Here is a 54,549-nt window from a genome sequence, read left to right as displayed (position 1 = left end):
TCGCGATCAGCATGATCGACAGGATGAAGAGACCGGCGACGATCGACGGGATTCCGGTCATCACGTCGACGAAGAAGGTGACGGACCTGGCGAGCGCGCCCTTGCCGTACTCGACGAGGTAGACCGCGGTCAGCAGTCCGAGCGGGGCGGAGATCAGCGTGGCGATGCCGACCTGCTCCAGGGTGCCGATCAGCGCGTGGTAGACGCCGCCGCTGTCCTCCGAGCCGAGGACCCCGGCCATGGAGTGGGTGAGGAAGTATCCGTCGAGACGCTCGGAGCCGCGGCTGATGGTGGTCCAGAGCAGCGAGGCGAGCGGGACGACGGCGACGACGAAGCACACCCAGACGATGCTGGTGGCGAGGCGGTCCTTGGCCTGACGCTGGTTCTCGACCACGGTCGTCACGACGTAGGAGATGGCCAGGAAGAGCAGGGCGGAGATCAGGCCCCACTGCACGCGGCTGTGCCAGCCGGCGGCGACGCTGATGCCGACGCCGAGCGCGATGGCGACGGCGGCGAATCCGAGGGGCGCCCACCGGGGGAGGCTGCGGCTGCTGAGGCTGCCCTTGCGGTGATCCGGCGAGGTCCGCGGACGCTTGTCCTGGACGTCGGTGGTGGTGGCGTGGCTCATGCGTTGGCCCCCGAGTACTCCTTGCGGCGGGCGATGATGAGCCGGGCCGCGCCGTTGACCAGCAGGGTGAGGACGAAGAGGACGAGGCCCGAGGCGATCAGGGCGTCGCGCCCGAATTCGTCGGCCTCGCCGAACTTGGCCGCGATGTTCTGCGCGAAGGTCCCGCCGCCCGGATTGAGCACGTGCAGCGAGATGAGGAAGCTCGGCGACAGGACCGTGGCGACGGCCATCGTCTCGCCGAGCGCCCGGCCCAGGCCCAGCATCGAGGCGGAGATGATCCCGGAGCGGCCGAAGGGCAGTACCGAGAGGCGGATGACCTCCCAGCGGGTGGCTCCGAGGGCGAGCGCCGCTTCCTCGTTCATCTTCGGGACCTGGAGGAAGACCTCGCGGCTGACGCTGGTCACGATCGGCAGGATCATGATCGCGAGCAGGATGCCGACGGTGAAGAGCGAGCGGGCGACGCCGACCTCGGTCTTCTCGAAGATGTACGTCCAGCCGAAGAACTGGTCGAGCCAGAGGTTCAGGCCCTCCAGGTACGGCACGAGGACGAGCGCGCCCCAGATGCCGTAGACGATGCTGGGCACCGCCGCGAGCAGGTCGATGACGTAGGCGATCGGGGCGGCCAGCTTGCGTGGCGCGTAGTGCGAGATGAAGAGGGCGATGCCGACAGCGATCGGAACCGCGATGAGCATCGCGATGATCGAGCTGACGACCGTGCCGAAGAGCAGGACCGCGATGCCGAAGACCGGCGGGTCACCGGCCGGGTTCCAGTCGAAGGTGGTGAGGAAGTTGCCCTCGTCCTTCGATATCGCGATGACGGCGCGGTAGGTGAGGAACACGGCGATCGACGCCATGATCACGAGCAGCAGGATGCCCGAGCCCCGCGAGAGGCCCAGGAAGATCTTGTCGCCGGCGCGCCCGGTGGTCCTGGGGCGGCCGCGCGTCGCCGGCGGAGCCGGTGGGATGTCGAGCGGTGTCGTGGAAGCCATGATCTTTCCGGTCTGTGTGGGGGAGCGGCGGCTCCCCTGGCGGCGGTGCACCGGATGGGGCTGGTGGCGGGCCGGTCCGGAGGGGTGTCCCGGACCGGCCCGCCGTGTGCGTCGTGCGCGGTACGGGTTACGAGAGGGCTGCGACCGTCTCGCGGACCTTGGCGTTGATCTCCGCGGGGATCGGCGCGTAGCCGGCCTCGGAGAGGACCTTCTGGCCGTCCTCGGAGGCGGCGTAGGTCAGGAAGGACTTGACGGTGCCGAGGGTCTCGGCCTTGTTGCCGGTGTCGCAGACGACCTCGTACGTCACCAGGACCAGCGGGTACGCGCCCTCGGCCTTGGTCGTGTAGTCGAGGTCGAGCGCCAGGTCCTTGCCGGTGCCCTTGATCTTGGCGGCGGCGATGGCCTTGGAGGCGTTCTCCGAGGTGGCCTGGACCGGGGCGGCGCCACCGGTGTTGATGTCGACGGTGGTGATGTCCTGCGAGGCGGCGTAGGACAGCTCGAAGTAGCCGATGGAGCCGTCGACCTGCTTGACCTGGGTGGCGACACCGGAGGAGCCGGAGGCGGCCTGGCCACCGGGCGCGGGCCACTTCTTCTCGGCCTCGTACTTCCAGTCGTTCGCGGCCGCGGCGTTCAGGTACTTGCCGAGGTTCTGCGTGGTGCCGGAGTCCTCGGAGCGGTGGAAGGGCTGGATGGCCTTGTCCGGCAGCTTGACGCCATCGTTGAGCTTGGCGATCGCCGGGTCGTTCCACTTCTTGATCTTGGTGTCGAAGATCTTGGCGAGCGTGGGGGCGTCGAGCGTGAGCTTGTCGACACCCTCGACGTGGAAGCCGATCGCGATGGGGCCGCCGACCATGGGGAGGTTGATGCCCTGGCCGGTCTTGCAGATCTTCTTCGACTCGGCGACCTCTTCGGGCTTCAGCGCCGAGTCGGAGCCGGCGAAGCCGACGGTGCCCTGGTTGAAGGCCACGATGCCCTCGCCGGAGGAGGAGGAGTTGTAGTTGACCTCCACACCCGAGCAGGCCGCCATGTAGTTCTTGACCCAGAGGTCCATGGCGTTCTTCTGGGCGCTCGACCCGGAGGCGCGCAGCTGGCCCTCGGCGCCGTCACACTTGATGTTCGACGCGGCGGCGCTGGTCTTGGTGCCGCCGTTCGCGTCGGCACCGGTGTTGTCGTCCGAACCGCACGCCGTGAGGACCAGGGCGCCGGAGACGGCGAGGGCACCGAGCGCGGTGGCACGAAGCCGGTTCTTGCGCTGAAGCTTCACTTTCGGGGTGTTCCTTCCAGGAGCCGCCGCGGCTGGTGGTGCGGGGCGGCGTGCGATGAGGAATGGTGCGTGGCTTGGCGCCGTGCACCGTGTACGTCCGAAATTAGGCAGAACAGGTGAAGCGCCCTACGGGGCAGAGTGAACGGAAGGTGAACCGTGCCGGGCGGGCTGGTTCCGGTGCTGAAGGGCCGGCGGGGGCGGTGCCCTCGTCGCCGGACCGGTGTCCCGGGCGGGGCGCGCGGCCGCGCCCGAGGACAGCTCGCCGTCCCGTGTCAGACGGCGGGCGTCTCCAGGAACGCGTCCAGCTGGTCGCGGTCGCGGGGGCGGGTGAGGCGGTTGCGGGCGGCCGTGGGCGGGAGCCAGATCAGCCGGTCGACCTCGTCATTGGGTACGAACGTGCCGCCGGTCGCCTCGGCCGCCCAGTAGGTGACCTCTTTCGGGCGGCCGTTCACCTGGTACCGGGACATGGGCAGCCGGGGGCCCGGGGTGCAGTGGTGTCCCGTCTCCTCCAGGACCTCGCGCAGGGCACCCTCGAGCGCTGTCTCGCCGCGCTTCAGCTTTCCCTTCGGGTAGGACCAGTCGTCGTACCGGGGCCGGTGGACCAGGCAGATCTCCAGTCCTCCGTCGTACGGGGACCTGCGCCACAGCACGCAGCCCGCGGCCAGAACGGGGCTGTCGGCGGGGTCGCCCGGCTGGTGGCTCACGATGCCGGCACGGCCGCCGCCGCGTATGGCCAGGTCTCCCGGAACACGCTGCGGGCCGCCTCCACCTCGTGCCGCTGGTCGGCGTGGAGCACCCCCAGGGCGTACGCCGTCGCCGGGGCGATCCGCGGGGTGCGGGCCGCGGCTGCCGCGGCGGCGGCGGCCTCCGCCGCGTCCCGGTGCAGGTCGAGGGCGTGCCCCGCCCCGGCCAGGACCGGATCGGGGGCGCCCTGGACCACCTCGTGGGCGTACCGGTGCAGCCTCAGCAGCAGGCGGGCCTGGTGCCACAGCGCGTCCTGCGCGTCGTTGTACGGCTCCACCGTCTCGTCGGGCGGGAGCGCGGCCACCGCACCGAGCATCCGTTGCTCGGCCCGCTCCGCGGGGCCGTTCAGCACGTCGGCGGCAGGGGCCGTGGCGGCGGGTGCCAGGGGGACCTCGGAGGCGAGGAGCGCGACGGCGTCGGCGACCGCGTGGAAGCGGGAGGAGCCGAGCGCCTGGAGCGCGGCCGAGTGTGCGCGGGTCCTGGCGAGGGTCAGTTGGCGTTCCAGAAGGGCTCCGGCCCGCGCCGCACCGACGCCGAGCGCGGCGCGCTCCTTGTCGCGGGTGGCGCCGGAGTCGCCGTCGGCCGCGGGCGCTGCCGTCCGCGCTGCCGGGAGCGAGGCGCCCGAGAGCTGGTGGAGTGCCTCCAGCAGCCGGGCCAGCCGGGTGGCGTACGCGTGTTCGCGGGCCAGCGTGCCGGAGAGCCAGGCCAGTTCCGTACGGAGCTGGTCGGCCCAGACCGGGTCGAGCACCCCCCGGAAGGTGTGCAGCGTGCCGCTGATACGGCGTGCGGAGCGGCGCAGCGAACCGGCGGCCTTCTCGGCCCCCTGGGTGCCGGCGTCCGTCGGGGCGCTGTGCTCGCGGTGCAGGCGCAGGCTCCGCAGGAAGTCGGCGGCCTGTTCCCGCAGGTAGGGGGCGAGGACGGCCTCGGCGGAGAGGTCCGGTGCCTGCGTCGTCGTCAGGTGGTCAGGGCGTCGCACGCCGGCGCCTCCGTGCGTCGATGAGCATCTCTTGTACGTGCCGCAGAGGCTGGCCGTCCGCGTCCGCGGCGTGCCGGGTCCAGTTTCCGTCGGGACCCAGGTGCCAGGAGGACGTGGTGTCGGACATGCCTGTTTCCAGGAGCCTGGAGAGGGCGGCGCGATGCGCGGGGTCGGTGACCCGGACCAGTGCTTCGATCCGGCGGTCGAGGTTGCGGTGCATCATGTCGGCGCTGCCGAACCAGACTTCGGGTTCGCCGCCGTTGCCGAAGGCGAAGACCCGGGAGTGTTCGAGGAAGCGGCCCAGTATCGAGCGGACCCGGACGTTCTCGGAGAGCCCGCTGACGCCGGGGCGGATCGCGCAGATGCCGCGTACCCAGATGTCGACCGTCACGCCGGCCTGCCCGGCCCGGTAGCAGGCGTCGATGATCGCTTCGTCGACCATCGAGTTGACCTTGATGCGGACGTAGGCGGAGCGGCCCGCGCGGTGGTGGGTGATCTCCTTGTTGATGCGGGCGATCAGTCCGTCGCGCAGGGACTTCGGGGCGACCAGCAGTCGGCGGTACGTCTCGCGGCGCGAGTAGCCGGAGAGCCGGTTGAAGAGGTCGGAGAGGTCCGCGCCGACCTGCGGGTCGGCGGTGAGCAGGCCGAGGTCCTCGTACAGCCTGGCGGTCTTGGGGTGGTAGTTGCCGGTGCCGACGTGGGAGTAGCGGCGCAGCGTGTCGCCCTCCTGGCGCACGACGAGCGACAGCTTGCAGTGGGTCTTGAGGCCGACGAGGCCGTAGACGACGTGGCAGCCGGCCTCCTCCAGCTTGCGGGCCCACTTGATGTTGGCCTGTTCGTCGAAGCGGGCCTTGATCTCGACGAGTACGAGGACCTGCTTGCCGGACTCGGCGGCATCGATCAGGGCGTCCACTATCGGGGAGTCGCCCGAGGTCCGGTACAGGGTCTGCTTGATCGCGAGGACGTCCGGGTCGCCCGCCGCCTGTTCCAGGAAGGCCTGGACGGACGTGGAGAACGAGTCGTAGGGGTGGTGCAGCAGCACGTCGCGTTCGCGCAGGGCGGCGAAGATGTCGGGCGCGGAGGCGGACTCGACCTCGGCGAGATCGCGGTGGGTGCCCGCGATGAACTTGGGGAACTTCAGTTCCGGCCGGTCCAGGGACGCTATGCCGAACAGTCCGGTGAGGTCGAGCGGGCCGGGCAGCGGGTAGAGCTCGGTCTCGGAGATCTTCAGCTCGCGTACGAGCAGGTCCAGCACGTACGGGTCGATGGACTCCTCGACCTCCAGGCGGACCGGCGGGCCGAAGCGGCGCCGCATGAGCTCCTTCTCCAGGGCCTGGAGGAGGTTCTCGGCGTCGTCCTCCTCGACCTCCAGGTCCTCGTTCCTGGTGACCCGGAACATGTGGTGGGCGAGGACCTCCATGCCGGGGAAGAGCTCTTCGAGGTGGGCCGCGATGATGTCCTCGATGGGGACGTAGCGCTGCGGCGACGCCTCCAGGAAGCGGGTGAGCAGCGGCGGCACCTTGACGCGGGCGAAGTGGCGGTGGCCGCTGACCGGGTTGCGTACGACGACGGCGAGGTTGAGCGAGAGGCCGGAGATGTACGGGAAGGGGTGCGCCGGGTCGACGGCCAGCGGGGTCAGCACGGGGAAGACGCGCTGCCGGAAGAAGGTGAACAGGCGGGCCTGCTCCTTCTCGGTCAGCTCGGGCCAGCGGATGAGCTGGATGCCCTCGTCGGAGAGTGCGGGCGCGATGTCCTGCTGGTAGCAGGCGGCGTGCCGGGCCATGAGCTCGCGCGAGCGGGTCCAGATCAGGTCGAGGACCTCGCGGGGCTGGAGCCCGGACGCGGAGCGGGTGGCGACGCCGGTGGCGATACGGCGCTTGAGTCCCGCCACCCGGACCATGAAGAACTCGTCCAGGTTCGAGGCGAAGATGGCGAGGAAATTAGCCCGTTCGAGGAGGGGCGTGGCGGGATCCTCGGCCAGCTCCAGCACTCGTTCGTTGAACGCGAGCCAACTGCGTTCCCGGTCGAGGAACCGGCCCTGCGGCAGCTCTTCGCCGTCCGTCTCCGGCTCGTACGCGTCGGCGTCGTTGTCCAGATCGGGGTCCAGGTCAGCGGCTGTGGACAGGCCGGCGGGCGCGGACGACGAGCCGGCGACGGCATTCGGCCGGTGCGCGGCGAGGGAGCCGACCGACGGCTGGGCGGGCTGGACCGGGACCTCGGAGCTGGGCTGCTGGCTCATGGACCTATTCTTCCGTGCGTTCGGCTCCAGGGGCGCGTCGGAGCCGTTAAAGATCACGGAAGATACGGGAGAGGCCGGAGGACCGGGTTCGCTCCCGTTGCGGGGGGTGGGCAGAGCTGGCTGCATCCCGTGAGGGTCGCAAGCGCGTCTGAATGGCTGGTAACGGCGACATGACATGCAGGAAGCGGTGTGACTGCGGGGATGTCCCCGTTCACCGTATGCGTTCTCCCTGTCCGGGCTCCCCCCGGGCCCGGACAGGGAGGTCTCTCAGCCGTGGCGTCGGCGCAGTACGCGGAAGGCGAGCGCGAGGGCCAGGGCGGCGAGGGCGAGGAGGATGCCGGTCTCGACGAGCTGGAGCGGCCAGAAGTGCGAGGCGGGGTGGTAGTCGATGAACGCGCCGGTGACGTCGTGCTCGGCCAGGCACCGCGGCATGACGGCCTCGTCGGCCTGCGGCACGCACACCTCCCAGGGCAGCCGCTCACCGCTGCCGGTGACCCGGCCGAGGTCGACGACCCAGGAGGTCACCGGAATGCCCGAGTTCCCCTCGGTCGGGCGGATCTCGGTCAGCATGGGCCAGAGGCTGCTCCGGAGGGACCCGAGCGTCGCGATCACGGTGCCCGTGACGAGCGCTGCCACCGCCATCGCGGCCACGGTGCGGCGCACCAGCAGCCCCGTGAGTGCGCCCACGGCGATGCCGAGCAGCGTGTAGCCGACGCTCGCGGGGGGTGTCGCGGCGAATACCGGTGCCTCGTACCAGTAGAGCGGGCTGCTCTCGGCGCCCGCCCGTGTCCGTGCCCAGGTGAAGACGGCTGACAGCACGGACGCACCGGCGACCAGCAGCACGCCCGGGACGGCGAGCTTGGCGGCCAGCCAGCGCGTGGGTGTCACGGACTGGGTCCAGGCCATGCGGTACGTACCGCTCTCCAGCTCCCTGGCGATCATGGGGCCGGCGACGAACGCGCTGACGACCCCGGGCAGGGCCGTGAGTACCACCGACGCGTAGGTCATCAGCCTGCTGAACCGGTACGTGGCGTCGCTGAAGTCCCTGATCCGCTGGTCGCACTCGGGGCCGGAGACGCCCGAGGCCTCGCAGGGGCCCGCCTCGAACGCGTCGATGAGGTGGGACGTCCACAGCGCGTAGCCGATCAGGACGACGATTCCGGCCACGGCGGCCAGACCCGCGATCTGCAGGGCGCGCCGGTGCTGGCGTACGGCCACGCGGGCGGGGCCGCGTAGGGGGGCGAGGGTGCTCATATGGCGGCCTCCGCCCTGCTCGGCCCGCCGCAGGCGCTCGGTGTGAGCAGCGGCGGAGCCTCGGGCGAGCGGAGATGGGCCAGCAGGAGCTCCTCCAGCGAAGGCTCCGTGACGTCCCAGGCGGCGAGGTCCACCGGGCCCTCCTTCCGTACGAGTGCGGTGAGCTGACGCCCCGTCGTACGGGACTCGACGACGGTGTGCGGTGCGAGGTCGCGGACCTGGCCGGTGAGTACGGCGTGCGCGGCGACGATGTCGTCGCTCTCGCCGCCGAGCCGGACCGTGCCGCCGTCGACGAGCAGGAGGTAGTCGCAGGCGCCCTCCAGTTCGGTGAGGATGTGCGACGACATCACGATGGTGGTGGCGTGCTCGGCGGCCTCGGCCATCAGGACGCCCATCAGCTGGTGCCGGGCGAGCGGGTCGAGGTCGGCCATCGGCTCGTCCAGCAGCATCAGTTCGGGCCGTTTGCCCAGCGCGAGTGCGAGCGCGAGCCGGGTGCGCTGCCCGCCGGAGAGCGTGCGGACCTTCGCGTCCTGCGGGAGCGGTCCGGCGATCCGTCCGGCGGCCGCGGCGTCCCAGGTCGAGGGGTTGAGCTCCTGGCCGGCCCACAGGGTGTCGGCCACGGTCAACTGCGGGTACAGGGGCTTGTCCTGGGACACGTAGGCGATACGCGGCCGGGCCTCGGCGGGGGTGGCGGAGCCGAGGACCCGCACCGTTCCCTCGGTGGGCCGGAGGAGGCCCGCCGCGAGGGTGAGCAGGGTGGATTTCCCGGCACCGTTGGGCCCGACGAGAGCGCACACCCGTCCGGCGGGCAGCCGGAACGAGCAGTCGCGCAGCGCCCACCCGGCCTTTCGCCCGTACTTCATACCGAGGCCGGTCGCCTCGATCGCGGCGCCTGTCATGAGTCCTGGTCCCCCTTGAATGTGCTGTCCAGTACGGCGGTGAAGAGAGCGCTCACGTCGTCCTTGTCCAGTCCCGCGGTGCGGGCTCTGCGGGCCCAGTCGGCGAGTTCGGCCCGCAGTGGTGCGTCGCCCGCGGCAGCCGCGCTGCCGAGCGTCCGGCGGACGAAGGTGCCGAGGCCGCGGCGGGCCTCGACGAGGCCTTCGCGTTCGAGTTCGCGGTAGGCCTTGAGGACGGTGTTGGGGTTGATGGCTGTCGCCTCGACGACCTCGCGGGCCGTGGGCAGCCGGTCGCCGGGTTCCAGCACGCCCAGCCGGAGAGCCTGTTTGGTCTGCTGCACGATCTGCAGGTAGGTGGCGACGCCGCTGCGCCGGTCGATACGGAACTCGACCGCTGCCGACTCTGCCATGTGCACCACCCTTTCACTAATTGAGTAGTGAAAGGGTGTCGCAAAGAAGGGGCGGCGTCAAGCGACGCCGCCCCCAAGGCCCTTGACGGTGCTGCCCGATTGTCAGGACTCCGTGCGGTACATCAGGTCGACCTCGTGCGTGGCGAAGCCCATCCGCTCGTACACGGACAGGGCCGCCGGGTTGTCGGCGTCGACGTAGAGCATCGCGTTCGGCAGCCCCTGCGCCGCCAGGTGGCGCAGCCCGATCGCGGTGAGCGCCTTGCCGAGGCCGCCGCCCTGGGCCTCGGGCAGGATGCCGACGACGTACACCTCGCCGAGCTGCTCCTCGGCGTGCACCTTCGTCCAGTGGAAGCCGATGATCTCGCCGTCGCGCTCGGCGAGGAAGAAGCCCTTCGGGTCGAACCAGGGCGAGGCCTTGCGGTCGTCCAGGTCCCGCTGGGAGAGGGAGCCCTGCTCGGGGTGGTGGGCGAAGGCCGCGTGGTTGACGGCGAGCCAGGCCGCGTCGTCCTGGCCCGGCACGAAGGTGCGGACGGTGACGCCCGGGGGCAGGACCGGATCGGGGATGTCGATCGAGTCCAGGGGCCGGCGGAGCTGGCGCAGCTCCCGGAAGAGGGAGAGGCCGAGGACCTGGGCGAGGTGGCGGGCCGCCGACTTGCCGCCGTGCGCCCAGACCCGCAGCCGCTTCCCGGTCGCGGCGAGGAGGGCGGCGCCGAGGGCCCGGCCGTGCCCGTGGCCGCGGTGGGCGGGGTGGACGACGAGCTCGGCGGCGGGGGCCTCGACCGGGTCGGTGTCCTCCAGCTGGGCGTACCCGGCGAGTGTTCCGTCGGCGGTGAGCAGGAAGTGCCGGACGCCCTCGCGGTGCTCGCCCCGGAGCTGGAGCCGCCCCTGCTCGGAGACCGCCTCCCTGCCGTCGGTCCCGGCCGCCTCGCCGAGGAGGGCCAGGACGGCGTCGGCCTGCTCGGAGGTGAGCGCGTCGAGGGTCTCGATCGCACGGCCGGGGGCGGGGAGGGGTACGTCAGTCGTCATGGGTACGAGCGTACGGGGCGGGGGTGGGGCGTTCCATGCCGTCGCGTCCGGCTCCGGGGGAACGGCCCCACCGTGCGGGTGAGGGGTCCTACTCGACTTCCTCGAAGCCGGGCGCGTTGTAGCCGGACGGGCCGATGGTGATACGCAGGGTCTTGTAGCCGCCGTCGCCGTCGCCGCCGTACTTGCTCCAGAACTGGCACGTGTAGCCGGAGTCGGTGTCCCAGTCGTAGGCCTTCGCGACCGGGATCTCGTCGCAGGAGAGCTTGCTCGCGTCGCTGCGCCCGGAACCGGCACCGTACTGCTCGTGCAACTGGTTGTAGACCACCTTCGCGACCAGCAGGCCCTTGCCGGGCTCGGCGGTGTAGGAGGTGATGAAGCTGCCTTCGCGGTACGAGTCGCTGATCGTGACCTCGTAGGGGATCTCTGCCCCCTCGTACGTCACGGTGCACGTGCTGACCGCACCGGCCTTCTGTGTCACCCCGTCCGGGCAGTCGGCCGCTGTCTTGCCCGGGACCCCGGTGGTCGACAGGACCGATTCGCGCAGCCGGTGCTCCACCTGCTTCGTGAACGACGCTCCACGTGCGGGTGCGGGAGTGACCTTGAGGCCTTCGTCGCCGCTCTTGAGCACGTCCTTCTGGGGGCCGTCCACGAGAACCGGCAGGGCCTTCCCGGCTGCGGCGTCCCCGGACTTCTTGTCCCCTCCGGACGTGGACCCCGATGCGGAGCCGCCGTCGGAGCCGCAGCCGGTGGTGAGCAGACCTGCTGCGAGCAGGGCGACCAGAACCTTTGAATTCCTCATGAGGCGGAGAATATGGGGTGCCGCCGACATGCCGTCCGGATGCGCGGAACCGCCGTGACGTGCGGTTACGACGGGAATCACGCCATATTTCAGGGCCGATGAGGCCCGGAACGGGCACCGGTCGTGGATACCTCGTGCGTAGCGCTGATCAGCTTGTGGCGCTCCTGTCGTGCAACCGTGACAGTGGCGCACCGTCAGATGAGGTGCGCGGAAAGATATGTGAGGTTTGCGGACTAGGTGGCTTCTGGACCAGGAAGCAACCAGGTCGTAACCCCGTAACCCTGTCGCGCTACGCGCGTTGACTCTAGGCTGCGGCTCGCATGTGATCCCGATTCACCACCCTCCGCTGAACTCACAAGGGGACCGATGTCAGCGACTCCGCAGAAGAACCGCGCGTCCAGGCGGGTGCTCGCCGCCGCGGCCGGGCTGGCCACCGTCGGCGCGCTCGTCGCCGCGATGCCGGCCGGCGCCCATGACCGGGGGCACGGTCACGGCAGCAAGACCCGTACCGTCGATGTCCAGTTGCTCTCCTTCAACGACCTGCACGGCAACCTGGAGCCGCCGGCCGGTTCCGCCGGTTCGGTCAGCGAGAAGCAGGCCGACGGCACCGTGAAGTCGATCCCGGCCGGTGGCGTCGAGTACCTGGCGACCTCGCTGCGCACCGCGCGCAAGGGCCACCCGTACTCCGTCACCGCGGCCGGTGGCGACATGGTGGGCGCGAGCCCGCTGCTCTCCGGGCTCTTCCATGACGAGCCCACGATCGAGGCGCTCAACGGCCTCGACCTCGACGTGACGGCCGTCGGCAACCACGAGTTCGACGAGGGGGCCACCGAGCTGGGCCGCCTGCAGAACGGCGGCTGCCACCCGGTCGAGGGCTGCTACGAGCAGGGCAAGACGTTCGAGGGCGCCGACTTCCCGTACCTCGCTGCCAATGTGACGAACGAGAAGACCGGCAGGCCGATCCTCAAGCCGTACACGGTCTGGAAGAAGAACGGCGTCAAGATCGGCTTCATCGGGGTGACCCTGGAGGGCACGCCGAACATCGTCACGGCCAACGGCGTCAAGGGCCTGAAGTTCCACGACGAGATCGAGACGGTCAACAAGTACGCCAAGGAACTGGACCGCCAGGGCGTCAAGTCCATCGTCGCGCTGATCCACGAGGGCGGGGCCCCGGCCTCCTCCTCGTACAACTACGACTGCGACAGCCCGGGCGCCGGCGACGGCATCTCCGGGCCGATCGTCGACATCGCGAAGGGCATCACGCCGAAGGTCGACGCCCTGGTCACGGGCCACACCCACCAGGCGTACGTCTGCACCGTCCCGGACCCGGCGGGCAATCCGCGCATGGTCACCTCGGCCTCCTCGTTCGGCAAGGTCTACACGGACACGACGCTCACCTACGACCGCCGGACCAAGGACATCGTCCGTACGTCGGTGAAGTCGGCGCAGTCGCAGAACCACGTCGTCACCCGGGACCAGGCCAAGGCCACGGACATGACGGCGCTGATCGCCCGCTGGAACACCCTCGCGGCGCCGATCTCCAACCGGCCGCAGGGCTACATCTCCGCCGACATCAACGGCCGCGGCTCCACGGCCCCCGAGAAGCCGCTCGGCAACCTGATCGCGGACGCCCAGCTGGAGGGCCTGGCCCCGGCGGACAAGGGCGGTGCGGTCGTCGCCTTCATGAACCCGGGCGGCATCCGCTCCGACCTCGTGTACGCGGCGTCAGGCAGCGAGGGCGCCGGAGTGGTGACGTACGGCGAGGCGTTCACCGTCCAGCCGTTCACCAACATGATGAACGTCGTCGACCTGACCGGCGCGCAGCTCGTCACCGCGCTCCAGCAGCAGGTCAGCGGCTCCAACGCGGCCTCGCCGAAGATCCTCCAGGTCTCGAAGGGCCTCACCTACACGCTCGACCTCACGAAGTCGGGCGCCGACCGCGTGGTCGCCTCTTCGATCCTGCTGAACGGTGAGGCGATCGACCCGGCGAAGACGTACCGCGTCGCGATGAACGAGTTCCTCGCGGGCGGCGGCGACGGCTTCGCGGCCCTCGGCCAGGGCACGAACAAGCTGGTCGGCCCGTCCGACCTGGACCTGTTCAACGCCTACCTGGCGGCGCACTCCACGGCCACCGCGCCGCTGGCCCCGCCGGCCACGGACCGGATCACGGTCATCCAGTAGTCAGCGGCAGCAGCGAACGGGAGCGGGGCGGCGGGCCGGAAGGGCCCACCGCCCCGCTCCTGCCGTTCCCGGCGGCGTCTCTGAAGGCAGGCCCTGTTCCCGGATTGAGGTGTACCCGACATAATTCCAGGCCTCCCCCCACAGCCGACGGAGGCCTCCCCGCATGAGCCCGTACACCGCCAGCCGCCGGACCTTCCTCACCGGTGCCCTCGCCGCCACCGCCGGTGTCCTCGTCGGAGCGACGCCCGCCGGCGCAGCCGCCGAGCGGGCCCTCGGCACCCAGGACTGGATGGCCGGCATCGCCGACGCCACCCCGCTGCAACGCCTCACGATCCCGGGGACGCACAACTCCGGGGCGCGCTACGGCGGCCCTTGGACGGCCTGCCAGAACACCACGGTCGCCGAGCAGCTCAACAGCGGCATCCGCTTCCTCGACATACGCTGCCGGATCAGCGGCGACGCGTACGCCATCCATCACGGGGCCTCGTACCAGAACCTGAACTTCGACGACGTGCTGGGCGCCTGCCGGGACTTCCTGGCCCAGCGGCCCTCGGAGACCGTACTGATGAGGGTCAAGCAGGAGTACTCGGAGGAGAGCGACGCCGCGTTCCGGCGGATCTTCGACCTCTACCTCGACGGCAAGGGATGGCGCCCGCTCCTGCGCCTCGACCCCGCGCTCCCGGACCTCGGCGGGGCCCGGGGCAAGGTCGTGGTGCTCGCCGACAACGGCGGGCTGCCGGGGGTCCGGTACGCCGACCCGGCGGTCTTCGACATCCAGGACGACTACATGGCCGAGCCGTTCGGCAAGTACCCCAAGATCGAGGCGCAGTTCCGCAAGGCCGCCCAGCAGCCCGGCAAGCTGTTCATGAACTACGTCAGCACCGCCGCCCTGATGCCGCCGCGCTGGAACTCCGACCGGCTCAACCCGCAGGTCCACTCGTTCCTCGACGGGGCGGCGGCGGGCTGGACGGGGCTCGGCATCGTCCCGCTGGACTACCCGGCGACCCGCTCCGGCCTGGTCGAGTCGCTGATCCGGCACAACCCTGCGGCCTGAGACGCGCTCACAGTTCCGGCGGCGGCTGCGGTGCGCCCGGCAGACGGATCGAGGCCACCGTGCCCTCGCCGCCGGAAGCCGGGCGCAGGGCGATCTCGCCGCCCGCCTGCTGGACCGTGCGGGCCACGATGGACAGTCCGAGGCCGGAGCCGGGGAGCTGGCGGGCCGAGGGGGAGCGCCAGAAGCGTTCGAAGACGTGCGGGAGTTCCTCGGCCGGAATGCCGGGGCCGTGGTCCCGCACGGTCAGCTCGCCGCGGTGCAGGACGACCTCGATCGTGCCGCCGGACGGGCTGAACTTCACCGCGTTGTCCAGGACGTTGACGACCGCCCGCTCCAGCGCGGCCGGCTCGGCGCGCACGTACCAGGGGGCCAGCTCGGCGGTGATCGTCAGCTCGGGACCGCGCAGCCGGGCGCGTTGCAGGGCGGTACGGGTGATGTCGTGCAGGGCGACCACCTGGAGGGGGCCGGGCTCGGCGGCGTCCGGGCGGGAGAGCTCCTGGAGGTCGCCGATGAGGGCGGCCAGTTCGGTCATCTGTGCCTTCACCGAGGCCATCAGGGCCTTGCGGTCGTCGGGCGGGATGGCCCTGCCGGTCTCGTCGCTGCGGGCGAGCAGCTCGATGTTCGTGCGGAGCGAGGTGAGGGGGGTGCGCAGCTCGTGACCGGCGTCCGCGATGAGCTGGGACTGGCGGTCGCGCGAGGTGGCCAGCGAGCTGGTCATCGAGTTGAAGGAACGGGAGAGGCGGGCGATCTCGTCCTCGCCCTCGACCGGGATCCTGACGGTGAGGTCCTCGGTGCGGGCGACGTGCTCGACGGCGTCGGCGAGCTCGTCGACGGGGCGCAGGCCGGTACGGGCGATCCAGAGCCCGGCCGCGCCGGCGCCGAGGACGCCGATGCCGGAGACGAACAGCAGCATCCAGGCGAGGGTGGAGAGGGGGTCGTCGACCTCGCTCATCGGGCGGGCGACGGAGACCGCGAGGGTGTCGACGGAGGCGGGGCCCGGACCGGTGAGCTGGATCGGCCGCGTGTAGACCCGCAGCTTCTTGCCGTCGGTTCCGGTGACGGTGTGCAGGAGGTCGTCCAGGTCCCCGCCGGCCACCGCGAGGTCCGCGTCGGTCGTGGGGAACGCACCGGTCCGTGACGGGGCGGCGCAGGGTTCGCCGGTGGTCGCGATGATCTGCACGCTGAACGAGCCGGGGGACGGGCGCTGGCCGACCGCCTTGCCCGCGCAGGCGTTGAGCAGGTTCTGGACGTACTCCTTGTCGATCGCGGTCGAGTTCTTCAGTGATTCGTCCAGCTGGTGTTCCAGCTGCTCACGCGTCACGAACCAGCAGGAGGCGGCGACCGCAGCGACCGCCACCGCGACCGCCGTGGCGACCAGCAGGGCCAGCCGGGAGCGGAGCGGCAGCGTGCGGAAGCGGTGGAGCAGGCCGGTCACGCCTCACCGCCGCCGGACCGCAGCGCGTACCCCACGCCCCGCACCGTGTGCACGAGCCGCGGCTCGCCGCCCGCCTCGGTCTTGCGGCGCAGGTACATCACGTACACGTCCAGGGAGTTGGAGCTGGGTTCGAAGTCGAAGCCCCAGACGGCCTTGAGGATCTGCTCACGGGTCAGCACCTGCCGGGGGTGGGCCAGGAACATCTCCAGCAGGGTGAACTCGGTGCGGGTCAGCTCGACCCGGCGAGTGCCCCGGGTGACCTCGCGGGTGTTCAGGTCCATCCGGAGGTCGGCGAAGGCCAGCACGTCGTTGTCGGGTACGGCCCCGCCCGCCGCGGCCGCGTACGAGCTGCGGCGCAGCAGGGCCCGGATGCGGGCGAAGAGCTCGTCCAGCTCGAAGGGCTTCACGAGGTAGTCGTCGGCGCCCGCGTCGAGGCCGGTGACCCGGTCGCCGACGGTGTCGCGGGCGGTGAGCATCAGGATGGGGGTGGTCGTGCCGGTGGCCCGGATGCGCCGGGCGGCGGTGAGGCCGTCCATGCGGGGCATCTGGATGTCCAGGACGATCAGGTCGGGGGCGTACGACTCCGCCTTGGCGAGGGCGTCGTATCCGTCCACGGCGACCTCGGTGCCGTATCCCTCGAAGGCGAGGCTGCGCTGCAGGGCCTCGCGCACGGCGGGCTCGTCGTCGACGATCAGAACGCGCTGCGGATCGTCTTCGGCGGGGCTCATCGCTGCTTCGTCCTCTTCCTTCGCATGACGGTTCCTGTGTGCTGCGCTCTCAGCCTCGCACGGCCGCCGCACGGCGTCGCGCGGCACGGCGCCCGCGGCCGGTGGTGGCGGTGGGGGTGCGGACCTCCGCGGGGCGGGGACCGTCCGCGGTGGGATGCCGGGCGGCCAGTTCGGCTGCCAGGGCGAGGGGGAGGGCCAGGCCGGACGGGCCGGTGGCCGCGGTGTCGGGGTCGGGGTTCACTCGGGACCTCCTCGTCAGGAGCCGTTGCCGGCCCGCAGGGTGTCCAGGTCGGCCTTGACGGTGTCGACCGGGATGGCGAAGCCGAGGCCCACGCTGCCCGCCGCCGAGCCGCCCGAGGCGCTCGCCGAACTGGGGGAGTACATCGCGGAGTTGATGCCGATGATCTCGCCGTTCATGTTGATGAGCGCGCCGCCGGAGTTGCCGGGGTTGAGCGAGGCGTCGGTCTGGATGGCCTTGTACGTGGTCTTGGACGTACCCGTGTCGCCGTTGAACTGCTGTCCGCCGAACTCGAACGGCCAGTTCCCGCCGCCCTGTTGCTGCTGCTGTTCCTGACCGGAACTGTCTTCGTCCTTGGCGACCGTGACGTCGCGGTCCAGTGCCGAGACGATGCCGCTGGTGACCGTGCCGGTGAGGCCTTCGGGCGAGCCGATCGCCACGACCTGGTCGCCGACCTTCACCGCGGAGGAGTCGCCGAGGGAGGCGGTCTTCAGTCCGCTCGCGTCCTGGAGCTTGATGAGCGCCAGGTCCTTGTCGGCGTCCGTGCCGACGACGTCGGCGGTGTACGTCTTGCCGGTGCTGAGGGCCACCTTGATCTCCGAGGCCCCCGCGATCACGTGGTTGTTGGTGATGATCTCGCCGTCCGAGGTGATGACGACGCCGGAGCCGGTGGCGTCACCCGCCGAGGAGCTCGCGCTGATCTCGACGATCGCCGGTGAGACGGCCGCCGCCACGCCGGAGACGGTGCCCGCGCTGCTCTGCGAGACGTTGGTGCCGCTGACGACGCTGCCGGAGCCGGTGCTGTTCGAGCCGCCGTCCGCGAGCTCGCCGATGAGGGTCGCGGTGCCGCCGCCGATCGCCGCCGCGGCGATCGCCACGGCCACGAGGAGGGCGAGGGGCCGCTTGACCCTGCGCGCCGGGGCCGGGGCCGGGTCCGGAGCGGAGGCGGGCTGGGGGGCGGGCCAGGCGTGGGGGCCGGGCTCCGCGGCGTTCTGCTGTGCGGGTTCGTACGCCGGCGGCGGCGGGTAGGCCGCCTCGCCGTTGCCGTACGAGGGGTACATCGGGTACTCGCCGCTCGGGCGGTGGCTGTCGGTCATGTCTACGAGAGTGGTCGGCGAACATGAGAAGGACCTGAGTACGTCCTGAGAAGCCCGGCAGAACCGTGTATGCCCCATATAAGGGACGCGCGGCTACGGCGCCGTGACCGTCGGTTCCCCGCAGCCGCACGAGCGCCGCACCACGAGCGCGGACGGGAACTGCTTCAGACGCTCGCGCCGGGACCCCGAGACCCGGAGCGAGTCGTCGAGGACCAGGTCCACGGCCGCCCGTGCCATCGCGGGACGGTCCGAGAAGACGGTCGTCAGCGGCGGATCCGTCAGGCCCGCCTCCTTCACGTCGTCGAAGCCCGCGACCGCGAGCTCCCCGGGCACATCGATCCGCAGCTCGCGCGCGGCCCGCAGCACACCGATGGCCTGGTCGTCCGTCGAGCAGAAGATCGCCGGCGGCCTGTCCGGGCCCGCGAGCAGCTTCAGGGCCACCTGGTAGGCGTCGTAGCGGTTGTACGGGGCGTGGAAGAGCCGGCCGTCCGTGGACCGCCCCGACTCGTGCATCGCCCGGCGCCAGCCCTCGATGTGGTCGGCGACCGGGTCGCCGACCACCGGGGTCGACTCCATGCCGCCGAGGCACGCCACGTAGGCGTTGCCGTGCTCCAGGAGGTGGCGGGTGGCGAGCTGTGCGCCACCGATGTCGTCCGTGACGACCGCGACGTCGTCGATCGCCTCGGGCCGCTCGTGCAGCAGGACGACGCGGGCGTCCCAGGCCTCTATCTCGGCCGCCGCCCGCTCGCTGGGGCCCTGGCTGACGAGGATCAGCCCGGAGACCCGCATGCCGAGGAAGGCGCGCAGATAGTGGACCTCGCGCTCGTCGCGGTAGTCGGAGTTGCCGACGAGCACCATTTTCCCGCGTTCGGCGGCCGCCTGTTCGACGGCGTGCGCCATCTCCGCGAAGAAGGGCTGGCGCGCGTCCGGCACGATCATGCCTATGAGGTCGGTCCGCCGCGAGGCCATGGCCTGGGCGACCCGGTCGGGCCGGTACCCCAGCTCCTTGATCGCGGCGAGTACCCGCTCGCGCGTGGCCGGGGCAACCGGCCTGGGTCCGTTGTTGATGACGTAGCTGACGACCGCGGTCGACGTCCCCGCCAGTCTCGCCACATCGTCCCGCGTCACCTTGGCCACGCGCGGCAGTCTACGCGGATCGACCTACCGCTTGGCAGGTCGGACCGGGGCTTCTTCCGTGATCCCGGCTTCCATGGACTGCTCCGAACGGGTTACGTCCTCCTCCACCGCCTTCGCCGCCGCCTTGGCCTTGGCCTCCTCGGCGCCCCGTTCGACCTTCTCCGGTGCGACGAAGCGGTAGCCGACGTTGCGGACGGTGCCGATCAGCGACTCGTGCTCGGGGCCGAGCTTGGCGCGCAGCCGCCGAACGTGGACGTCGACCGTTCGCGTACCTCCGAAGTAGTCGTAGCCCCAGACCTCCTGCAGCAGCTGGGCGCGGGTGAAGACCCGGCCGGGGTGCTGCGCGAGGTACTTGAGCAGTTCGAATTCCTTGAAGGTCAGGTCGAGGACCCGGCCCTTGAGCTTGGCGCTGTAGGTCGCCTCGTCGACGGACAGATCGCCGTTGCGGATCTCCATCGGGGAGTCGTCGGCGGTGATCTGCTGGCGGCCGGTGGCCAGCCGCAGCCGGGCCTCGACCTCCGCGGGGCCCGCGGTGTCCAGCAGGACGTCGTCGATGCCCCAGTCGGCGGTGACGGCCGCGAGGCCGCCCTCCGTCACGACGAGGATCAGCGGACAGCCGGGTCCGGTGGACCGCAGCAGCTGGCACAGCGAGCGCACCTGCGGGAGGTCGCGGCGGCCGTCGATGAGGATGACGTCGGCACCAGGGGTGTCGACGAGAGCGGGTCCCTCGGCGGGAGCGACCCGCACGCTGTGCAGCAGAAGGCCGAGGGCGGGGAGCACCTCCGTCGACGGTTGAAGGGCATTCGTCAGAAGCAGCAGTGAACTCATCGCCGCCCACCTGCCTGGGTCGTCGGTCGATCGTGCACGGTTCGCTCGCCCATTACGTCGGTCCTCCTCGTTCCCTGCGAGAGGGGCACTCCCGGGGCGGACCCGGGGGAGTATGCGGCACTCTTCGTACTTCCGTACGGACGTTCACCCTGCGGTGGCCGTCATACGGTTTTTACGGTGCGGCCCCGCACCCGGGGACCGCTGAGCTTGTTGAAACGTCTCCGTAACAACGCGCGGAAAGCACAAAAGGACCCGGGGGCAACTCTGCCCGGATCCTCTTCGCAGCAGAATAGCCCACATGAGTTCTGTGTCCGAGGGTCGATTCACGAGTTCTTTTGTTCCCTCGATCACGCGGACCGCCCGGCGCACCACATTGCTGACCGGTGACGGCGTCCGTATCGAGGCGGTGTACACCCCGTGTACGCCAGGTTCCGCAGCCGGTGTGGACGGGGGATCCGCCGGTACGGCGATCGTCGTCGCACACGGCTTCACCGGCTCCGTCGACCGGCCGGCCGTGCGGCGCGCCGCCGAGGTGTTCTCCCAGCGTGCGGCCGTGATCACGTTCTCGTTCCGGGGGCACGGGAGGTCCGGCGGACGGTCCACGGTGGGCGACCGCGAGGTGCTGGACCTGGCCGCCGCGGTGGCCTGGGCGAGGTCGCTGGGACACCGGCGGATCGTTACGGTCGGATTCTCGATGGGTGGTTCCGTGGTGCTTCGGCACGCTGCTCTGTATACGGCGCAGGACGTACCGGATCCGGTCGGGACGGATTCCACCGCGGGAGCCGGAAGAGTGGGCCGGCGCGCTGGGGCGCACGCGGGGCGCACAGAAGCGCACACGGACGCGGTGGTCTCCGTCAGCGCTCCCGCCCGCTGGTACTACCGGGGGACGGCTCCGATGCGACGCCTGCACTGGGTGGTCACGCGGCCCGCCGGCCGCATCGTCGGCCGTTACGGCTTCCGCACCCGGATCGACCGCAAGGACTGGGACCCGGTCCCGCTCTCCCCGGTCGAGGCGGTCCCCCTGATCGCACCGGCCCCCCTGCTGATCGTGCACGGCGACCAGGACCCGTACTTCCCGCTCGACCACCCCCGGATGCTGGCCGAAGCCGCACGGGGCACGGCGGAGCTGTGGCTGGAGCGCGGGATGGGGCACGCGGAGAACGCGGCGGACGAGAGCTTGCTCACCCGTATCGCGGACTGGACGGCGTCGGCGTGATTCATGATGGACAGCTGACGCACGAGGAAAGGGGTGTCGCCATGGCAGCGGGGACGATCCGCTACTGGGCCGCGGCCAAGGCCGCCGCAGGAACCGCGGAGGAGCCGTACGCGGCGGCGACGCTCGCCGAGGCGCTCGACGGGGCGCGGGAGCGGCACCCGGGCGAGCTGACGCGGGTACTGCAGAGGTGCTCGTTCCTGATCGACGGAAACCCCGTCGGGACCCGTGGCCATGAGACCGTACGCCTTGCCGAGGGCGGCACGGTCGAGGTGCTCCCGCCGTTCGCAGGAGGGTGAACCGCAGACCATGAGCAACAGCGATCAGCAGTATCCGTACGGGCAGCAGCCGCCCCAGTACGGGCAGCAGCCCCCTCAGTACGGGCAGCAGGCGCCGTACGGCGATCAGGAGCCCTACGACGCCGCCCCCTACGACTCCGCGCCGTACGGCGTCGCTCCGGACGGCTCCGCGTGGCCGGCCGGGCAGGCGCCGCAGCAGCCGGCGGCACCCCAGGAGCCGGTGAACCCGCAGGGCCGTGCGCCCGGGCACACCGACCAGGGTGCGACCCAGACGTGGCAGGGCCAGACGTGGGACACCCAGTACCAGCCGACGATCCGGCCGGAGCAGCAGGCCGCGTACCAGCAGGCACCGCACGCCGCCCCGTACCCGCAGCAGGCGGCGTACCAGCAGGCCGCGCAGCCCGTTCCGCAGCCGGCCCCGCAGACCGGCTCGCATTCCGGCCCGCAGTCCGGCTCGCAGTTCGCCTCGCAGGGCAGCACCTCGGGTTCGTACCCGCTGCCGCCCGAGGTCCCGTTCGTCCCGGAGGCTCCGGCCGGCCCGGCGGGGGCACCCGTGCAGGGCGGCTCCGGCTACAGCGCGCCCACGACGCTGGGCAACAGCCGGATCACCGACGCGCAGCGGGCCCGCGCCGAGGGTCGTTCGCCGATCATCGCGCCCGGGATGCAGCCCGCCGCGATCACGGCGGGCCTCGGCCTCCTGATCGCCCTCGGCGCCGCGATCGGGCCGTACGCCCTGCTCGTACCGCTGGTCCTGCTCCAGGCCGTGACAGCGGCCGGATGGTTCCGGCTCAACGGCATGTGGCCCGCCCGGCAGGGCATCGCCCTCGCGTTCGCCGGTGGGTTCGTCGCGGACGTCGTCCTGCTCGCCGCGGGCCGGGACAACGCCCCGGCGGCCATTCTCGGCACGCTCGGCGTGTGGGTGCTGCTCACCCTCGTACTCCAGCTGCGCAGCCATGCCGGGGCCGACGAGCGGATGTACGGCCTGACCGCCACCGTCGCCTCGGCCGCGCTCGCCGTCCTGGCCGCCGGTCACCTCGCGGCGGCCCCGGACGCGGTGACGGTGGGCGGGATCGCGGTCGCGGTGGCCGTGCTCGTCAGGGCCCTTCCGCTGCCGGGTCCGGCCTCGGTCGTCGTCGCGCTGCTCGTCGCGGCGGGCGCCGGAGCCGCTGTCGGCGGGCTCACCGGTATCGGCACGCAGGGCGCGTTCCTCGGGCTCGCGGCCGGAGGCTGTGCGCTGATCGGTCTGCGGGTGGCGAGCTACGACTACCCGTCAAGGTTCGTGCACATGACGGCCGGAGTGGCGCTGCCGCTCACCGCCGCGGCTCCCGCCGTCTACCTGATCGGCCGTGCGATCGCCTGATGCCGCCCATGGCACCCGCCCTGTTTCCGATCGGGGGGAACCGGCCGGGCCGCTTGCTCGTCGATCACTCCGGGCGCGCCGCGCAGCGGCAGTAGGCTCACGGGCACGAGGGTCCGGCCGGTCGGAGTGGGGGAGCAACAGGCATGCGCGCACTGCGAATACTGCTGATCATGGCTGTGGTATTTGGCGGCATATTCGTCGCCCTGGACAGGGCGGCGGTGTACTTCGCGGAGTCCGAGGCCGCGGACAGGGTCTCGTTCGGCGGTGCGGAGACCGGTTCGACCGAGGTCGACATCAAGGGCTTCCCCTTCCTGACCCAGATCGCCGGATCCGAGCTCGACCAGGTCGACGTCAAGGTCAGCGGCGTACGGACCAGCGCGGGCGGCCGTTCGATACGGATCAGTGAGATCCAGGCCCAGCTGCACCAGGTGAAGCTGGGCGCCGGCTACACCAGCGCGACGGCCTCCCGGGCGACCGGGACGGCCGTCGTCTCGTACGAGGACCTCACCAAGGCGGCGGACAACGGGGTCACCGTCGCGTACGGCGGCAACGGCAAGGTGAAGGTCTCCGGATCGGTCGAGATCCCGCTGCTGGGCCGTTCGGTCTCGCGCAGCGTGCTGTCCACCGTCACCCTGGTCGACGGCGACACCGTCAAGGTTCACGCGGACGAGGTACCGGGTGAGGGCATCCCCGGTCTGGAGGGGCTGGTCCGCAAGAAGACCGACTTCCAGCGTGAGATCGGCGGTCTGCCGGCCGGGCTGAAGCTGGAGAAGATCGAAGTGGCCGAGGACGGCCTGAGGATCTCGGTGACGGGCTCGGACATCGAACTCGCCGGGTGACGGCTCCACCGGGAGCAGCGGCGGATAGCCCCGGGCGGGACGGGGTAGGGGGGGACCGCGAGGGCGCGCGTGACGGGCCGATCCAGATACTGAGACGCCCCCGTCCGACCCGTAGATGACTGTGCGGCCCGAACCGTCGGTGGACCCGCCAGGCGCGCCTCCGATCGGTACCTCGTCTCGCATCGCGGACGATCGTGTCTCATCATCCGACACGACGGTGACATCTCCGCCCGTACCTCCCTACGATCGGACACATGAAGCGACAGGCGGACCTCACGAAGCGGCGGGCAGTAGACCTGTGCCGCGTCGCCGCCATGCTCTGTCGCACTTTCTGAGCGGGACGTCCTCCCGCTTCGCCCGGCCCTTCGACGATGTCAGGGCCGAACCCGTGCCTCCCCGTACGCGTCCGCTCCCAGCACCTGCGCGTACACCTCGCACTTCGCACACCGCATCACCCCGCCGCAGACTGCCCCGGAGGAGAAACACATGAGCCGCGCAGACGTTCTGGTCGACGCCGACTGGGTCGAGGCCCACATCGACGACCAGCAGGTAGCCATCGTCGAGGTCGACGAGGACACCTCGGCGTACGAGAAGAACCACATCAGGAACGCGATCCGGATCGACTGGACGAAGGACCTCCAGGACCCGGTCCGCCGTGACTTCGTGGACCAGGCCGGCTTCGAGAAGCTGCTGTCCGAGAAGGGCATCGGGAACGACACCCTCGTCGTCCTCTACGGCGGCAACAACAACTGGTTCGCCTCGTACGCGTACTGGTACTTCAAGCTGTACGGCCACGAGAACGTCAAGCTGCTCGACGGCGGCCGCAAGAAGTGGGAGCTCGACTCCCGCGACCTGACCGACGCCGTCCCGACGCGCCCGGCCACCCAGTACAAGGCCAAGGCCCAGGACGAGTCGATCCGCGCCTACCGCGACGACGTCGTGAAGGCCATCGGCAGCCTGAACCTGGTCGACGTGCGGTCGCCCGACGAGTTCAGCGGCAAGCTGCTCGCCCCGGCGCACCTCCCGCAGGAGCAGTCGCAGCGCCCCGGCCACGTGCCGAGCGCCCGCAACATCCCGTGGTCGAAGAACGCCAACGACGACGGCACGTTCCGTTCGGACGACGAGCTCAAGGCGCTCTACGAGGACGAGCAGGTGGACCTGTCCAAGGACACCATCGCCTACTGCCGCATCGGTGAGCGCTCCGCGCTCACCTGGTTCGTGCTGCACGAGCTGCTCGGCCAGGAGAACGTCAAGAACTACGACGGTTCGTGGACCGAGTACGGCTCCCTCGTCGGTGTGCCGATCGAGCTCGGCGCCAACAAGTAAGTCCGCAGGACCTGATCAGCACCCCGACCAGAAGGACAGAACACCATGTGTGGAGCACAGGCCGGCGGCCCCGACGCTTCGACGATCAAGCCGGGCGAGACGACCATCCAGGGCAGCGTGACCCGTGACGGCCAGCCCGTCACCGGCTACGTCCGACTGCTGGACTCGACCGGTGAGTTCACCGCCGAGGTTCCGACCTCGGCGACCGGACAGTTCCGCTTCTACGCGGCCGAGGGCACGTGGACGCTCCGCGCCCTGGTCCCGGGCGGCACCGCCGACCGCACGGTCGTGGCGCAGACGGGTGGCCTCGCCGAGGTCGCCATCGCCGTGTAGTTTCCGCGCACGACCGGCCGGAGGGCCGCACCCCAGGGGGTTGGACGCCACCTGAGCAGGGGTGCGGCCCTTCGCGCCGTCCGGGCCCCGCCGGACGGCCGGATCCGTTCTACGCTGGAGGCATGTACGCCCGACGCCGTCGCGCCTACTTCCTGCTGATGGGCGGATGCCTCGTCCTCTTCGTCTCCGCCTGGGCCTTCGTGCGCCTCTGGTCCGTCCCCGCGGCGGTGGCCATGTGCGTGGTCGCCATGGTCATCCCGCCCGTCGCGGCCATGGTCGCCAACCGGCGGGGGCCGGACGACCGTTGGTGGGACGACCCCTCCGGCGACCCCAAGTCGGACGAGTGGTGGGACGAGCTCGACGACAAGAAGCACCGCCGGTAGAGCAACTCCCGCACCAGGGTCAGTAGACGAGGGCCTGCGTGCCGTCCGCCATGGCCTCCTGCACGAACACCTGGGCGCCCGCGATGCGCACGCCCTCCAGGACGTCCTTCTCCGTGATGTCGCGCCGTGCCGCGCACTGCGTGCAGAGCGTGATCCGGCCGCCGGCCAGGATCGAGTCGACCAGATCGGGCAGCGGCGCGGCGTGCGGCAGTTCGAACTCGGCGGCACGGCCCGGCAGTGCGAACCAGGCGGATTCGCCGGTCAGCCAGAGCGAGACCTCGACCCCACTGGCGACGGCCACGGCCGCCACGGTGAAGGCCTGCGAGCAGCGCTCGGGGGAATCCGCCCCGGCAGTCACCTTGATCACGAGCTTCTTCGACATGTACCGAACTGTAATCGTCGGTCGGGCAACCTCCCCCGGGACCTGTGGGTCAGTTGTGTGCGCAGGTAATGGAACCCGCGCTTCAGGTCTCTTTGGGGGGACCCTTTTGGAACCGAACGACACCATTCCTGCAGTGCCTGCCGAACCGGCAGCGCCGGCAGGACCCGCCGAACCGGCTGAGCCCGCAGCACCCGCAGCGCCCGCCGGAACCGCCGTGTCCGCAGTGCCCGCCGAACCTGCTGAGCCGTCCGCCCCATCCGTACGCGTGCGCCCGCGCGGGCGCACGACCCTGCTGATCGCCGCGGCAGCGCTGCTCGGCATCGCGGGCGGCACGGCTGTCGGCTACGGCGTCCAGGCCGAGCGGCCCCCGACGGCGCTGCCCGCGCTGTCGCAGGCGGAGCTGGCCTACCCGGCGAAGTCGCTGCCCGCGGACAAGGTCCCGGCACCCCTGCCGGCCTCTCAGGACCGCCAGGTGCGGACGGGCGGCGATCTGCGCAAGCTGGTCATGAAGCGGCCGGCCGGCTGGAGCGACAGCAAGGACACGGACTGGCTGAACGACGGCTGGGTGAGCGTGGACAGTTACGCGCGGATCTTCAAGGAGGAGGACTCCCAGCTCGAGTACCTCCTGGAGTCCGACGTCCGCCGGATCGCGGGCGCCGCCTGGAAGAAGGGCGCGCACCGCGAGGCCAACGTGCGGCTCGTCCAGTTCCGGTCCGGGGCGATCGCCGAGGCGTCGTCGTACGCCGACGGCCAGCGCTCGTACATGGCCTCGAAGGAGCGCGGCGCCGGCAACGAAGGCGATCCGGTCAAGGGCAGCGCCAGCGGCCGCTACTACCTGTACGGCGTCCACCGGGAGCCCGGCTACATGCCGCTCTACAGGGCCAGGGCCGTCATGCACCGCGGCGACATCATGGTCGAGATCAACGTCTTCGACACCGAGCCGATCAGCAAGAAGGACATCCGGACGCTGGCCGAGCGACAGCTGGAGCTCCTGTGAACGACGTCATTCCGCCCGCCGCCGACGCAACCGCAGACGCGACAGCCGAGGCGCCCGACGCGTCTCCGCTCCAGGACGCCCCGGCACGTCCGGGCAAGGTCCGCCGGATCCTCCTCACCGCGCTTCCCGCCGTCCTGGTGATCGGTGCCGTCGGCGGTGCGGCCGCGTACACGGCGATCACGGTCGACGGCGCGGACCGGTCCGTCGAGACGACCGTCTGGGACATGGCCGATCACGGGCCGCTCAAGGACCCGGCAGCCGGCACCGACCGGGGCCGGGCCGACACGGAGCTCGGCAAGCTGATGCTGCCCGTTCCCGCCGGCTACCGGCTCGGACCCGATGTCGAGGATCTCGGCAACGACGGCGAGGTCAGCGGCAAGGAGGCCGCCGCCGCGATGAAGCAGTCCAACCGCGGGCTCGCGGGCAAGCAGCGCCGGGAGTTCGACAAGCGGGTGGACAAGCTCCGCGTGCAGGGCTTCGCCGCCCGTTCGTACGTGTCGGAGTCCAACGACCTGGTCGTGACCACCCAGATCATGCGGATGAAGGACAAGAAGGCCGTCCGGGATCTCTACACCTTCAAGCGGGAGCTCTTCGACGCCCTCGGCATCTTCCGCGACGGGCCGAAGATCACGGGCCAGACGCGCAAGGCCACGTGCTTCCTGACGCCCAAGGACAGCAAGGACAAGCTCGAGAACATGGTCTGCATGGCGTACGACGGTGAGCTGGGCATCAGCGTCTCGGCGGCCGGCATCAAGCCCTTCGACAAGGCCGCTGTCGCCGAACTGCTGAAGGACCAGCTGGAGCACATCACGTCCCCGGGGGAGTACGTATGACCGAGAAGACGGCGGAACCGATCGACGAGGCCGCCCCCGCCAAGGACCTCCCCCCGCTGCCCCCGCCTCCGGTGCCGCAGGACCCGCCCTCGCAGGACCTCCCGCAGCAGGCGCCTCAGCAGGACCCGCCGCAGCAGGACCACCAGGACCCGCAGCAGGACCTCCCGCAGGTCCCGCCCCGGCCGCCGCGCCGGGTGCTGCGGGCCGTCGCCCGGTGGACCGCCGCCGTGCTGGTCCTCGGGGGTCTCGGCGCCGGCACGGCCGCGGGCATCACGTCGATGAAGCGCACCGACGTACCCGGACTGGCCACCGAGGACGACGGGCGCTGGGACTACCCCCGGCTGACCCTGCCCGCCCTCCCGGCCGACGCGCTCCGCCCGTTCAGTGACGCCAACACCGCGGAGGTCCACCACGCCGACCTGCGGCGCCTCCTCCTGCCGGCCCCGGCCGGTGCGAAGGTGGACAAGAAGGCCGACGGCTGGGTCACCACCGCGCAGTACGTCTCCGAGTACCCGAAGGACGACCGGGCGGAGATCACCCAGCGGCTGACCGACTCCGCCCTGCGGCACATCGCGGCCCGCAGCTGGACCATGCCGGACGGCACGTCGTCCCGGGTCTATCTGCTCCAGTTCAACTCGGTGGCGTACTCCACCGAGTTCCAGGACGAGCTCTTCGGGGACGAGTCGTACCCGCAGCCGCTCGCCGGGCTCACCGAGGCCGCCACCGACGACGAATGGCCGGGCACGGGCGGCGTGGAGTACACCACGCCCCGCGTGTACACCGAGGCGAAGCCGTACGGCGCGGAGCAGGTCCGCCACGCGTACGTGCTGGCCGGGGACACCGTCGCCCTCGTCGTCCACACCCGGAAGGGCGCGGCGGGCACGGAAACGGTTCCGTTCCACCAGACCGTCGTCCTGCAGAACCAGCTGCTGGGCTGACCGCGCCCGGGGGAAACCCCGGACCGCCGTGCCGGGCCCCCACCCATTAGGCTGGGGGCCCGGTCCTGTACCGCCGTCACGTCGTTAGTCCCGAGGAGCTCCCCGTGCTTGAGGCATTCTTCTCCGCCCTGCTGATCCTGGTCTGCGTCGGCGTGCTCGCCTTCTCCGTAGTGACCGTGAAGAAGCTGTACCAGGGCCAGCGCTGACCCTCGCCGAACACCTGCCCGTACACCTCACAGATCGACTGAGCCGCTCATGATCGAGATTCCGTCCGACCTCCACCCGGACCTCGTGCCGCTGGCCTTCCTCCTCGGCAACTGGGCGGGTGCGGGCGTCTCCGACTTCCCCGGCGCCGAGAAGTGCAACTTCGGCCAGGAAGTCACCTTCAGCCACGACGGCCGGGACTTCCTCGAGTACGTCTCGCACTCCTGGGTGCTGGACGCCGAGGGCAAGCAGGTCAAGCCGCTGGAGACCGAGTCCGGCTACTGGCGCATCGACAAGGACCGCAAGGTCGAGATCGTCATGGTCCGCGACCAGGGCATCGTCGAGATCTGGTACGGCGAGCTGGCCAAGCAGAAGCCGCAGATCGACGTGGTCACCGACGCGGTGGCCCGCACCGCGGCCTCCGGCCCGTACAGCGGTGGCAAGCGGCTCTACGGCTATGTGAACAGCGACCTGATGTGGGTCGGCGAGAAGGCCACCCCCGATGTGGAGCTGCGGCCGTACATGTCGGCGCACCTGAAGAAGGTCGTCACTCCGGAGGAGGTCGCCGAGATGGCGAGGGGCCTCGGGGACCTGCCTGACGACGGCATCGCCTTCTTCAAGTAGGAGCTGACCGGCTTCCCGGCTTTCCGGCACAGACGTGCCGGTGTCCGGCCCCGCCCTACACTGGGCCTGTGGTGAGCACCGACTGGAAGACCGATCTTCGGCAGCGTGGCTACCGGCTGACGCCGCAGCGTCAGCTTGTCCTGGAGGCGGTCGACCGGCTGGAGCACGCGACGCCCGACGACATCCTCTGCGAGGTGCGCAGGACCGCGTCGGGCGTGAACATCTCCACCGTCTACCGGACCCTGGAGCTCCTGGAGGAGCTCGGGCTGGTCAGCCACGCGCATCTGGGGCACGGGGCTCCGACGTACCACCTGGCCGACCGCCACCACCACATCCACCTGGTCTGCCGGGACTGTACGAACGTCATCGAGGCCGATGTAGACGTGGTCGCCGACTTCACCGCGAAGCTCCGCGGCGCGTTCGGCTTCGAGACCGACATGAAGCACTTCGCGATCTTCGGCCGCTGCGCGGACTGTGCGGCGAAGGCGGCGGACGCCGCGGAAGAGGCGGACGCCGGCCCCGAGGGGGCCGCTCCGGCAGAGGCGCCCCGTAGCGAGCCGTAGCCCGAGTCGTACGCTGGTCGCATGAAGAGCCCCTTGCTGTCCCTGCCCGGCGCCGTCCCCGCCGAAGGGCGCGACGAAGGCGTCGCCGCGCACTACGGCGACCTGTTCCGCGAGCAACGCGCGCTTGCCGACGGCCGCGGCCTCGTCGACCTCTCGCACCGGGGTGTCGTCACGGTCACCGGCGGCGACCGCCTGACCTGGCTGCACCTGCTGCTCACCCAGCACGTCAGTGACCTGGCGCCGAACCAGGCGACCGAGGCGCTGATCCTCTCCGCCAACGGGCACATCGAGCACGCCCTCTACCTCGTCGACGACGGCACGACGGTGTGGATGCACGTCGAGCCGGAGACGCAGGGCGAGCTGATCGCCTATCTGGAGTCGATGAAGTTCTTCTACCGGGTCGAGGTCGCCGACCGCACCGAGGACTTCGCCGTCGTCCATCTCCCGGCCGGGTCCATCGCCGAGGTCCCGGACGGTGTCGCCGTACGGGAGACGCCGCACGGCCGTGACCTCTTCCTGCCGCGCGCCGACCTGGAGACGTACGCCGCCGGGCACGGTCCCGCCGTCGGCATCCTGGCGTACGAGGCGCTGCGCATCGAGTCGCACCGTCCGCGCCTCGGCTTCGAGACCGACCACCGGACCATCCCGCACGAGCTGGGCTGGATCGGCACCGCCGTGCATCTGCAGAAGGGCTGCTACCGGGGGCAGGAGACGGTCGCCCGTGTCCACAACCTGGGGAAGCCGCCGCGCCGGCTGGTCTTCCTGCACCTGGACGGCAGCGAGGTGTTCCTGCCCGGCCACGGAACGCCGGTCCGGCTGGCCGCCGACGGGGAGGACGGCCGTCAGCTCGGCTTCATCACCACGTCGGCCCGCCACCACGAGCTGGGCCCGATCGCCCTGGCGCTGGTGAAGCGGAACGTGGCCGTGGACGCGGAACTGATCGCGGGTGACACCGCGGCGGCCCAGGAGACGGTCGTCGAGCCGTAGACCTCCTACGCGCGGCTGTCCACCCGCGCTGCTACACGTCGATCAGTACGGTGAACGGGCCGTGGTTCGTGAGCGAGACACGCATGTCCGCCCCGAAGCGGCCCGTCTCCACCTGTGCGCCCAGTGCGCGCAACTGCGCCACCACCTCGTCCACCAGCGGTTCGGCGACCTCGCCGGGGGCGGCGGCGTTCCAGGTGGGCCTGCGGCCCTTCCTGGCGTCCCCGTAGAGAGTGAACTGCGAAATGACCAAAAGTGGTGCATTCACGTCCGAGCAGGACTTCTCGCCCTCCAGGATCCGCAGGGTCCAGAGCTTGCGGGCAAGCTGCGCCGCCTTCTCCGCGGTGTCCCCGTGAGTGACCCCCACCAGCACACACAGTCCCTCACCGACGATCTCGCCGACGGTTCCCGCCCCCGACGGATCGTCGGAGGTGCCCGCGACGGCGACGCTCGCGCCGTCCACTCTCTGTATCACTGCACGCATACAGACCAACCTATCTTGGGCTGAACGGGTACAGAGCACCTGCGTGAGCACCGTGCGTAGTGGCACGATGCACGATGTCGGTGTGCCGACGCACCGGTCGAGGGGACGGAACATCATGACCACACATGGAACCGGGCCATCACCCGGAGTCGTACCGGTGACACGTACTCCCGGTACCGTGCGCCCGCCCGTACAGCGGACCGGCGCCTCGCCCGCACAGGGCCCGTTGTCCGCGCAGCTGCCCACGACACTGGCCGGACCCCTGTCCGTACCGGGACAGACGGGGAACGGCGGGGCCGGGGAAGGACTCGCCTCCGTGCGTCCGCAGCCCGAGTTCCGCGGACTGAGGCTGCCGGAACTGCGCACGCTCCGCCGTGACGCGCAACGCGACGAGGCGGACCTGAGTTACGTACGCCGTCTGGTCCAGGGCCGGATCGACATCCTGCGTGCCGAGCTCGCCGGCCGCTCCGGGCCGGAGTCGCCGGTGGTGGACCGGCTCTCGGAGATCCTCGCCGACACCCCGTCCGTCCACCGCTCCTCGGCGCGGCACGTCACCCTCACCACGCCGCGCAGCGACGAGTACCGGCAGCTGGCCGCGGACACGCTCGCCGAGGTCGAACTGTCCGACCTCGACGCCCGGACGGACGAAGAGCTGCTCACCGCGATGGGACGGCTCGTCCGCTACGAACAGCAGGTCTCCCGGCGCCGGCACCGGCTCCAGCGCACCGTGGACGATTGCAGCGCGGAGATCGCCCGCAGGTACCGTGACGGAGAAGCACAAGTAGACGATCTGCTCGCCTGAAGCGACCCTTCCGGGGGCAGGTCCCGCCCCGCCCCCGGAAGGCCACCCGCCACCATGACCTCCATATCTCCCGCCGCGTCCCCCGCGCTCCCGGTCCTGGCCGAGGTCGTACGGTCCGGTTTCACCGAGGGCCACCACCGGGGATCGCTGGTCGTGCTGGCCGCCGACGGACGTGTGGAGTACGCGCTCGGCGACCCGGCGGCCCCCGTCTTCCCGCGCTCGTCCAACAAGCCGATGCAGGCCGCCGCGATCCTGAGGGCCGGGCTGGACCTGTCGGGGGAGCGGCTGGCACTGGCCGCCGCGAGCCACTCGGGGGAGGACTTCCACCTCGACCTCGTCCGCACGATGCTCGCCGAGCACGGACTGAAGCCGGACGACCTCCAGACCCCGCCGGACCTTCCGCTGGACCCGGTGGAGGCGGAGGCGTACCTCGCCGCGGGGCGGGTGCGGGAGCCGCTCACGATGAACTGCTCCGGCAAGCACGCGGCGATGCTCGCCGTCTGCGTACAGAACGGCTGGGACACCTCGACGTACCTCGACCCGGCGCATCCGCTGCAGCAGCTCGTCGGCCAGGTGGTCGCGGAAGCGGCGGGCGAGCCGGTCGCGGCGGTCGGCACGGACGGCTGCGGGGCCCCGCTGATGGCGATCGGCCTGGTGGGCCTGGCCCGCGCGTTCCGTACGTTCGTCCTGGCGGAGCCCGGCACCGCGGAGCGCCGGGTCGCCGACGCGATGCGGGCGCACCCGGAGTTCGTCGCCGGGACGCGGCGCCCGGACACCTGGCTGATGCGCGAAGTGCCCGGCACGCTCTCGAAGATGGGCGCCGAGGCGGTCCAGGCGGTGGCGCTCGCGGACGGCAGGGCGCTGGCCTTCAAGATCGACGACGGTTCGACGCGTGCGCTGGGCCCGGTGCTGGCCCGTGCGCTGGAACTGCTCGGTGTCGACGCTCCGGTGGTGTCCCGCATCGGCAGGGCACCGCTGCTGGGCGGCGCCGTGGAGGTCGGCCGGATCCGCGCGGCGTTCTGATCCGGCGTACCGGCTCGATCCGGCGTACCGGCTCAAGGGGTACCGGCTCAAGGGGGTGCCGGAGCCCGTCGAAATGCGCGCGACTTTCCGGCGGGATTCTGCTTAGCGTGGGGCCCATGAACCTTGATCTCCGTACCGTCACCGAGTCCGAGTACCCCGACTGGCTGCGCGCGGTGGGCACCGGGTTCCTGAACTCCACGGTGCCGACGGAAGAAGAGATCAAGGGGCGTCTGGCGCATACCGACCTGTCGCGCGTCCAGGGTGTGTTCGACGCCGGGCGGTGTGTGGCGACGTTCCGGTCGTTCGCCCAGGAACTGTCCGTCGTCGGCGGCGCCACGGTGCGGGCCGACGCGATCAGCGGCGTGACGGTGACGCCCACGCACCGCCGCCGCGGACTGCTCGGCCGGATGATGACCGCGGACCTGGCGGCGGCGAAGGAGCGGGGTGAGGTGGTCGCCTCGCTCCTCGCAGCCGAGTACCCGATCTACGGCCGGTACGGCTTCGGCCCGGCGACCTGGACCACCCAGTGGGAGATCGACGTCCCCCGGGCCGGTCTGGACCCGCGCCGGCCGGTCCCGTCGGAGGAGGACGGCGGCCGGATCGATTTCGTGGACGGCGCGGAGGTGCGCAAGCTCGGCCCCGCGCTCCACGACCGGCTCGCGGCCCGTCAGCCGGGCGTGATCAACCGGGACCAGCGATGGTGGCAGCTCAACACCGGGCTCGACCTGCCCCCGAACGATCCGTGGAAGGAGCCGTTCTACGCGGTCCACCGCTCGGCGGACGGTGAGGTCGACGGACTGATCGCCTACCGGGCCGACGACAACTGGGGCGACGCGAAGCAGCCGTTGAACAAGGCGACGGTGAAGAGCATGATCGCGGTGAGCCCCGAGGCGGAACGGGCCCTGTGGCTCTTCCTCTGCTCGATCGACTGGATCACCACGGTCCGCACCGGCCACCGCGCCCCCGACGACCTGCTTCCCCTCCTCCTCCCGGACCCCCGGGCCGCCCGCATCGTGACCCAGGCGGACTGGCTGTGGCTGCGCCTCCTGGACGTACCCCGGGCCCTGGAGGCCCGCACGTACGCGACCGAGGCCACGCTGGTCCTGGACATCCAGGACGGGGCGGGCCTGACGGCCGGCCGTTTCCGGCTGGACGTCTCCCCGTCCGGCGCCTCCTGCACCCCCACGACACAGAGTGCCGACCTCACTCTGGACGTAGGGGATCTGGCGACGCTGTACCTGGGCGACGAGTCGGCACTGCGGCTCGCCGCACTGGGCCGGGCGGAGGAGAACCGGGCGGGCGCCGCGGCTTCGGCGGAGGCGGTGTTCCGTACGGCGCGGCGGCCCTGGTGCCCGGACATGTTCTAGAGGGCCGCGCCCACCACGAGCACGGCCAGCAGCACGGCACCGGCAGTGGTGCACTGCTCACTGCCGGCCTTCCAGCCGCCGACCAGCAACGACATGGCGACGGTGCTCATGACGCCGAATTTCCACTCCAGATACCGCTCGAGGAAGAAGATGAGTACGGGCATGGCGGTCCCTCCTGAGGAGGTGGGGAGCGAAGGCTCCGGGAAGCGGCCGATGCGCGAGCTGCACCCGTACGGCGGTGGACGGATTCAGCGATGAACGTGCCCTGTACGAATGGACGTTGGCAGAGTTGGCAGCCAACTCACTTCTAAGAGTCCCCACTTGGTGTCAGTTCATAACCAACTTCGGAACAAGTTCCGTTAGATGGCAAGAAGTTGTAGCGTTCTGTTGTGACCCCTGAGCGCGGAGCAACGAACGGCACCACGAAGCCCTCCTCGGAAGAGGTGGCGGACATCCTGCGGGAGCGGATCCGCACCGGCGTACTCAAGACCGGCGCCCACATGCCGACGCAGGCGCAGCTCGTCCAGGAGTTCGGCGTCGAACGGGGCGCGATCCGGAAGGCGGTGGAGCATCTGAAGTCCGAGGGCATGCTCACCGCGGTCACCCGGGGTGCCCCGCCGCGTATCGCGGGTCCCCCTCCCGTCGTCGTCGAGGCCGACGACGACGAGCCCCAGCAGACGGCGGCCCTCCTCGGGCCGAAGATCCTGGCGGCGTTCGGGGCACCCGAGGTGCGGATCGACGCGCTCTGCCTCACGGCGGAATCCCTCGCGCTCGCCCTGGCCGAGCCCCTGCAGCGGATCCGGTCCGGCCGTCTCACGCCGCGCTCGGTGAAGGTGCGCATCCTGCTGCCGGACCGCCATCTGGACCTGGCGTTCCCCCGGCCCGCCGATGACGCCGAGGACGCCGCGCAGGTCCACGAGCGCTGGCTGCATCTGCGCAACATCCAGGGCGCGGCCATGCGGCACCACCTGCTGGCGATGCGCAGCACGCGCGATCTCGACGTCGAAGTGACGTTCCGGGCCCTGCCGTTCACCCCGCCCGTGAAGATCTACCTGCTGAACGACACCGAGGCGCTGTTCGCGTACTACACGGTCACCCGGCGGCCTGAGCAGATCGACGGGAACACGGTCGAGCTCTTCGACGTCCTGGGGAGCGACTCGACGCTCTTCACCTTCAACGGCGACGGCGAGGCGCGGGACGGGGCCTTCGTCGCGGAGTCATCGAAGTGGTTCGAGGGACTCTGGACCACCGTGGCGACCGACCTGAACCTGGAGCCCTGATACGGGGATCGTGTGTTCACCCAGTTCTGCCGCGGGGGGCGCGGGCAGTATGGGGAGGCGAAGTGCCGGCCCCGGCCCGCGCCCCGACGGACGGAGCGACGTGATTCAACCGCACGCGACCGACCCGCATGCCCTCCTCTCATCCGCCGCATGCGTCCTCTTCGACTTCGACGGCCCCATGTGCCGGCTGTTCGCCGGCCATTCGGCCGAGGGGGTCGCGCAGCGGCTCTCCGGGCGGCTGGCGGCACTCGGCCGTGAGACGGCGCCGGTGGCCGCGAGCGTGCGGGATGCCGACCCGCTCGGCGTGCTCCTGGCAGTCCGCAAGCACTACCCGCAGGACCGCGCGCTGATGGCCGTGCTGGACGAGCAGCTCACCGAGGAGGAGGTCGTGGCGGCGGGAAGAGCCACCCCGACCCCGGGAGCGGCGGAGCTCATCCGGGCCCTGGAGGCGGCGGGTACGCGCCTTGCGGTGACCACCAACAACTCGCCGGCGGCGGTGGCCTCCTACCTCGCCCGGGACGGTCTCGGCCAGTTCTTCGACGGCCACATACACGGCCGCAGGCCGGACCCGGCCCTGCTCAAGCCGGACCCCGACTGCCTGCACCGCGCGCTGGAGTCGACCGGGGTGGCCGCCGCGGACGCGCTGATGATCGGTGACTCGGCCGCCGACTGGCTGGCGGCCAGCAAGGCCGGAGTGCCCTTCCTCGGTTACGCGGAGAACGCCTGGAAGTACCGGGAACTGCGCGAGGTGGGAGCGGAGGTCAGCGTCTCCACGCTCGAAGGGCTCGCCCGTGCGGCCGGTTCCCCGCGCGAGCGGAACACCAGCTCGGCTCGAACGGCGACGGCGAGTGTTCGACGCGAAATCACTCGGCCGGAAACGACGGAGTGACGACGACGTCAATTTCCCCCGCCCCGGACGATCAGCGCGGTACCTTCCTCGTCAGTTCCGCAGTTCCGTACCCACGAGGCCGCCATCCATGACAGTCGACGCAGTGTCCGAGGTCCGCCGGACGGCGGCGGAGAGAGCCGGGCTGGACTACGGCGACAGGGCGATCGAGGGCCCGCTCCAGGGATACCACCACGAGACCTACGTCATTCCGCTTCCGCCCGGCGGCGACCCGGGTGTGCGGCCCAGGCGAGGCAAGGTGCGGGAGCCGCGTCCAGGGCTGTTCTGGTACGACCGCCGGTGCTTCCGGTCCGAGGAGCTCCTCCTGCGGGCCCTGCAGGGGCGAGTGCGGAGGATTCCGGAAATCATCGAGGCCGGCGCGGCCCGGCTGCAGGTCTTCATCGAGGGAAGCACGCTGGGCCAGGGGGTGCTGCCCAGCGGGCCGCTCTCCGACCGGCATCGCGACCAACTCGGCCAACTTTTTGGAGAGTTGGCAGCGGTCAAGACGGACGAGATCGACATCGGGCGGATCTGCCGGCCCGAGGACCGGCCCGAGGAAGGCGACTGTGCGGGTTTCCTGGTCAGCCTGATCGCGTTCACCCAGGAGCGGGTCTACCGGGAGCACGGCGCCCCGTACCACGCGCTGTTCGACCGGCTGGGTGTGAGTGACGCCGCCCTGGAAGGGCTGAAGCCCCGGGCGCGGGGGCTGACGTCCCGGCCCTTCGTGCTCGTCCACGGTGATCTGCACCGGGCGAACTTCATCGTCGATCTCCGCGGTGACCTGTGGACCATCGACTGGGAACTCGCCATGATCGGCGACCCGCTCTACGACCTGGCGACGCATCTGCACCTGATGCGCTACGCGGACGAGGAGCGGGAGGAGATCTGCGGGATCTGGGAGGCGGCGGTCGAAGGGGCCCGGCCGGACGCCACTTCGGGTTGGCGGCGGGATCTGCCCGTGCTGCTCGACTACAAGCGGGCCCAGTCGGTGTACACGGATGTCATCCGGGGAGCGCTCGTGCTGGAGGAGCCGGCGGGCGGGCCGAACCGGCACCTGCTCCCGGGTGTGGCCGAACAGGTCCGGCAGGCGTTGGCGGCCGCGCAGCCGCTGTTCGGGCCGCAGGCCGCCCCCACGCACCGGCAGGTCATGGATGCCTACGAGCAGTGGTTCGGGTCGCCCCCCGCCGTCACCGTGTCCGCACCCTGAACAGCACCCCCGAGAGCCCCACCGCCAGCACCAGGATTCCCGTCGCCCACGCGAGCGCGATCCACGGGGTGTTGCCCACCGGCTGGTTCAGCAGGAGGCCGCGCAGCGATTCGATGGCCGGGGTGATCGGCTGGTGGTCGGCGAAGCCGTGGAGCCAGCCCGGCATGCTGTCGACCGGGACGAACGCGCTGCTCGGGTACGGCAGGAACGACATGAAGAAGGTGAACCCGCCGGCCGCTTCCGGGGTTCTGGCGAGCATTCCGATGGCCGCGGAGATCCAGGACAGCGCCGTGATGTAGGCGAGGAGCACCGCGGCGACGGCCGCCCAGCCGGCCGGGGTGGCCGCCGGGCGGAAACCGATCAGGACGGCGACGCCGAAGACCAGGGTGGTGGAGACCAGATTGCGTACGGTGCTTGCCACGACGTGCCCGGCGAGCACCGGCGTACCGCCGACGTCCAGGGAGCGGAAGCGGTCGATGATGCCGCCCTTCATGTCCTCGCTCACGGCGACCGCCGTGGTGGAGGCGCCGAATCCCGCGCACAGGAGCAGGACTCCGGGGACGACGTACATGACGTACGAGTCGTAGGCGGGGCCCGTGTCGATCGCGCCGCCGAAGAAGTAGACGAAGATCAGCATCAGCATGATCGGCAGCATCATCGAGGTGATGACGGCGTCGACGTTGCGGCGGCTGATGCGCAGGCTGCGGCCGGTCATGACGGCGGCGTGGGTCAGGACTCCGGGTGTGTCAGACATGGGCCGGTGCCTCCGTGGTCTGTGCGGTGAGGGCCAGGAACACGTCGTCGAGGGTCGCGCTGTGCACGGAGAAGCGGTCCACGTCCGTGCGGTGCGGGTCGATCTCGTCGAGCAGGGCGCGTACATGGGCTGCCGTGCCGTCGGTGGGCAGGCCCAGGGTCAGCGTCCCGGGGGAGTGGTGGACGGCGCCGGTGGCGAGCCGGAGGTAGGCCTCGCGGCTGGTGAGGACCACGTCGAGGCGGTGGCCGGAGGTGTGCGACTTCAGTGTGTCCGGGGTGCCTTCGGCGACGATCCGGCCCTTGTCCAGTACGGCGATGCGGTCGGCCAGCTTGTCGGCCTCCTCCAGGTACTGGGTGGTGAGCAGCACCGCGGCGCCCCGGGTCGCGAGGTCGCCGACGACCTGCCAGAGCTCCCGGCGGCTGCGCGGGTCGAGACCGGTGGTGGGCTCGTCGAGGAAGAAGACGCCGGGCTCGGGCGAGCCGACGAGTCCCGCCGCGAGGTCGAGGCGCCGCCGCATGCCCCCGGAGTACGTACGGGCCAGACGGCGGGCGGCGTCGGTGAGGCCGAAGCGGACGAGGAGTTCCTCGGCCCGCCGCTCGGCCTGCTTGCGCGAGAGGCCTGCCAGCCTCGCCGTCATCCGCAGGTTCTCCTCACCGGTCTGGGTCTCGTCGACGGAGGCGAACTGCCCGGTGAGGCTGATCGCGCGGCGCACCCGGCTCCGGTCGGCGACGACGTCGTACCCGGCGACGCGTGCCGTACCGGAGTCGGCGGTGGTGAGGGTGGCGAGGATGCGTACGGCCGTGGTCTTGCCCGCGCCGTTGGGGCCGAGCAGGGCGAGGACGGAGGCGCGGGCGACCTGGAGGTCGATGCCGTCCAGGACGCGGACCCGGGCCGCCGGTCTTCCGTAGGACTTCGTGAGGCCGTGGGCCTCGATCATTGCGCCGGGCATGGGAGTCTCCTCTTCTGCGTATGACATACGCGTTACTGCGTAAGCATTACGCAAACCTAGGATGAAGGTCAAGGCAGGACTGGGAGAGGCGGCTTCGGGTGACGGAGAAGAACGGCGCATCGGGCGGCACGGGCCTCCCGGCCAGCATCGAGGCCGCCTGGGGTCTGCGGGACCGCCCGGTCAAGGGGCCGAAGCCCGGGCTGACCCTGGAGCGCATCGTTGCCGCGGCCGTGGCCGTGGCGGCCTCGGAAGGGCTCGCGGCCGTCTCGATGGGACGGGTCGCCAAGGACCTCGGCGCGTCCACGATGTCGCTCTACCGGTACGTCTCCGCGAAGGAGGAGCTGTACCTCCTGATGCAGGAGGCGGCCATGGGCGAGCCCCCGCCGCTGCCCGCCCTGGAGGCCGGGGAGGGCTGGCGGGAGGCGATCGGCCAGTGGGCGTGGGCCCAGCGGGAGATGTTCCACCGCAGCCTGTGGGCGCTGCGCATGCCGATCTCGGGCCCGCCCGCCAGCCCGAACTCGGTGGCCTGGTGGGAGCAGGGCCTCCAGGCGCTGGAGGGCAGCGGGCTGAGCGAGGGCGACAAGATCTCCACCATCCTCCTCGTCTCCGGTTTCGTACGGAACGAGGCGCTGCTGATGAGCGATATCGCCGCGGCCGTCGCGGCGAAGGGCGTGCCCGCAGACGAGGTGATGGCGCGGTGGGAGCGGACCATGGGCCGGCTGGTCGATCCCGTACGGCATCCCGCGCTCACCCGGCTGATGGGCAGCGGTGTCATGAGCGAGCCGGACGACCCCGACTACGAGTTCGTGTTCGGACTCGCACGGCTGCTCGACGGGACCGAGGCACTGATCCGGCAGCAGCGCACCGGGGGCCAGGACATCAAGTCCGGTTGAGGTCGGGGGCGTACGCTTCATGGTCATGAGCGGAGAGAAGACCGGCCCGGCGGCGCTCGCGCCGACAGGTCTGCGCGAGCGCAAGAAGCAGCTGACCTGCAAGGCGGTCTCCGATGCCGCGATCGGGATATTCCTGGAGCGGGGCTTCGGCAAGGTCTCCGTGGCCGAGGTGGCGGCTGCGGCCGACATCTCCAAGCCGACGCTGTTCCGGTACTTCCCGGCCAAGGAGGACCTGGTGCTGCACCGGTACGCCGAGCACGAGGACGAGGCGGCCCGGGTGGTCTCCGCCAGGGCCTCCGGCGAATCGCCCCTGGCAGCGCTGCGCCGCCACCACCTGGACGGTCTCGACCGGCGCGACCCGGTCACGGGGCTCTGCGACACCCCGGCGGTCCTGGCGTTCCACCGGCTGCTGTACGGCACGCCGTCCCTCGTCGCCCGGCTGCACGCGTACCGGGGGCGCTCCGAGAAGGCGCTCGCGCGCGCCCTGGGCAACGGGATGCCGGCGCGGCTCGCGGCGGGGCAGATCGTCGCCGTCCTGAGGATCCTCGCCGAGGGGAACTGGCGGCGGATCGACGCCGGGGAGAGCGCCGGTCAGGTGTACGGGGGCGCGGTGGCGGCGGCCGAGAACGCCTTCGTCCAGCTGAGGACGGGGCTGGAGCAGGTCAGCCGTTGACGGGGTGCCCCTCGCTCACGCGTCCGCCGGGGTGAGAGCGAACCCGAACGGGCCGTGCAGATCCGCCGGTTCGCGGAAGAGCACGCCCTTCATCCCGAGGGCGACGGCCGCGTCGACGTTCTCCTGGCGGTCGTCCACGAAGAGGCACCGGTCCAGTGGCACCCCCGCGCGTGCGGCGGCGATCCGGTAGATCTCCGGGTCGGGCTTCGCGACGCCCTCCACGGCGCTGCTGACGACATGGTCGGCCAGGTCGCCGATCCCCAACGCGGCAAGGTCGTCCTCCAGTTGGAGGGTCGCGTTGGTGACCAGGACGAGCGGCACCCGGGCCCTGACCCGTCGCAGCACGGCCACCACCTCCTCGTCCGCCCGGAACGGCGCCCGGGCGAGCGCCCGGCCCAGCTCGCGTGCCCGGACCTCGTCCACCCGCCCGGCGAGGCCGGACACGATGGCCTCGACCCACTCGTCCGGGGATATCCGGCCCAGGAGCAGCGGGAGGTCGGTCTCCGGGGCGTACGCGACCTCCTCGGTGGCGCCTTCCGGGAGTCCCGCCGCCCGTTCCAGCGAGGCCAGGTGCGTCGTGTCGTAGAAGCGGATGACGTTGTCGAGGTCGCACAGCACCGCGTCACAGGGCCGGTCGGCCGGTTCCTGCGTGGCGGTGGTGGACGCGGAGGCGAACGCGAGGATGTCGCGTACCGCATCGCCCAGTGCGGCGAAGCGCCGGTGCGCACCGGCCTGCGTGACCGCAGCGGCCGGGGCGTTCACCGACCACACCGTCATCCCGGCCCGCAGCCCGGCACGCACCCCGGACGGGGCGTCCTCGATCACCAGGCAGTCCTCCGGCCTGGCTCCGAGCCGCTCGGCCGCCAGCAGGTACGGCACCGGGGACGGCTTGCCCTCCTCCACCGACGCGGCGTCCACGACCACCTCGGGCACCGGCAGCCCCGTGCGGGCGAACCGGCCGCGGACCCGGTGCTCGTAGTTGGACGTGACCAGCGCCCAGGAGCCGGCGGGAAGGGCGGCCAGCAGTGCCGCGGCGCCGTCGAACGCCGTGTAGTCGCCGGTACGGACGTCCTCGTCCTCCAGTTCGTGCAGGAGGTCCAGGCAGGCGTGCGGATCCCGGTCGGGGGCGACCTCGGCGAAGGTCTCCATGGGTCGTGTGCGCAGCGCCGTCCGGTAGACCTCGTCGGGGTCGAGGCCGTGTCGCAGCGCCCATGTGCTCCAGACCCTGCGCTGGTTGTCGAGCGCGTCGATCAGGGTGCCGTCGACATCGAACAGCACGTACTTTCCGGGCACCTGCATGGCCTGTCTCATTCCGCCGCGGGTATGTCCAGGGCCGTTCCGTACAGGCGGGAGACCCGGAGGCGGATCACCACACGGCGCTCCTCCACGGCCTGCGCCAGGAAGGCGGCCTCGTCCGCCGGGTCGTCGAAACCCGGCGTCAGGGAGAGTAGTTCACGGCCGATCGCGTCACCGGCCACAACGGACTCCTGCGACACCTCCGCCTCGCCCTCGGCCACCGCGAACGACCAGTCGTCGCCGCCCCGGACGTGCAGCGAGGCGTGCGGATCCCGGCGCAGCATGCGCGCCTTCAGTCGGTCGGCTGTGGTGGAGACGCGTACCGTGCGGTCCTCGCCGTTCCAGCGGTACAGCACCGTCGACAGGTGCGGGTGCCCGGTGCCGCGGACGGCGGCGAGCACGCCGAACGGCTGCTCCCGCAGGATTCGGGAGAGCTCCTCGTCGGTGAGGACGCGGGGCGCGGGGCCGCTCTTCGGCTTCGATGTCTCGACTGTGTTCATGGGACGACCTTTCGGACTTTCAGGAACGGGCGGAGCCGGCTGCGGGGCGCAGGACGAGGAGCGCGAGGGCGAAGGCGGCGACGAGCAGGCCCGTACCGACGGTGAAGGCCAGCTGGTAACCACTGGTCAGCGCGTCGGCCCTGCTGTGGCCTTGGGCCAGCAGACGCTCACTGCGGCCCGCCGCGAGGGTGGACAGCACCGCGACGCCGATGGCCATGCCGATCTGCTGCGTGGTGTTGAAGACACCCGAGGCGAGCCCGGCGTCGTCGTCCCCCGCACCGGACATGCCGAGCGCCGTCAGCGCCGGGAGGGCGAGCCCGAAGCCTGCGGCCAGGAGCATCACGGGGAGCAGATCGGTCACGTACTGCGCCTGTACGGGAATCCGGGTGAGGAGCCCGAGGGCGCCGATCAGCAGCAGGATCCCGGCCAGCAGGACGGCGCGTTCACCGAACCGGGCGTTCAGCCGCGCCGAGACGCCCAGCGATACGGCTCCGATGACGGCGGCGGCCGGAAGCATGGCGAGACCGGTCTCGGCGGCGCCGTACCCGAGCACGTTCTGCAGGAAGAGCGCGACGAGGATCTGGAACGAGAACAGGGCGGCCACCATGAGGACCTGGACCAGATTGGCCCCGGCCACACTGCGGGACCGGAAGATCCGCAGGGGCATGAGCGGCGTCCGGGCGGTGGCCTGGCGGACGACGAACCCGACGAGGAGTACGAGGGTGAGTGCGCCGAGGCCGAGCGTGGGCGCGGAGCTCCAGCCGTACTCCTCGACCTTGACCACGGTGTAGATGCCGAGCATCAGACCTGCGGTGACGAGGGCCGCGCCCAGGACGTCGGCGCCGGCGGAGAGGCCGATGCCGCGGTCGGCGGGCAGGACGCGGCGGGCGATCAGGAGGGCCGCGATGCCGATCGGCAGGTTGATGAAGAAGATCCAGTTCCAGGCGAGCGCGTCGGTGAGGCCGCCGCCGAGCACCTGCCCGATCGAGGCGCCCGCCGCCCCGGTGAAGGAGAACACGGCGATGGCTCCGGCGCGTTCCCGTTGCTCGGTGAACAGGGTCACGAGGATGCCGAGGCCTACGGCGGAGGCCATCGCGCTGCCGACCCCCTGCAGGAACCGGGCGGCGATCAGTATCTCGGGGGTCGCTGCCGCGCCGGCCAGCAGGGAGGCCGCGGTGAAGACGACGGTCCCGGCGACGAACATGCGCTTGCGGCCGATCAGATCGCCGAGCCTGCCGGCCAGCAGGAGCAGGCTGCCGAACCCGATCAGATAGGCGTTGACCACCCAGCTGAGGCCGGCGGGGGTGAATCCGAGGTCGCGCTGGATGGCGGGCATCGCCACGGTCACGATGGAGCCGTCAAGGGTCATCATCAGCATCCCGGAGGCGATCACTCCGAGGGCCAGCTTGCGGGTGCGGGCGGTGGGCCCGGCGGTGTCGCACGGCGGAAGGGGCGCAGTCACGGACATCGGTCTTCTCCTGTCGGAACGGGTCGACAGGAATGACCGTAGCAGATGGTTTTGTTGCAGACTATATTTAACGGCCCTACCAGCTGCGGCTAACTCTGGCCCTGGCGGGCGCGCCGGACCGGGCGGGGGTTCTCGACGGGGGTGGCCAGGTGCTCCTCGGCCAGCTGGTTCAGGGCGCGCAGCAGCACGTCGCGGTCGCTGTCGGGCAGTGTCGACAGGGCGTCCTTGTGCACCTGGTCGACGATCTGCTGACTCCGCTCGGCGAGCCGGGCGCCCTCCTCGGTGACGGCGATGATCCGGGCCCGCCGGTCGCGGCTGGACGGCCGCCGCTCGGCGAGCCCCGCGCTCTCCAGGGCGTCCACCGTCACCACCATCGTGGTCTTGTCCATGTCGCCGATCTCCGCGAGCTGGATCTGGGTGCGCTCCCCCTCCAGCGCGTGGACCAGGACGCAGTGCATCCGTGCCGTGAGCCCGATCTCGGCGAGGGCGGCGGCCATCCGGGTCCGCAGGACGTGGCTGGTGTGGTCGAGGAGGAAGGAGAGGTCGGGTGCGGTGCGGGCGGGCGTCATGGCGGTCATGTCAGCCAGCGTAACAATTCGGTCCGTGGCGGATCGTCCGGAAGAGACGCACCCAGGTCCTCCGGAACCCCGGCTAGGGAATCGCCCCTCGGAGAAGGGCACGGGCGAAGGGCTCTCCGGTGGCCTCCGCGTACGCCACCCGCTCCTTCACCTCGCGCAGGGTGCGCGGGCGGTAGCCGGGGCCGCCGCAACAGCTCTTGTGGAAGCGGATCCCCGCGTTCAGGAGCACCGAGAGCGCACGCCACGCCGCGATGTCCCGTCGTCGCGGCGGCGCGAAGGCGGACCCGACGTGGATCAGCGTCCCGGCGCAGCGCGGACAGACGCGCTCCCGGTCCCTGTCGTAAGGCTGCTTGTACGAAGCCCGGCACGGCAGGCACACGTACGCGGTCTTCCCATGGGGCATGGGGGCAGCGTAGGCGCTCGGTCCGGCGCGTTCGAGCTGTTTTCCCACCGGTCCGACGGGGCGGACCCGGTTCAGCGGCCCCGCCACAGACGTCCGACGCGGCGGCGGATCCCGCGCCGCGGGCGGCGGGGCCGCGCCGGTGACGCCTGCGGACCGCCGTCGCCCGGACCCTCGCCACGCCTGCGCCCCCACGGACTGCCGGGCGACAGGACGGGCACCTTGCGCTCCGCCTGCGCCTGGATCTCGTAGTGGGCGTCATGAGCGGTCACCCTGAACGCCTCGTCGTACGAGGCCATGGCGGCACTGATCGCCGCGCCGGCGACACCGCGGCGACGGACGCGGGACGCCAGCCACGTGAAGAAACCCATGACCCCGGCGACTGCGCCCGCGAGGACCAGGAGCGGCAGGAGCTCACTCATGGGCGGAGCCTACCCAGGACGTGGAACGGCGCGCGGTGCCCTCGGATCGTCTGTCGGCAGAACTCCGTCCAGGAGTGACGATCGCCGGGACGGGGCACATCCGCCGTGCCATGCTGGTGGGCATGACCCCCCTGGCCGACCTGGTACGGCTGCGCCGCGTCCGGGACATGATGGACCGCGACTACGCGCAGCCGCTGGATGTCCCGGCGCTGGCGAACGTCGCTCTCATGTCGCCCGGACACTTCTCCCGCAGTTTCCGCGCCGCCTTCGGGGAGACGCCCTACAGCTACCTGATGACCCGCCGCGTCGAGCGGGCGAAGGCGCTGCTGCGGCGGGGCGACCTCAGCGTCACGGACGTCTGCTTCGCGGTCGGATGTACCTCGCTCGGGTCGTTCAGCTCGCGCTTCACGGAGCTGGTCGGTGAGAGCCCCAGCGCCTACCGGGCCCGGCCCCACGAGGCCGGCGCCGCGATCCCGGCGTGCGTCGCCAAGATCATCACGAGACCGGTCAGGAACGGAGAAGCGAATCCCGCCGCCGACTCGTAGCGTCGAAGCCATGAACATCAACCTCTCGCAGTGCTTCATCGCCGTCGACGACCACGACAAGGCGCTCGCCTTCTACCGCGACGCCCTCCGCCTGGAGGTGCGCAACGACGTCGCCTTCGAGGGAATGCGCTGGGTGACCGTCGGCTCGCCCACGCAGCCCGACGTGGAGATCGTCCTCGAACCGCCGCTCGCCGACCCCAACGCCTCGGAGGCCGACAGGAAGGCGATGGCCGAACTGCTGGCCAAGGGCAACCTGCGCGGCGTGATCTTCTCCACCGACGACTGCGACACCACCTTCGAAAGCATCAGGGCAGCGGGCGGGGAGGTGCTGCAGGAGCCGATCGACCAGCCGTACGGCGTCCGCGACTGCGCCTTCCGCGACCCGGCGGGGAACATGATCCGCTTCAGCCAGTCCCGCAAGGCATGAGCAACGCCGGACCGTTGCCGCGACAGTTCCCGCGAATGTAGAACCGGACGTACGTGCTCGAAGCCGGTCGGATCGAACCGGGCGACACCGGCCGGGACCGCCCGGCGGCCCCGCCTCACAGATGGAGAGACGATAAGCATGGCCACGAAGAAGGACACGCAGTCGCCCGCGCTGCACGATGCCGACAGCCACGACCTGATCCGCGTGCACGGCGCGCGCGTGAACAACCTCCAGGACGTCAGTATCGAGATCCCGAAGCGTCGGTTGACGGTGTTCACCGGTGTCTCCGGATCGGGCAAGAGCTCCCTGGTGTTCGGCACGATCGCCGCGGAGTCGCAGCGGCTGATCAACGAGACGTACAGCACCTTCGTGCAGGGCTTCATGCCGACCCTCGCCCGGCCGGACGTCGACGTACTCGACGGGCTGACGACCGCCATCAGCGTCGACCAGCAGCGGATGGGGTCCGACCCGCGCTCCACGGTGGGCACCGCAACCGACGCCAACGCGATGCTGCGCATCCTCTTCAGCCGGCTCGGGAAGCCGTACATCGGCTCGGCCAAGGCGTTCTCCTTCAACGTCGCCTCGATCAGCGGCGCGGGCGCGGTCACGGTGCAGCGCGCCGGGCAGACCGTGAAGGAGCGGCGCAGCTTCAGCATCACCGGCGGCATGTGCGCGCGCTGCGAGGGCCGGGGCAAGGTCTCCGACATCGACCTCACCCAGCTGTACGACGACTCCAAGTCGCTCGCGGAGGGCGCGTTCACCATCCCCGGCTGGAAGTCGGACAGCCAGTGGACCGTGGGGCTCTACGCCCAGTCGGGCTTCCTCGACCCGCACAAGCCGATCCGCAAGTTCACCAAGAAGGAGATGCAGGACTTCCTCTACCGGGAGCCGGTCAAGGTCAAGGTCAACGGCATCAACCTCACCTACGAGGGGCTGATCCCCAAGATCCAGAAGTCGTTCCTGTCCAAGGACAAGGAGGCGATGCAGCCGCACATCAGGGCGTTCGTGGAGCGCGCGGTCACCTTCAGCAGCTGCCCCGAGTGCGACGGCACCCGCCTCAACGAGGGCGCCCGCTCGTCGAAGATCAAGCGGAAGAGCATCGCCGACGCCTGCGCCATGGAGATCAGGGACCTGGCCGACTGGGTCCGCGGCATCGAGGAGCCGTCGGTGGCGCCGCTGCTCCTCGCGCTGCGGCAGACCCTCGACTCGTTCGTGGAGATCGGCCTCGGCTACCTCTCGCTCGACCGGCCGGCGGGCACGCTGTCCGGCGGCGAGGCGCAGCGCGTGAAGATGATCCGTCACCTCGGCTCCTCGCTCACGGACATCACGTACGTCTTCGACGAGCCGACGATCGGGCTGCACCCGCACGACATCCAGCGGATGAACGGCCTGCTCCTGCAGCTGCGCGACAAGGGCAACACCGTGCTCGTGGTCGAGCACAAGCCGGAGGCCATCGCGATCGCCGACCATGTCGTCGACCTCGGTCCCGGCGCCGGTACGGCGGGCGGCACCGTCTGTTACGAGGGCAGCCTCGAAGGGCTGCGGTCCAGCGGCACCGTCACCGGCCGCCACCTCGACGACCGGGCCTCGGTGAAGGAGACGGTGCGCAAGCCCTCCGGGGCCCTGAAGATCCGCGGCGCGAAGGCGAACAACCTGCGGAACGTGAACGTCGACATCCCGCTCGGCGTGCTCACCGTCATCACCGGTGTCGCCGGTTCCGGCAAGAGCTCCCTCGTGCACGGCTCGATCCCGGCCGACGAGGGCGTGGTGGCGGTCGACCAGGCCCCGATCAAGGGCTCCAGGCGCAGCAACCCGGCGACGTACACCGGACTGCTCGAACCGATCCGCAAGGCGTTCGCCAAGGAGAACGGCGTGAAGCCGGCGCTGTTCAGCGCCAACTCCGAGGGTGCCTGCCCCACGTGCAACGGCGCCGGCGTCATCTACACGGACCTGGCGATGATGGCCGGCGTGGCCACCACCTGCGAGGACTGCGAGGGCAAGCGGTTCGACGCCTCGGTGCTCGACTACCACCTCGGCGGCCGCGACATCAGCGAGGTGCTCGCGATGTCGGTGACGGAGGCCGAGAAGTTCTTCGGTGCGGGTGAGGCGCAGACGCCGGCCGCGCACAGGATCCTGGAGCGGCTCGCCGACGTCGGCCTGGGCTACCTCACGCTCGGCCAGCCGCTCACCACGCTGTCCGGCGGCGAGCGGCAGCGGCTCAAGCTGGCCACCCACATGGGTGACAAGGGCGGCGTCTACGTCCTGGACGAGCCGACCACGGGCCTGCACCTCGCCGACGTCGAGCAGTTGCTCGGCCTGCTGGACCGGCTGGTCGACTCCGGAAAGTCGGTGATCGTCATCGAGCACCACCAGGCGGTCATGGCGCACGCCGACTGGATCATCGACCTCGGCCCGGGCGCCGGCCACGACGGCGGCAAGATCGTCTTCGAGGGCACGCCCGCCGACCTCGTCGCCGACGGCACCACCCTCACCGGCGAGCACCTCGCGGAGTACGTCGGCGCCTGACCGGGGACGCGCGGAAGCAAGGAGGTGGGGCCGGCGGTGCCGGCCCCACCTCCTTGTTCGTGGGGCGTCACCGCCTGACGGGCGGCGAGTCCATCAACTGGACATGTGTGTCGGACAGTTCGATGCCCGTGCACGCCAAGTACGCCTGGGGCTTCGGATCGGGTTCGGGGGAGTCCTCACCCCGGAGAAGGAGGCTGATCACTCCTCTCCACTCTCAACATATAGCGCACCGGGGGGCTTGCGGCAAGGCCCGGGGCCTGCCGCAGAATGACCGGCCAAGGCCAGGACCTGCGGAAACCAGGTACGCGCGAAGTGCCTCTCCTCCAGTCGAATTGAATGGGCGTTCTGAATGATTGACGTGATCGTGGTCGGCGGCGGACCCACCGGCCTGATGCTGGCCGCAGAGTTGCGGCTGCACGGCGTGCACGTGGTCGTGCTGGAGAAGCTGACCGCGCAGACCGAGCAGTCCCGCGGCCAGGGCCTGCACGCGCGCAGCGTCGAGGTGATGGATCAGCGCGGCCTGCTGGACCGGTTCCTCGCGGTCAGCGAGAAGTTCCAGGTCGGCGGTCTCTTCGGCGGCATCGCGAAGCCGTGGCCCGAGCGGCTGGACACGGCGCACCCGTACGGCGTCGCCACCCCGCAGCCGGTCACCGAGCGGCTGCTCAACGAGCACGCCCTCGAAGTCGGCACGGACCTCCGGCGCGGCTGCGAAGTGGTCGGGCTGAGTCAGGACGAGGACGGGGTGAGCGTCGAGCTGGCGGACGGCACGCAACTGCGCTCGCGCTACCTCGTCGGGTGCGACGGCGGCCGCAGTGCGGTGCGGAAACTGCTGGGCGTCGGCTTCCCCGGCGAGCCCGCCAAGGTCGAGACGCTGCTCGGCGAGATGGAGGTGACCGACGATCAGGCGACGATTGCCGCTGCCGTCGCGGAGGTCCACCGGACCCAACTGCGGTTCGGCGTCGCCCCACCCGACGAGAACGGGGTGTGCCGCGTGGTCGTGCCCGCCGACGGGGTGGCCGAGGACCGCGCGACCGAGCCGAGCCTGGACGACTTCAAGAAGCAGCTGCGGGCGTTCGCGGGCACGGACTTCGGTGTGCACTCGCCGCGCTGGCTGTCCCGGTTCGGCGACGCCACCCGGCAGGCCGAGCGCTACCGGGTCGGCCGGGCGTTCCTGGCCGGCGACGCGGCGCACATCCATCCGCCGACCGGCGGGCAGGGGCTCAACCTCGGTGTGCAGGACGCGTTCAACCTCGGCTGGAAGCTGGCCGCGGCGGTCAACGGCTGGGGCCCGGAGGGGCTGCTGGACAGCTATCACACCGAACGGCATCCGGTGGGGGCCCGCGTGCTGGACAACACCCGCGCGCAGATCACTCTCCTCGGGGCCGACGCGGGTGCGACCGCGCTGCGGGAGCTGTTCTCGAAGCTGATGGACTTCGAGGAGGTGAACCGGTACGTCACCGGGATGATCACCGCGGTCGACGTCAGCTACGACTTCGGCGAGGGCCACGAACTGCTCGGCCGGCGGATGCGGGACGTGGAGCTGAAGCAGGGGCGCCTCTACGAGCTGATGCGCGGCGGCCGCGGGCTGCTGCTCGATCAGACCGGCCGGCTCTCGGTGGCGGGCTGGGCGGACCGGGTCGACCACGTCGTCGACGTCAGCGAGGAACTGGAGGTGCCCGCGGTGCTGCTGCGGCCGGACGGCCATGTGGCGTGGGTCGGTGAGGACCAGCAGGACCTGCTCGGCCGGCTGCCGAAGTGGTTCGGCGCCGCAGCCGGCTGAGCGTCGGTCGAGGCGGGCGGGCCTGCTGGTGGCCTCAGTGCCGGATCAGCCCGCCTGCCGGGACGGGAGAGACGTGGCCCGTTGCGGGCCGGGTCCGCGCCAGGTCGAGGCCGATGTCGACCAGCGATGACCGGTACAGGCCGGCGACATCGGGAAGCGGTGTCCAGACCGACTCGGTGGTCTCGCCGTTCGGCTCGGGCCGGAGCAGGCCGCCGGTGATGCGGACCTGGTAGAAGATGCCGACGTTCTGGTGGTCAGGTCCGCCGGGGACGGTGCGTTCGGCGGCGGGGATCACCCTTGAGTCCACGCCCAGCAGGCGTTCGACCACGGCGTCGCAGCCGGTCTCCTCGGCGACCTCCCGGATGACCGCGTCGAACGGGTCCTCCCCGTGCTCGACCATGCCGCCCGGAAGGGACCAGTTCCCTGAGAAGTGGTGGGCGAGCAGCACCCGCGCGTTCTCGATGCACACGGCGTACGCCGCAAGTCGGAAGCTCATACCTGTACCTCCCCACCCGGACACCGACTCCATGCCCGGGTGGCGGGGTGACGTGACGGAACGGTGCCCGCGCGGTCACACGTGGTCCCGAACACTTTTGCAAGCAGGCGCTTGCAATAGTTAGCAAGAGTGTTGCACTATCGACCCATGGCATCACTCAACGTCGGCAATCTCGGCGAGTACCTGCGTGAGCAGCGGCGTACCGCGCAGCTCTCCCTGCGGCAGCTCGCCGACGCCGCCGGAGTGTCCAATCCGTATCTCAGCCAGATCGAACGCGGCCTGCGCAAGCCGAGCGCCGAGGTTCTGCAGCAGGTCGCCAAGGCCCTGCGGATCTCTGCCGAGACGCTCTACGTGCGGGCCGGGATCCTCGACGAGCGGGAGCGGGAGGAGCTGGAGACGCGAGCGGTCATATTGGCCGATCCGTCGATCAACGAGCGGCAGAAGAACGTACTGCTGCAGATCTACGACTCCTTCCGCAAGGAGAACGGTTTCGACGTCGTGCCCGACACCGGCGCCGAGGTACACGGTGGCGCGGATGCGGGGAGCAGAATCGATGCCGACGCGGAAAGCGGTGCCGGTGACGAGAACGGCGCCGGTACAGATGCCCGCGGCCCCCGCACGGCCGGCGGCAGTGACGCAGACACACCTCTGAACTGACTTCTGATGATCCGGGAGGACACCAGTCATGGCCATCACCGATGACCTGCGCAAGACCCTCACCGACAGCACCCCCTTCTACTTCGCCGCCGGCACGGCCGACCTCGCCGTCGAGCAGGCGCGCAAGGTTCCGGGGCTGATCGAGCAGCTGCGGGCCGAGGCGCCCGAGCGCTTCGAGGCCGTACGCAACACCGACCCCAAGGCCGTACAGGAGAAGGTGGCCACGCAGGCCAAGGAAGCCCAGGCCACCGTTCAGGCCAAGGTGACCGAGGTCATCGGGGCGCTGGACACCGACCTGAAGAAGCTGGGCGAGAGCGCCCAGGACCTGGCGCTGCGGAGCGTGGGCGTGGCCGCCGAGTACGCGGTGCGTGCCCGTGAGACGTACGAGAAGGTCGCCGAGCGCGGCGAGAAGAGCGTGCGGACGTGGCGCGGCGAGGCGGCCGACGAGATCGTCGGGATCGCCGCCGTCGTCGAGGCCGAGCCGAAGTCGGTGCCGAAGCAGAAGTCCGAGGCGGCCGCCCCCCAGGCGAAGCCGGCCCCTCCGGCCCCGAAGAAGCCCGCGCCGAAGCCCGCCGAGGCCAAGGCGGCGCCCGTGAAGAAGCCGGCGCCCGTGCGCAAGCCCGCCGCGAAGAAGACCACGCCGCCGTCCGCGAAGTAGCGGGAGCGGTTCCGGGACGGCCGGGAACGGTCCGGGCACCTTTGGGGGTGGCCGGGTCGTTGTCCCGGTACCTTGGCCGCGAGGCGCTCATCCACTGACTAGGCGGTGCTCACCATGCTGCTCGAAGCATTCGGCTCGTTCCTTCAGATGCTCTACCTGGCCATGCTCGTCCTGGCCGTGGTCGCGCTGATCTTTGCGGCGACCGCGCGCGAGGACGCCTACCGGGCGGCGGACAAGCAGAAGAAGTCCTTCTGGCTGATCATTCTCGGTATCACCGTCTTCGTGAACCTGATCATCCCGATCCTCTTCCTGCAGATCGCGGGCGTGATCGCGTCCATCGTCTTCATGGTGGACGTACGGCCGGCGATCAAGGCGGTAACGGGCGGCGGAGGCGGCCGTCGCGGCGGTTCGAGCAGCGACGGACCGTACGGCCCCTACAACGGCGGGCGCTGAGCGCTCGCAGGTGTGGCCGAGCCGGGGCGGGAGCGCACAGCGCTCCGGCCCCGTCCGCGTATCAGGGCCTCGTCGCGCTCGAGGAGCAGGACCGCCACGTCGTCGGTGAGCTCGCCGCCGTTCAGCTCCTGCACCTGGGTGACCGCCGCCTCCAGCAGCGCCTCGCCGCCGAGCCCCCGGTCGAGCTGGCCGTTGACCATCGCGACCATGCCGTCCTGGCCGAGCCGCTGGGTTCCCTCGGGTCCGACACGCCCCTCGATCAGCCCGTCGGTGTACATCATCAGGCTCCAGGAACCACCCAGCTGCACCTGCCGCCGCGGCCAGCGGGCGTGCGGCAGCAGGCCGAGTGCCGGGCCGCCGTCCTCGTAGGGGAGCAGATGCGCCGCCCGCCCCTGGCGGGCGATCAGCGGTGCGGGGTGCCCCGCGAGGCAGAGACCGGCGCGCCGGCCGTCAGGTGCGATGTCGACGGTGCAGACCGTCGCGAAGATCTCCTCGCTCTGCCGCTCGTGCTCCAGGACCTGCTGCAGCGTGGAGAGCAGTTCGTCACCGCAGAGCCCCGCCAGGGTCAGCGCCCGCCAGGCGATGCGCAGCTCGACGCCGAGCGCCGCCTCGTCCGGGCCGTGCCCGCAGACGTCGCCGATCATCGCGTGGACCGTGCCGTCGGGCGTACGGACCGTGTCGTAGAAGTCCCCGCCGAGCAGGGCGCGGCTGCGCCCCGGCCGGTAGTGGGCGGCGAAGTCGAGGTCGGATCCCTGGAGGAGGGGAGTGGGCAGCAGCCCGCGCTCCAGCCTGGCGTTCTCCTGGGCGCGCAGCCGGGACTCGGT

The 54,549-nt window shown here is 70.9% G+C and carries 61 protein-coding genes and 1 pseudogene (2 of these 62 only partly in view); 31 read left to right on the top strand and 31 right to left on the bottom strand.

Annotated elements, in window-relative coordinates:
• The 11 genes from pstA to OG257_RS18145 form a co-directional block, all read right to left on the bottom strand.
• Nucleotides 1-628 carry the 5' portion of a phosphate ABC transporter permease PstA gene (gene pstA / locus OG257_RS18195; RefSeq protein WP_329208771.1) on the bottom strand. Its footprint begins 461 nt before the window's first position, so the window shows 628 of its 1,089 coding nt (coding positions 1-628); it begins with the start codon at nt 626-628; its stop codon lies off the left edge, out of view.
• Complete coding sequence (gene pstC / locus OG257_RS18190) at nt 625-1,617, bottom strand: phosphate ABC transporter permease subunit PstC (protein WP_329208770.1); 993 nt, start codon at nt 1,615-1,617, stop codon at nt 625-627. Before pstC ends, pstA begins: the two co-directional genes overlap by 4 nt.
• 127 nt (nt 1,618-1,744) lie before the next feature.
• Nucleotides 1,745-2,881 (bottom strand): phosphate ABC transporter substrate-binding protein PstS, encoded by a 1,137-nt coding sequence (pstS, locus tag OG257_RS18185; protein ID WP_329208769.1) that lies wholly within the window; start codon nt 2,879-2,881, stop codon nt 1,745-1,747.
• A 272-nt stretch (nt 2,882-3,153) separates the two neighbouring features.
• Nucleotides 3,154-3,585, bottom strand: coding sequence for an NUDIX hydrolase (locus tag OG257_RS18180; RefSeq protein WP_329208768.1), 432 nt, complete (start codon nt 3,583-3,585; stop codon nt 3,154-3,156).
• Entirely contained in the window at nt 3,582-4,601 is a 1,020-nt protein-coding gene (locus OG257_RS18175) for a CHAD domain-containing protein (protein ID WP_329208767.1), read from the bottom strand. The genes OG257_RS18180 and OG257_RS18175 overlap by 4 nt, the downstream gene beginning before the upstream one ends.
• Nucleotides 4,588-6,840 carry an RNA degradosome polyphosphate kinase gene (locus OG257_RS18170; RefSeq protein WP_329208766.1) on the bottom strand — a complete coding sequence of 751 codons (2,253 nt, stop codon included), beginning with the start codon at nt 6,838-6,840 and terminating at the stop codon, nt 4,588-4,590. Before OG257_RS18170 ends, OG257_RS18175 begins: the two co-directional genes overlap by 14 nt.
• 267 nt (nt 6,841-7,107) lie before the next feature.
• Nucleotides 7,108-8,094: a hypothetical protein gene (locus OG257_RS18165; RefSeq protein ID WP_329208765.1), complete on the bottom strand. Its 987-nt coding sequence runs from the start codon at nt 8,092-8,094 to the stop codon at nt 7,108-7,110.
• Nucleotides 8,091-8,993, bottom strand: coding sequence for an ABC transporter ATP-binding protein (locus OG257_RS18160; RefSeq protein ID WP_329208764.1), 903 nt, complete (start codon nt 8,991-8,993; stop codon nt 8,091-8,093). The genes OG257_RS18165 and OG257_RS18160 overlap by 4 nt, the downstream gene beginning before the upstream one ends.
• On the bottom strand, nt 8,990-9,400 hold the full coding sequence (locus OG257_RS18155) for a GntR family transcriptional regulator (RefSeq protein ID WP_329208763.1): 411 nt from the start codon (nt 9,398-9,400) through the stop codon (nt 8,990-8,992). Before OG257_RS18155 ends, OG257_RS18160 begins: the two co-directional genes overlap by 4 nt.
• 102 nt (nt 9,401-9,502) lie before the next feature.
• Entirely contained in the window at nt 9,503-10,426 is a 924-nt protein-coding gene (mshD, locus tag OG257_RS18150) for a mycothiol synthase (RefSeq protein WP_329208762.1), read from the bottom strand.
• Nucleotides 10,427-10,514: 88 nt separating this feature from the next.
• Entirely contained in the window at nt 10,515-11,225 is a 711-nt protein-coding gene (locus tag OG257_RS18145) for a DUF4333 domain-containing protein (protein WP_329208761.1), read from the bottom strand.
• 366 nt (nt 11,226-11,591) lie between these two features.
• Between OG257_RS18145 and OG257_RS18140 the strand changes: the two genes are divergently transcribed.
• Nucleotides 11,592-13,406 (top strand): bifunctional metallophosphatase/5'-nucleotidase, encoded by a 1,815-nt coding sequence (locus OG257_RS18140; RefSeq protein ID WP_329208760.1) that lies wholly within the window; start codon nt 11,592-11,594, stop codon nt 13,404-13,406.
• A gap of 163 nt (nt 13,407-13,569) precedes the next feature.
• Nucleotides 13,570-14,460, top strand: coding sequence for a phosphatidylinositol-specific phospholipase C (locus OG257_RS18135; RefSeq protein ID WP_329208759.1), 891 nt, complete (start codon nt 13,570-13,572; stop codon nt 14,458-14,460).
• A gap of 7 nt (nt 14,461-14,467) precedes the next feature.
• Here OG257_RS18135 and OG257_RS18130 read toward each other — a convergent pair whose 3' ends face one another.
• From OG257_RS18130 to OG257_RS18105, 6 genes are all read right to left on the bottom strand, one after another.
• The gene (locus OG257_RS18130) at nt 14,468-15,895 is read right to left on the bottom strand and encodes a sensor histidine kinase (protein WP_329208758.1); all 1,428 of its coding nucleotides are present in this window, start codon (nt 15,893-15,895) and stop codon (nt 14,468-14,470) included.
• Nucleotides 15,892-16,623 carry a response regulator transcription factor gene (locus tag OG257_RS18125; protein ID WP_329208757.1) on the bottom strand — a complete coding sequence of 244 codons (732 nt, stop codon included), beginning with the start codon at nt 16,621-16,623 and terminating at the stop codon, nt 15,892-15,894. The genes OG257_RS18130 and OG257_RS18125 overlap by 4 nt, the downstream gene beginning before the upstream one ends.
• 49 nt (nt 16,624-16,672) lie before the next feature.
• A complete protein-coding gene (locus tag OG257_RS18120; protein ID WP_329208756.1) occupies nt 16,673-16,864 on the bottom strand; it encodes a hypothetical protein in 192 nt (63 codons plus the stop codon).
• Between the two features lie 14 nt (nt 16,865-16,878).
• A complete protein-coding gene (locus tag OG257_RS18115) occupies nt 16,879-17,958 on the bottom strand; it encodes a S1C family serine protease (protein ID WP_329208755.1) in 1,080 nt (359 codons plus the stop codon).
• A 93-nt stretch (nt 17,959-18,051) separates the two neighbouring features.
• Complete coding sequence (locus OG257_RS18110; protein WP_329208754.1) at nt 18,052-19,095, bottom strand: LacI family DNA-binding transcriptional regulator; 1,044 nt, start codon at nt 19,093-19,095, stop codon at nt 18,052-18,054.
• A 24-nt stretch (nt 19,096-19,119) separates the two neighbouring features.
• Nucleotides 19,120-19,923 carry a response regulator transcription factor gene (locus OG257_RS18105; protein ID WP_329208753.1) on the bottom strand — a complete coding sequence of 268 codons (804 nt, stop codon included), beginning with the start codon at nt 19,921-19,923 and terminating at the stop codon, nt 19,120-19,122.
• A gap of 298 nt (nt 19,924-20,221) precedes the next feature.
• Here OG257_RS18105 and OG257_RS18100 point away from each other — a divergent pair, with 298 nt between their 5' ends.
• The 8 genes from OG257_RS18100 (at nt 20,222) to OG257_RS18070 (ending at nt 25,676) form a co-directional block, all read left to right on the top strand.
• Entirely contained in the window at nt 20,222-21,139 is a 918-nt protein-coding gene (locus OG257_RS18100; protein ID WP_329208752.1) for an alpha/beta hydrolase, read from the top strand.
• Nucleotides 21,140-21,180: 41 nt separating this feature from the next.
• Entirely contained in the window at nt 21,181-21,435 is a 255-nt protein-coding gene (locus OG257_RS18095; protein WP_329208751.1) for a MoaD/ThiS family protein, read from the top strand.
• 10 nt (nt 21,436-21,445) lie between these two features.
• Nucleotides 21,446-22,795: a hypothetical protein gene (locus OG257_RS18090; protein ID WP_329208750.1), complete on the top strand. Its 1,350-nt coding sequence runs from the start codon at nt 21,446-21,448 to the stop codon at nt 22,793-22,795.
• Between the two features lie 143 nt (nt 22,796-22,938).
• A complete protein-coding gene (locus OG257_RS18085) occupies nt 22,939-23,634 on the top strand; it encodes an LmeA family phospholipid-binding protein (protein ID WP_329208749.1) in 696 nt (231 codons plus the stop codon).
• Between the two features lie 254 nt (nt 23,635-23,888).
• Complete coding sequence (locus OG257_RS37245) at nt 23,889-23,969, top strand: putative leader peptide (protein ID WP_350310325.1); 81 nt, start codon at nt 23,889-23,891, stop codon at nt 23,967-23,969.
• A gap of 151 nt (nt 23,970-24,120) precedes the next feature.
• The gene (locus OG257_RS18080; RefSeq protein ID WP_329208748.1) at nt 24,121-24,960 is read left to right on the top strand and encodes a sulfurtransferase; all 840 of its coding nucleotides are present in this window, start codon (nt 24,121-24,123) and stop codon (nt 24,958-24,960) included.
• A gap of 45 nt (nt 24,961-25,005) precedes the next feature.
• Nucleotides 25,006-25,293, top strand: coding sequence for a DUF1416 domain-containing protein (locus OG257_RS18075; protein ID WP_329208747.1), 288 nt, complete (start codon nt 25,006-25,008; stop codon nt 25,291-25,293).
• Nucleotides 25,294-25,415: 122 nt separating this feature from the next.
• A complete protein-coding gene (locus OG257_RS18070; protein ID WP_329208746.1) occupies nt 25,416-25,676 on the top strand; it encodes a DUF3099 domain-containing protein in 261 nt (86 codons plus the stop codon).
• A 19-nt stretch (nt 25,677-25,695) separates the two neighbouring features.
• Here OG257_RS18070 and OG257_RS18065 read toward each other — a convergent pair whose 3' ends face one another.
• The gene (locus OG257_RS18065; RefSeq protein WP_329208745.1) at nt 25,696-26,058 is read right to left on the bottom strand and encodes a DsrE family protein; all 363 of its coding nucleotides are present in this window, start codon (nt 26,056-26,058) and stop codon (nt 25,696-25,698) included.
• 214 nt (nt 26,059-26,272) lie between these two features.
• Between OG257_RS18065 and OG257_RS18060 the strand changes: the two genes are divergently transcribed.
• The 6 genes from OG257_RS18060 to ygfZ all read left to right on the top strand — a co-directional run bounded on the left by OG257_RS18060 (nt 26,273) and on the right by ygfZ (nt 31,204).
• The gene (locus OG257_RS18060) at nt 26,273-27,055 is read left to right on the top strand and encodes a hypothetical protein (protein WP_329208744.1); all 783 of its coding nucleotides are present in this window, start codon (nt 26,273-26,275) and stop codon (nt 27,053-27,055) included.
• Nucleotides 27,052-27,888, top strand: a complete 837-nt coding sequence (locus tag OG257_RS18055; protein WP_329208743.1) for a hypothetical protein — start codon at nt 27,052-27,054, stop codon at nt 27,886-27,888. The genes OG257_RS18060 and OG257_RS18055 overlap by 4 nt, the downstream gene beginning before the upstream one ends.
• Nucleotides 27,885-28,826, top strand: coding sequence for a hypothetical protein (locus tag OG257_RS18050; RefSeq protein WP_329208742.1), 942 nt, complete (start codon nt 27,885-27,887; stop codon nt 28,824-28,826). Before OG257_RS18055 ends, OG257_RS18050 begins: the two co-directional genes overlap by 4 nt.
• A 255-nt stretch (nt 28,827-29,081) precedes the next feature.
• Nucleotides 29,082-29,654: an FABP family protein gene (locus OG257_RS18045; RefSeq protein ID WP_329208741.1), complete on the top strand. Its 573-nt coding sequence runs from the start codon at nt 29,082-29,084 to the stop codon at nt 29,652-29,654.
• A 68-nt stretch (nt 29,655-29,722) separates the two neighbouring features.
• Complete coding sequence (locus OG257_RS18040; protein WP_329208740.1) at nt 29,723-30,217, top strand: Fur family transcriptional regulator; 495 nt, start codon at nt 29,723-29,725, stop codon at nt 30,215-30,217.
• Between the two features lie 21 nt (nt 30,218-30,238).
• Nucleotides 30,239-31,204, top strand: a complete 966-nt coding sequence (gene ygfZ, locus OG257_RS18035) for a CAF17-like 4Fe-4S cluster assembly/insertion protein YgfZ (protein ID WP_329208739.1) — start codon at nt 30,239-30,241, stop codon at nt 31,202-31,204.
• A 31-nt stretch (nt 31,205-31,235) separates the two neighbouring features.
• On the opposite strand, the gene dtd is transcribed toward ygfZ, so the two are convergent.
• Nucleotides 31,236-31,685, bottom strand: coding sequence for a D-aminoacyl-tRNA deacylase (dtd, locus tag OG257_RS18030; RefSeq protein ID WP_329208738.1), 450 nt, complete (start codon nt 31,683-31,685; stop codon nt 31,236-31,238).
• Nucleotides 31,686-31,800: 115 nt separating this feature from the next.
• On the opposite strand from dtd, the gene OG257_RS18025 reads away from it, so the two are divergent.
• The 3 genes from OG257_RS18025 to OG257_RS18015 all read left to right on the top strand — a co-directional run bounded on the left by OG257_RS18025 (nt 31,801) and on the right by OG257_RS18015 (nt 34,877).
• The gene (locus tag OG257_RS18025; protein WP_329208737.1) at nt 31,801-32,487 is read left to right on the top strand and encodes an RsiG family protein; all 687 of its coding nucleotides are present in this window, start codon (nt 31,801-31,803) and stop codon (nt 32,485-32,487) included.
• A 54-nt stretch (nt 32,488-32,541) separates the two neighbouring features.
• Nucleotides 32,542-33,510: an asparaginase gene (locus OG257_RS18020; protein ID WP_329208736.1), complete on the top strand. Its 969-nt coding sequence runs from the start codon at nt 32,542-32,544 to the stop codon at nt 33,508-33,510.
• A gap of 116 nt (nt 33,511-33,626) precedes the next feature.
• A complete protein-coding gene (locus tag OG257_RS18015) occupies nt 33,627-34,877 on the top strand; it encodes a GNAT family N-acetyltransferase (RefSeq protein ID WP_329208735.1) in 1,251 nt (416 codons plus the stop codon).
• On the opposite strand, the gene OG257_RS18010 is transcribed toward OG257_RS18015, so the two are convergent.
• Nucleotides 34,874-35,041, bottom strand: coding sequence for a hypothetical protein (locus tag OG257_RS18010; protein ID WP_329208734.1), 168 nt, complete (start codon nt 35,039-35,041; stop codon nt 34,874-34,876). The genes OG257_RS18015 and OG257_RS18010 overlap by 4 nt on opposite strands.
• 225 nt (nt 35,042-35,266) lie before the next feature.
• Between OG257_RS18010 and OG257_RS18005 the strand changes: the two genes are divergently transcribed.
• The 3 genes from OG257_RS18005 (at nt 35,267) to OG257_RS17995 (ending at nt 38,250) form a co-directional block, all read left to right on the top strand.
• Nucleotides 35,267-36,157: a winged helix-turn-helix domain-containing protein gene (locus OG257_RS18005; protein WP_329208733.1), complete on the top strand. Its 891-nt coding sequence runs from the start codon at nt 35,267-35,269 to the stop codon at nt 36,155-36,157.
• A 100-nt stretch (nt 36,158-36,257) separates the two neighbouring features.
• Nucleotides 36,258-37,046, top strand: a complete 789-nt coding sequence (locus tag OG257_RS18000; RefSeq protein ID WP_329208732.1) for an HAD family hydrolase — start codon at nt 36,258-36,260, stop codon at nt 37,044-37,046.
• Between the two features lie 88 nt (nt 37,047-37,134).
• Complete coding sequence (locus OG257_RS17995; RefSeq protein WP_329208731.1) at nt 37,135-38,250, top strand: phosphotransferase; 1,116 nt, start codon at nt 37,135-37,137, stop codon at nt 38,248-38,250.
• Here OG257_RS17995 and OG257_RS17990 read toward each other — a convergent pair.
• Both OG257_RS17990 and OG257_RS17985 read right to left on the bottom strand, forming a co-directional pair.
• The gene (locus tag OG257_RS17990; protein ID WP_329208730.1) at nt 38,231-39,004 is read right to left on the bottom strand and encodes an ABC transporter permease; all 774 of its coding nucleotides are present in this window, start codon (nt 39,002-39,004) and stop codon (nt 38,231-38,233) included. The two genes, OG257_RS17995 and OG257_RS17990, sit on opposite strands and share 20 nt — an antisense overlap.
• Nucleotides 38,997-39,953, bottom strand: coding sequence for an ATP-binding cassette domain-containing protein (locus OG257_RS17985; protein ID WP_329208729.1), 957 nt, complete (start codon nt 39,951-39,953; stop codon nt 38,997-38,999). Before OG257_RS17985 ends, OG257_RS17990 begins: the two co-directional genes overlap by 8 nt.
• Nucleotides 39,954-40,051: 98 nt before the next feature.
• On the opposite strand from OG257_RS17985, the gene OG257_RS17980 reads away from it, so the two are divergent.
• Entirely contained in the window at nt 40,052-40,846 is a 795-nt protein-coding gene (locus tag OG257_RS17980) for a TetR/AcrR family transcriptional regulator (RefSeq protein WP_329208728.1), read from the top strand.
• A 19-nt stretch (nt 40,847-40,865) separates the two neighbouring features.
• Nucleotides 40,866-41,519 (top strand): TetR/AcrR family transcriptional regulator, encoded by a 654-nt coding sequence (locus OG257_RS17975; protein ID WP_329208727.1) that lies wholly within the window; start codon nt 40,866-40,868, stop codon nt 41,517-41,519.
• 15 nt (nt 41,520-41,534) lie between these two features.
• Here the strand turns inward: OG257_RS17975 and OG257_RS17970 are convergent, their stop codons facing one another.
• The 7 genes and pseudogenes from OG257_RS17970 to OG257_RS17940 form a co-directional block, all read right to left on the bottom strand.
• Nucleotides 41,535-42,137, bottom strand: coding sequence for an HAD family hydrolase (locus OG257_RS17970; protein WP_329215164.1), 603 nt, complete (start codon nt 42,135-42,137; stop codon nt 41,535-41,537).
• 42 nt (nt 42,138-42,179) lie between these two features.
• Nucleotides 42,180-42,830 (bottom strand): annotated as a pseudogene (locus OG257_RS17965) (HAD family hydrolase); the annotation flags it as partial.
• Complete coding sequence (locus tag OG257_RS17960; RefSeq protein WP_329208726.1) at nt 42,827-43,315, bottom strand: TIGR03618 family F420-dependent PPOX class oxidoreductase; 489 nt, start codon at nt 43,313-43,315, stop codon at nt 42,827-42,829. The pseudogene OG257_RS17965 and the gene OG257_RS17960, both read right to left, overlap by 4 nt.
• 19 nt (nt 43,316-43,334) lie before the next feature.
• Nucleotides 43,335-44,783, bottom strand: a complete 1,449-nt coding sequence (locus tag OG257_RS17955; RefSeq protein WP_329208725.1) for an MFS transporter — start codon at nt 44,781-44,783, stop codon at nt 43,335-43,337.
• Nucleotides 44,784-44,872: 89 nt separating this feature from the next.
• Nucleotides 44,873-45,361: a MarR family winged helix-turn-helix transcriptional regulator gene (locus OG257_RS17950; RefSeq protein ID WP_329208724.1), complete on the bottom strand. Its 489-nt coding sequence runs from the start codon at nt 45,359-45,361 to the stop codon at nt 44,873-44,875.
• A 73-nt stretch (nt 45,362-45,434) separates the two neighbouring features.
• Nucleotides 45,435-45,764, bottom strand: a complete 330-nt coding sequence (locus tag OG257_RS17945; RefSeq protein ID WP_329208723.1) for a deoxyxylulose-5-phosphate synthase — start codon at nt 45,762-45,764, stop codon at nt 45,435-45,437.
• Between the two features lie 71 nt (nt 45,765-45,835).
• Entirely contained in the window at nt 45,836-46,183 is a 348-nt protein-coding gene (locus OG257_RS17940; protein ID WP_329208722.1) for a hypothetical protein, read from the bottom strand.
• Between the two features lie 122 nt (nt 46,184-46,305).
• Here OG257_RS17940 and OG257_RS17935 point away from each other — a divergent pair, with 122 nt between their 5' ends.
• The 4 genes from OG257_RS17935 (at nt 46,306) to rox (ending at nt 51,461) form a co-directional block, all read left to right on the top strand.
• Nucleotides 46,306-46,728: a helix-turn-helix transcriptional regulator gene (locus OG257_RS17935; RefSeq protein ID WP_329208721.1), complete on the top strand. Its 423-nt coding sequence runs from the start codon at nt 46,306-46,308 to the stop codon at nt 46,726-46,728.
• A 10-nt stretch (nt 46,729-46,738) separates the two neighbouring features.
• Nucleotides 46,739-47,155 (top strand): VOC family protein, encoded by a 417-nt coding sequence (locus OG257_RS17930; RefSeq protein ID WP_329208720.1) that lies wholly within the window; start codon nt 46,739-46,741, stop codon nt 47,153-47,155.
• A gap of 138 nt (nt 47,156-47,293) precedes the next feature.
• Nucleotides 47,294-49,681, top strand: a complete 2,388-nt coding sequence (locus tag OG257_RS17925) for an excinuclease ABC subunit UvrA (RefSeq protein WP_329208719.1) — start codon at nt 47,294-47,296, stop codon at nt 49,679-49,681.
• A 349-nt stretch (nt 49,682-50,030) separates the two neighbouring features.
• A complete protein-coding gene (rox, locus tag OG257_RS17920; RefSeq protein ID WP_329208718.1) occupies nt 50,031-51,461 on the top strand; it encodes a rifampin monooxygenase in 1,431 nt (476 codons plus the stop codon).
• Between the two features lie 34 nt (nt 51,462-51,495).
• Here rox and OG257_RS17915 read toward each other — a convergent pair whose 3' ends face one another.
• Nucleotides 51,496-51,957, bottom strand: coding sequence for an NUDIX hydrolase (locus OG257_RS17915; RefSeq protein WP_329208717.1), 462 nt, complete (start codon nt 51,955-51,957; stop codon nt 51,496-51,498).
• A gap of 147 nt (nt 51,958-52,104) precedes the next feature.
• On the opposite strand from OG257_RS17915, the gene OG257_RS17910 reads away from it, so the two are divergent.
• The 3 genes from OG257_RS17910 to OG257_RS17900 all read left to right on the top strand — a co-directional run bounded on the left by OG257_RS17910 (nt 52,105) and on the right by OG257_RS17900 (nt 53,725).
• Nucleotides 52,105-52,614, top strand: a complete 510-nt coding sequence (locus OG257_RS17910) for a helix-turn-helix domain-containing protein (RefSeq protein WP_329208716.1) — start codon at nt 52,105-52,107, stop codon at nt 52,612-52,614.
• A 28-nt stretch (nt 52,615-52,642) separates the two neighbouring features.
• The gene (locus OG257_RS17905; RefSeq protein ID WP_329208715.1) at nt 52,643-53,272 is read left to right on the top strand and encodes a hypothetical protein; all 630 of its coding nucleotides are present in this window, start codon (nt 52,643-52,645) and stop codon (nt 53,270-53,272) included.
• A gap of 114 nt (nt 53,273-53,386) precedes the next feature.
• Complete coding sequence (locus OG257_RS17900; protein ID WP_329208714.1) at nt 53,387-53,725, top strand: DUF2516 family protein; 339 nt, start codon at nt 53,387-53,389, stop codon at nt 53,723-53,725.
• Here the strand turns inward: OG257_RS17900 and OG257_RS17895 are convergent.
• On the bottom strand, nt 53,707-54,549 hold the 3' portion of the coding sequence (locus OG257_RS17895) for a PP2C family protein-serine/threonine phosphatase (RefSeq protein WP_329208713.1). 486 nt of this gene lie beyond the right edge of the window; only the last 843 of its 1,329 coding nucleotides appear in the window; the start codon falls outside the window, past its right edge; it ends in the stop codon at nt 53,707-53,709. The two genes, OG257_RS17900 and OG257_RS17895, sit on opposite strands and share 19 nt — an antisense overlap.

It is taken from the genome of Streptomyces sp. NBC_00683 (assembly GCF_036226745.1).
GTDB lineage: Bacteria > Actinomycetota > Actinomycetes > Streptomycetales > Streptomycetaceae > Streptomyces.
The sequence above is the reverse complement of the archived record's forward strand: the minus strand, read 5'-3'. Positions and strand labels throughout refer to the sequence as shown.

Excerpts from the sequence above, each read along its gene's own strand:
- OG257_RS18075 (WP_329208747.1), top strand. The coding sequence starts at position 25,006 with ATGTGTGGAGCACAGGCCGGCGGCCCCGACGCTTCGACGATCAAGCCG.
- OG257_RS17985 (WP_329208729.1), bottom strand. The coding sequence starts at position 39,953 with ATGCCCGGCGCAATGATCGAGGCCCACGGCCTCACGAAGTCCTACGGA.
- pstC (WP_329208770.1), bottom strand. The coding sequence starts at position 1,617 with ATGGCTTCCACGACACCGCTCGACATCCCACCGGCTCCGCCGGCGACG.
- OG257_RS17950 (WP_329208724.1), bottom strand. The coding sequence starts at position 45,361 with ATGACCGCCATGACGCCCGCCCGCACCGCACCCGACCTCTCCTTCCTC.
- OG257_RS17945 (WP_329208723.1), bottom strand. The coding sequence starts at position 45,764 with ATGCCCCATGGGAAGACCGCGTACGTGTGCCTGCCGTGCCGGGCTTCG.
- mshD (WP_329208762.1), bottom strand. The coding sequence starts at position 10,426 with ATGACGACTGACGTACCCCTCCCCGCCCCCGGCCGTGCGATCGAGACC.
- dtd (WP_329208738.1), bottom strand. The coding sequence starts at position 31,685 with ATGCGTGCAGTGATACAGAGAGTGGACGGCGCGAGCGTCGCCGTCGCG.
- OG257_RS18105 (WP_329208753.1), bottom strand. The coding sequence starts at position 19,923 with ATGAGTTCACTGCTGCTTCTGACGAATGCCCTTCAACCGTCGACGGAG.
- OG257_RS18080 (WP_329208748.1), top strand. The coding sequence starts at position 24,121 with ATGAGCCGCGCAGACGTTCTGGTCGACGCCGACTGGGTCGAGGCCCAC.
- OG257_RS18020 (WP_329208736.1), top strand. The coding sequence starts at position 32,542 with ATGACCTCCATATCTCCCGCCGCGTCCCCCGCGCTCCCGGTCCTGGCC.
- OG257_RS18010 (WP_329208734.1), bottom strand. The coding sequence starts at position 35,041 with ATGCCCGTACTCATCTTCTTCCTCGAGCGGTATCTGGAGTGGAAATTC.
- ygfZ (WP_329208739.1), top strand. The coding sequence starts at position 30,239 with ATGAAGAGCCCCTTGCTGTCCCTGCCCGGCGCCGTCCCCGCCGAAGGG.
- OG257_RS18145 (WP_329208761.1), bottom strand. The coding sequence starts at position 11,225 with ATGAGGAATTCAAAGGTTCTGGTCGCCCTGCTCGCAGCAGGTCTGCTC.
- OG257_RS18100 (WP_329208752.1), top strand. The coding sequence starts at position 20,222 with ATGAGTTCTGTGTCCGAGGGTCGATTCACGAGTTCTTTTGTTCCCTCG.
- OG257_RS18015 (WP_329208735.1), top strand. The coding sequence starts at position 33,627 with ATGAACCTTGATCTCCGTACCGTCACCGAGTCCGAGTACCCCGACTGG.
- OG257_RS17930 (WP_329208720.1), top strand. The coding sequence starts at position 46,739 with ATGAACATCAACCTCTCGCAGTGCTTCATCGCCGTCGACGACCACGAC.
- OG257_RS18155 (WP_329208763.1), bottom strand. The coding sequence starts at position 9,400 with ATGGCAGAGTCGGCAGCGGTCGAGTTCCGTATCGACCGGCGCAGCGGC.
- OG257_RS18135 (WP_329208759.1), top strand. The coding sequence starts at position 13,570 with ATGAGCCCGTACACCGCCAGCCGCCGGACCTTCCTCACCGGTGCCCTC.
- OG257_RS18140 (WP_329208760.1), top strand. The coding sequence starts at position 11,592 with ATGTCAGCGACTCCGCAGAAGAACCGCGCGTCCAGGCGGGTGCTCGCC.
- OG257_RS18025 (WP_329208737.1), top strand. The coding sequence starts at position 31,801 with ATGACCACACATGGAACCGGGCCATCACCCGGAGTCGTACCGGTGACA.
- OG257_RS18125 (WP_329208757.1), bottom strand. The coding sequence starts at position 16,623 with ATGAGCCCCGCCGAAGACGATCCGCAGCGCGTTCTGATCGTCGACGAC.
- OG257_RS17975 (WP_329208727.1), top strand. The coding sequence starts at position 40,866 with ATGGTCATGAGCGGAGAGAAGACCGGCCCGGCGGCGCTCGCGCCGACA.
- OG257_RS17990 (WP_329208730.1), bottom strand. The coding sequence starts at position 39,004 with ATGTCTGACACACCCGGAGTCCTGACCCACGCCGCCGTCATGACCGGC.
- OG257_RS17995 (WP_329208731.1), top strand. The coding sequence starts at position 37,135 with ATGACAGTCGACGCAGTGTCCGAGGTCCGCCGGACGGCGGCGGAGAGA.
- rox (WP_329208718.1), top strand. The coding sequence starts at position 50,031 with ATGATTGACGTGATCGTGGTCGGCGGCGGACCCACCGGCCTGATGCTG.
- OG257_RS18160 (WP_329208764.1), bottom strand. The coding sequence starts at position 8,993 with ATGACAGGCGCCGCGATCGAGGCGACCGGCCTCGGTATGAAGTACGGG.
- OG257_RS18165 (WP_329208765.1), bottom strand. The coding sequence starts at position 8,094 with ATGAGCACCCTCGCCCCCCTACGCGGCCCCGCCCGCGTGGCCGTACGC.
- OG257_RS18095 (WP_329208751.1), top strand. The coding sequence starts at position 21,181 with ATGGCAGCGGGGACGATCCGCTACTGGGCCGCGGCCAAGGCCGCCGCA.
- OG257_RS17905 (WP_329208715.1), top strand. The coding sequence starts at position 52,643 with ATGGCCATCACCGATGACCTGCGCAAGACCCTCACCGACAGCACCCCC.
- OG257_RS17935 (WP_329208721.1), top strand. The coding sequence starts at position 46,306 with ATGACCCCCCTGGCCGACCTGGTACGGCTGCGCCGCGTCCGGGACATG.
- OG257_RS18085 (WP_329208749.1), top strand. The coding sequence starts at position 22,939 with ATGCGCGCACTGCGAATACTGCTGATCATGGCTGTGGTATTTGGCGGC.
- OG257_RS18090 (WP_329208750.1), top strand. The coding sequence starts at position 21,446 with ATGAGCAACAGCGATCAGCAGTATCCGTACGGGCAGCAGCCGCCCCAG.
- OG257_RS17910 (WP_329208716.1), top strand. The coding sequence starts at position 52,105 with ATGGCATCACTCAACGTCGGCAATCTCGGCGAGTACCTGCGTGAGCAG.
- OG257_RS18115 (WP_329208755.1), bottom strand. The coding sequence starts at position 17,958 with ATGACCGACAGCCACCGCCCGAGCGGCGAGTACCCGATGTACCCCTCG.
- OG257_RS18050 (WP_329208742.1), top strand. The coding sequence starts at position 27,885 with ATGACCGAGAAGACGGCGGAACCGATCGACGAGGCCGCCCCCGCCAAG.
- OG257_RS18070 (WP_329208746.1), top strand. The coding sequence starts at position 25,416 with ATGTACGCCCGACGCCGTCGCGCCTACTTCCTGCTGATGGGCGGATGC.
- OG257_RS18170 (WP_329208766.1), bottom strand. The coding sequence starts at position 6,840 with ATGAGCCAGCAGCCCAGCTCCGAGGTCCCGGTCCAGCCCGCCCAGCCG.
- OG257_RS18065 (WP_329208745.1), bottom strand. The coding sequence starts at position 26,058 with ATGTCGAAGAAGCTCGTGATCAAGGTGACTGCCGGGGCGGATTCCCCC.
- OG257_RS17940 (WP_329208722.1), bottom strand. The coding sequence starts at position 46,183 with ATGAGTGAGCTCCTGCCGCTCCTGGTCCTCGCGGGCGCAGTCGCCGGG.
- OG257_RS17955 (WP_329208725.1), bottom strand. The coding sequence starts at position 44,783 with ATGTCCGTGACTGCGCCCCTTCCGCCGTGCGACACCGCCGGGCCCACC.
- OG257_RS17925 (WP_329208719.1), top strand. The coding sequence starts at position 47,294 with ATGGCCACGAAGAAGGACACGCAGTCGCCCGCGCTGCACGATGCCGAC.
- OG257_RS17960 (WP_329208726.1), bottom strand. The coding sequence starts at position 43,315 with ATGAACACAGTCGAGACATCGAAGCCGAAGAGCGGCCCCGCGCCCCGC.
- OG257_RS37245 (WP_350310325.1), top strand. The coding sequence starts at position 23,889 with ATGAAGCGACAGGCGGACCTCACGAAGCGGCGGGCAGTAGACCTGTGC.
- OG257_RS17915 (WP_329208717.1), bottom strand. The coding sequence starts at position 51,957 with ATGAGCTTCCGACTTGCGGCGTACGCCGTGTGCATCGAGAACGCGCGG.
- OG257_RS18045 (WP_329208741.1), top strand. The coding sequence starts at position 29,082 with ATGATCGAGATTCCGTCCGACCTCCACCCGGACCTCGTGCCGCTGGCC.
- OG257_RS17900 (WP_329208714.1), top strand. The coding sequence starts at position 53,387 with ATGCTGCTCGAAGCATTCGGCTCGTTCCTTCAGATGCTCTACCTGGCC.